We start from the raw sequence: 57671 nt of genomic DNA on the forward strand, positions 1-57671 counted from the left end.
TCCTCGACTGCGGTCGCGGTGCGCAGGGAGGAATCTGCCGCACGACGCGTTCACGGCCATGAGCACGACACCTCCACGCTGGAGCGGATCAAGGGCTGGTTCAAGGGAAATTTCTGACAGGGATTACAGAAAGACTGTGATCCAGGAGACAGGGCATATGTTCGAACTGGTAGATAACGCACCCTCCAGCAGCGCGGTCATCAAGGTGATCGGTGTTGGTGGTGGCGGTGGTAACGCCGTCAATCACATGGTCGAGAGCAATATCGAAGGCGTCGAATTCATCTGCGCCAATACCGATGCTCAAGCGCTCAAGCGCGTGGCCGCCAAGACAGTCCTTCAGCTCGGCAGCGAGATCACCAAGGGTCTCGGCGCTGGCGCCAACCCGGAAGTGGGTCGTCAGGCGGCGATGGAAGATCGCGAGCGTATCGTCGAGCTGCTGCAAGGCGCCGACATGGTCTTCATCACCGCAGGCATGGGGGGTGGTACCGGTACCGGGGGCGCTCCTGTCGTGGCACAGGTAGCCAAGGAACTGGGCATCCTGACGGTCGCGGTCGTGACGCGCCCCTTCCCGTTCGAGGGGCCGCGTCGTCAGAAGGCGGCCGAGCAGGGCATGAAGGAGCTGTCCGAGCATGTCGATTCCCTGATCACCATCCCCAACGAGAAGCTGCTCTCGGTCCTCGGCAAGAGCGCCAGCCTGCTGAGTGCCTTCAGTGCGGCCAACGATGTACTGCTGGGCGCTGTCCAGGGCATCGCTGAGCTGATCACCAGCCCGGGCATCATCAACGTCGACTTTGCCGACGTGCGCACCGTCATGTCCGAGATGGGCATGGCCATGATGGGAACCGGTGATGCCGTCGGTGAGAACCGCGCTCGCGAGGCGGCCGAGAAGGCCATTCGCAGCCCGCTGCTTGAGGATATCGATCTTCACGGCGCGCGCGGCATCCTGGTCAACATCACGGCAGGCCCGGATCTCTCCATCGGTGAGTTCAACGATGTCGGTGCCACCGTGCAGGAGTTCGCTTCTCCGGACGCGACCATCGTGGTGGGTACCTCCATCGACATGGACATGAGCGACGAGCTGCGTGTCACCGTCGTGGCGGCGGGTCTCGATGGCCGTGTCGAGAAGCCGGCTGCGCGTGAAACCGCACCGGCCAAGCGCACGGTGGAGAAGCCGGCTGATTATCGCAGCCTCCAGACGCCGACGGTCACCCGTCAGGCCAAGGAAGAGCAGCAGCAGGCCGCAGCCAAGAAGCCAGAACCGCGCAAGAATCGCGACATGGATGACTATCTCGACATTCCGGCCTTCCTGCGCCGTCAGGCGGATTGAGAGGCAAGCGCACGTCGACAGGGTGTCCATGACATCTTCTGGTGACAGCGCGGTCAGATAGAGGCGCTTTGCCTTTCTTCACCCACCCGGGGCGACCCGGGTGGGTGAAGTCGTTCTGGGAGGCGCGAAAAGGCATTGCAGGCGATTCAGATGGACGGCATGACAGGCAGGCTGAAGAGGAAAGGCAGGCATCCGCCACGGCGGTTGCCTGCGTAAGAGAGGGAGGAACCTGGCAGTTCTTGCACATTGATTATCGATTGATGTCGCTGAGAGTGAGAACTGTTTTGGGTTTGCGCGTTCATAGTCAACATGGCTCCAGTCAGCGTCTTGAAGGGTTGAATGGTGCCCCCGTGGCAATGTTGAATTTCCCTATCAGCGGTAGGTGACAATTTGTTGAATACCTGCTTTGCTGTTATCATGAACACTGTTTCCAAATTCAGGCTGACTGGCTATCTCCTATGATTCGACAAAAAACGCTTCAGAATACGATCCGCGCAACAGGCGTTGGTCTGCACTCCGGTGACAAGGTCTATCTGACCCTGCGCCCGGCTCCGGTCAACACGGGTATCGTCTTCGTGCGTACCGACCTCGAGCCGCATGCACACATCCGTGCCGATGCCACGGGCGTGCGTGACACCACCATGTGTACTGCCGTTTCCAACGGTCAGGACAAGGTGATGACCGTCGAGCACCTGATGTCCGCCTTCGCCGGTCTCGGGATCGACAACTGCTTCGTCGAGCTCTCCGCGCAGGAAGTGCCGATCATGGACGGCAGCGCCGGTCCGTTCGTCTTCCTTATCCAGTCCGCTGGTATCCAGGAGCAGTCCGCGCTCAAGAAATTCATCCGCATCAAGCGCGAGATCGAAGTGCGTGATGGCGACAAGGTCGCGACCTTCCTGCCGCACAACGGCTTCAAGGTGTCCTTCACCATCGACTTCGATCACCCGGTGTTCGAGCAGCAGAAGCAGACCACCACGGTCGACTTCTCCACGACCTCCTTCGTCAAGGAAGTGTCTCGCGCTCGTACTTTCGGTTTCATGCGTGATCTTGAATTCCTGCGCTCCCAGAACCTCGCGCTGGGCGGCAGCCTCGACAACGCCATCGTGGTGGATGATTACCGCATCCTCAACGACGAAGGTCTGCGTTATGACGATGAGTTCGTCAAGCACAAGGTGCTGGATGCCATCGGCGACCTGTATCAGCTGGGCCACAGCCTGATCGGGGAATTCCGCGGCTACAAGTCAGGCCACGGCCTGAACAACCTGCTGTGCCGTGCCCTGCTCGAGAATGCAGACAGCTACGAGATCGTGACCTTCGACAATGCCGAAGCGATGCCGATTTCCTACGCCTCACCGGCACTTGCCGTCTGATCACGAGATGGTGACAAGCACGACCTGAAGAAAGTTGACTGTGACCTAGCCCGTCCAGCCTGATGTCAGACTTCGGTCCTTGCCAGCCGAAGCATGGAAACGATCACAAGCGCGCCGCCCTCATGGGCGGCGCGCTTGTTTGTCTTCATGAAATAGCGCCGGCGCGACGGTCGCCCGCAAGAGAGAGGGATGTCGCACCACCATCAATCGTCGCCAGACGGGGTGTCCTGCAGATCATCAGCATGTGCTGCCAGACGCTCAAGCGAGCGGCGCAGGTGTTCATCCCGGGTGTGGGAGGCACAGTCCAACAGATGCTCCGCTGCCGCAGCAGGGAGATGCCTGGGCTGTTGAGCCGGTACGAAGACAGGACGAACGGGGCGGACCTTGAAGTTGAGGCGCGTGAGTGCGGCAAGCTCGGGGATCTCGCGCAGGACGCTGATCAGCCTGCGCTGCTCATAACGTAGCCAGGTCAGCCAGGAGGCACGATTGGTGATCAGTGTCAGGGTTCCTTCGTGATAGCCCCCGACGAAGACCTGCTCCTGCATGTCCGTGGGCAGGGTCTCACGCAGATGCCACTGGGCCTGCTCCAGCATTCGCGCCTGGCGCATGACGTTGCCAAGCTGGCCCTTGCCGTTCAAGAGGCGCGCCGCGGGCTGGGCGCGGAAACGCTTAGCCTTTATACTCATGGGCTTGCATGCCGGTTCAGTGGTTTCCGGCAATCTATCATGAGCAGGAGTCCGGCAACAGCATGAGCCATGACGACGCCATAGCACGCTCGAGACCGTTGCCGGCTTCCGGTAGCGGCAGCGCGCGTCGCTGGTCGGTGCGCACGGCACCGCGCTGGCTGCTGGCCGGCCTGCTGATCAGCTGTCTGTTCCCAGCTGGCTTGAGCGCCGCGCAGGTCGAGCGCGTCAATCTGACCCTGGCCAGCATCCAATTGCTGGCGCCGGGCGTGATTCGCGCCGAGAGCCGCCGTCAGAGCCTGCGTTCACTGCGCCGACTCATCCGTCCCGGTGCTCAGAGAAGTCCCAATCTTTCGCGTCAACGACGCTTTGTCTCCTGTGCTCGCGTACTGCTGCGCGGATTGGCGAATGCCATGTCCCCGCGCGCACCACCTCTGGTGTCCTGAGAGAATCTGTCCGTCACCTGGCCCTCGGCGCCGGTGATGGTGATGTCGTTTCCTTTTCGCGTGTGCCGTTTGCCAGTTGCCATCTGCGGGATGCTTCTGGCGCGTGAAGCGCACGCGTATATCTCAAGATTCTAGAAGGCGTGCCCACCGGGCACGGACAGGGATAGATGATGCTGGGTAAATTTCTGACCAAGGTAGTGGGCTCCAAGAACGACCGTGAGGTGAAGCGACTGCGCAAGCGGGTCAATGCCGTCAATGCCCTCGAGGAAAGTCTCGAATCACTGTCGGATGAGGCGCTGACGGGCAAGACGGCTGAATTCCGTGAGCGCCTTGCGCAAGGCGAGAACCTCGACAAGCTGTTGCCGGAGGCCTTCGCCACCGTGCGTGAGGCCAGCAAGCGCATCATGGGCATGCGTCACTTCGATACCCAGATGGTAGGCGGCATCGCGCTGCATGAAGGGCGCATCGCCGAGATGAAGACAGGCGAAGGCAAGACGCTGGTGGGGACACTCGCCGTTTACCTGAATGCCCTGGCTGGTGAAGGCGTTCACGTGGTGACGGTCAATGATTACCTGGCCACGCGTGATGCCAACTGGATGCGTCCGCTGTATGAATTCCTCGGGCTGAGCGTGGGCGTCATCTTCTCCGGCCAGAACAACGAGGACAAGCGTGCCGCCTACCAGGCCGACATCACCTACGGCACCAACAATGAATACGGTTTCGATTACCTGCGCGACAACATGGCATTCGCGCTGGAAGACAAGGTCCAGCGCAAGCTGCACTACGCCATCATCGATGAGGTCGACTCCATCCTGATCGATGAGGCGCGCACGCCGCTGATCATTTCCGGTCCGGTGGAGGAGAATACCGACCTCTACAAGATCATCGATCGCATGGCGCGTGAGCTCGTGCAATGCACCGACGAAGAAGATCCGGAGAGTGGCGATTTCACTCTCGATGAGAAGCAGAAGCAGGTCGAGCTGACCGAGCAGGGCCATCAGAAGGTCGAGTCACTGCTGCGTGCCCAGGAATTGCTCGGCGAGGAAGACTCTCTTTACGCCGCCCAGAACCTGAGTCTGCTGCATCATGTGCACTCCGCGCTGCGTGCCCAGAATCTGTTCGTGCGGGACGTCGACTACATCGTCCACAACGGCGAGGTGGTGATCGTCGACGAGCATACCGGCCGCACCATGGTAGGTCGTCGTTGGTCCGAGGGCCTGCATCAGGCCGTCGAGGCTAAGGAAGGCGTGGCGATCCAGAAGGAAAGCCAGACGCTGGCCTCGACCACCTTCCAGAACTACTTCCGTCTCTACGAGAAGCTGGCCGGCATGACCGGTACCGCCGATACCGAGGCCTTCGAATTCCGTCAGATCTACAACCTCGACGTGATGGTGATCCCCACCAACAAGCCCATCGCGCGCAAGGACATGAATGATCTGGTCTATCTGACCGCGGAAGAGAAGTTCAACGCCATCATCGAGGATGCCCGCGAGAAGGTCGCCGAAGGCCGTCCGGTGCTGGTCGGTACGGCGTCAGTCGAGACGTCGGAACTGCTGTCCCAGATGATGCACAAGGCTGGCGTGAAGCATCACGTCCTGAATGCCAAGCAACACGTCAGTGAGGCTGCCATCATCGCCCAGGCGGGTCGTCCGGGCGCGGTGACCATCGCGACCAACATGGCGGGTCGTGGTACCGACATCATGCTGGGCGGCAACTGGGAAGCTGAGCTTGCCGAGCTGGAAGCGCCGACCGAAGAGCAGATCAACGAGATCAAGCATGGCTGGCAGGAGCGTCACGAAGCCGTGCTGGCGGCGGGCGGTCTGCACGTGATCGGCTCCGAGCGTCACGAATCGCGTCGTATCGACAACCAGCTGCGCGGTCGTGCCGGTCGCCAGGGTGACCCAGGCTCCACGCGCTTCTTCCTGTCGCTGGAAGACAGCCTGATGCGCCTGTTCGGCTCCGATCGCGTTCAGCGCCTCATGGGCGCGCTGGGGCTCGAGAAGGGCGAAGCCATCGAGCACAAGATGGTCTCCAATGCCGTCGAGCGCGCGCAGAAGAAGGTCGAGGGCCGCAACTTCGATGTGCGCAAGCAGCTGCTTGAGTACGATGATGTCGCCAACGATCAGCGCAGCGTGATCTACGAGCAGCGCAACGACATTCTGGAAGCCGACGAGATCGCCGAGAACATCGCCGGTATCCGCCGTGAAGTGCTGGACGACGCCATTTCCATGCGCGTGCCGCCGCAGAGCCTGCCGGAGCAGTGGGATCTTCCGGGGCTCGAGAATGACCTCAAGACGGACTTCAACCTCGACCTGCCGCTCGTGCAATGGGCGGAAGAGGATGAGCACTTCCATGAAGAGACTCTGCGCGAACGACTGCAGACGGCACACGAGGAACTCTATGCCGGTAAGGTAGAGGCTGTCGGTCCCGAGCTGATGCGCCGCTTCGAGAAGCAGGTCATGCTGCAGGTGCTCGATACGCGTTGGAAAGAGCATCTGCAGGCGATGGACAACCTGCGGCGCGGTATCCACCTTCGTGGCTACGCTCAGAAGAATCCCAAGCAGGAATACAAGCGCGAGGCGTTCGAACAGTTCCAGTCATTGCTGGTCAACATCAAGGCTGACGTGGTGCGCATTCTGAGTCACGTCCAGGTACGTCGTCAGGAAGAGGTCGACACGCTGGAAGAGGAGCGGCGTGCCAATCTCGAGCGCGAGCAGGCCAGTGCCGAGACGCGTCGCGTGGAAGATGACACCGTCAGCGATGAGAGCGTTCAGGCTGCCGAGGAGATCGTCGAGGCGCAGTACGGTGCGGCACCGCAGGCGCAGGGCGACAATGAGCCGATGCGCCGTGATGTCCCCAAGGTTGGCCGCAATGATCCGTGCCCCTGCGGTTCCGGCAAGAAGTACAAGCAGTGCCATGGCAAGCTGAGCTGAGATTTTCAGCGTTGAGCATAGCTTTTCAGTACTGAGTATCGAATGCATCGCGGAGCAGCACCGTCTGTCCCGCGATGCCGTGTAGTGGCAGGACAACGCGACTGGAGACGTGAACGATGGCGGTAGGGCCTTCCACTTTCCCCGCAGACATGCCGGAAATTTCCGGCCTGCAGATCGGGGTTGCTGAAGCCGGTATCAAGAAGCCGGGGCGACGTGATCTGGTGATCATGGCGCTCGATGCAGGATCGCGTCTCGCGGGGACCTTCACGCGCAATGCCTTCTGTGCGGCACCGGTGCATGTCGCGCGTCGACATCTCAAGGCCGAGATCGATGGGCCGCGCTATCTGGTGATCAACACCGGCAACGCCAACGCGGGGACAGGTGAGCAGGGCATGACAGACGCGCTTGCTACCTGTGAGTTCCTGGCCGATGTCGCGGGTTGTGATGCACAGGCCGTTCTGCCGTTCTCCACCGGCGTGATCGGTGAGCCCTTGCCGATGGATCGTCTGACCGGCGCACTGCCGACGGCCTTCGCGGCATTGGGCAAGGGGAATTGGTCCGACGCGGCACACGGCATCATGACCACCGATACCCGGCCCAAGGGCAGCTGGCGTAGCGTGACGCTGGCCAATGGCGAGTGTGTCACCATTGCCGGGATTTCCAAGGGCTCTGGCATGATCTGCCCCAACATGGCGACCATGCTGGGCTTCGTGGCCACTGACGCGGATCTCGCCATCGATCAGTCTGCGCTGGATGAGATGCTGCGCCGGGTCGTGGTCAGAAGCTTCAACAGCATCACGGTGGATTCCGATACCTCGACCAATGATGCGTGCATGCTGGCTGTCACGGCCAGGGCCGCTCGGGTCGAGGGTGAGGATCTGGTCGCCTTCGAGGCTGCGCTGGCCGACGTCATGCTCGAGCTGGCGCAGGCCATCATCCGTGATGGTGAAGGGGCGACCAAGTTCGTCACCCTCGAGGTGGAGGAAGCGCGCTCCGTGGAAGAGGCGCGTGCGGTCGGCTTCACCGTGGCTCACTCGCCACTGGTCAAGACGGCTCTCTACGCCAGTGATGCCAACTGGGGACGAATTCTGGCGGCCGTCGGACGGGCGCCGTTGGAAAATCTTGAGGTTGACGGCGTTGCGATCACGCTCAACGGCGTGAGCATCGTCGAGCAGGGCGGACGAGCCGCCAGCTATACCGAGGCTGCCGGCAGTGCTGCCATGGCCGAGGAAGAGCTGGTGATCGGTATCCGCCTGGGGCGTGGCCAGCAGAAGGCGCGTATCTGGACATCGGATCTGTCCCACGATTACGTCTCGATCAATGCCGATTATCGTAGCTGATGCCTGAGGGCAGAGGCTTACGCTGAAACGGTAATGCAACATCTCCCGCAGGCTTCGCCTCATCAGGGTGGAGTCGGATGTACAACGCGAGTCAAAGGTACAGGCATCATGCCGAAGCGAAGGGTTCACGTGGCGGCTGCCGCCATCTTAAACGAACAGGGCCAGGTCCTGATTGCACGCCGTCCCTCGACGGTGGATCAGGGCGGCTTATGGGAGTTTCCGGGTGGCAAGCTGGCGCCCTACGAAACCGGTCTGGAAGCGCTCAAGCGTGAGCTGTGCGAAGAGCTGGGTGTCGAGATCACGCGTGCTCAGCCGCTGATCCGCATTCATCACGAATACCCGGACAAGCATATCCTGCTGGATGTGTGGGAAACGCGTCAGTTCAATGGCGAGCCCTTTGGCCGCGAAGGGCAGGCAGTGCGTTGGGTCGAGATCGAGGACCTTTACAAATATGCCTTCCCGGCTGCGAATCTGCCGATTCTGCGCGCGGTCTCGCTGCCACGCGAGTATCTGATCACGCCGGAAGAGGCTGATGAGGGAATATTCGAGACACGCTTGATCCGTGCATTGGATGAAGATGGCGTGCGCCTGGTACAGCTGCGTGCCAAGGAACTCGATGAGGCGGCGTACATTGCCCGGGCCGAGAAGGCGCTGGCGATCTGTCATGCACGTGGTGCGCGTCTGTTGCTCAATGCCGAGCCTTCCATGCTCGACAAGGTCGATGCGGACGGTATCCACCTGACCAGCGTGCGTCTGGCGGAGCTGGCAGAGAAGGGCGAGCGTCCGATCGCGGCCAACAAGTGGTTGTCCGCCTCGACGCATGACCAGGCACAGCTGGATCAGGCGGGACGGGTGACCTGTGATTTCGTCAGCCTTTCACCGCTGCGTGTCACGCCTTCCCATCCTGAGCGTGCGCCACTGGGGTGGCATGACTTCCAGGAGCTGGTCGAGCAGGCCTGCATGCCGGTCTATGCCCTTGGGGGCATGTCGCGCTACGACAGTGACCATGCGCGCGCCGTCGGCGCACAGGGGATTGCGTCGATTCGTGACTTCTGGAAGTGATGATCGCGCGTTGATGGCAGTTGCCTGAACGAAAAAGACCCTCGAGGCCAGCCTCGAGGGTCTTTTTTTGGCGAGCATCTTGAGCGTCGAGCTTGAGCCAGTCTGAACCAGCAGCGCTCTCTCGAGCGCTACTGCTGATTCATGTCGCGCTCCATGCGTGCCACCATCTCGTCGATGCTGGTCTCGTCCATGGCCGGCTCGCCGGCGATGCTGTGGGACTCATCAGCCCAGGCGCCGAGGTCCAGCAGTTGGCAGCGCTTGCTGCAGAAGGGGCGGAATTCGCTGGCGGCGCTCCATGCCACGGGGGTTCGACATTGCGGGCAGGCAACGGACAAGGGCGCCTTGTGGGGCTGTGAGGACGCGGAGTCAGACATCGGGAAGCTCCTGAAATGATGCATTGGAGGCGGCCAGCGAGCGATAGCGGACATCCATGGCCACGACCTGCTCACGCAAGCTCGCCTGATTGCCGTTATTGTCGATGACATCGTCGGCCTTGGCCAGTCGTGTCTCGCGCGGCAGCTGGGCCGCGAGGATGGCGCGTACCTGCGCTTCGCTGACGCCATCGCGGCTCAGCGTGCGCGCCAGCTGAACATCCTGGCTGACATCCACCACCAGGGTGCGTGAGACGAGGCTGTCCTGGCCGGACTCGAACAGCAGGGGAGAGACCAGTAGACGGTAGGGGCTGGTCATGGCCGCCAGGTGTTGCACGATGCGCTCCCGGATACGCGGATGGGTGCAGCGCTCCAGCCATTGACGCTCCTCGGGGGCAGCAAAGATCCGCTCGCGCAGCGCGGCGCGATCAAGCTCGCCCTGCGCCGTGACGATCGACTCGCCGAAGTGGGCGATGATCTCGGCCAGTGCGGTTTCGCCGGGACGCACGATCTCGCGCGAGACATCATCGGCGTCCACCCACTGGATGCCGAGCTCTCCGAACATCCGTGCCACACTGGATTTTCCGCTTCCAATACCGCCCGTCAACCCGATGATGGGGCCTTGATTGAGCGCAGTCGTCATCAGGCACCTATCACGCTGAGGTAGAGGCTCATCAGCGGGGTGCCGAACAATAGCGCAATCCAGCCTGCCACGGCCAGATAAGGGCCGAATGGCATGGGGGCTCCCCGCAGGCGCGGCACCAGCAGTTGCAACAGGATGCCGAGTACTGCGCCGAGTCCCGCAGAGAGGATCAACAGCAGTGGCAACCACTGCCAGCCAAGCCAAGCCCCCAGTGCCGCCAACAGCTTGAAATCGCCATAGCCCATGCCTTCCTTGCCAGTCACCAGCTTGAATAGCCAGTAGAAGCTCCACAGCACCAGATAGCCGGCCATGGCACCAATCACGGCACTGGGCAGCATCAATGGCTGGAAAAGCAGTTGGTAGGCGAGACCGGCCCACAGCAACGGTAGCGTGATGGCATCAGGCAACAGCTGGGTGCGAAAATCGATCACTGACAACACCAGCAGTGTCAGACAGGCGCCGAAGATCCACAGGCTCTGTGCTTCCAGGCCGTAGATCAACGCGATGGAAGCGCCGAGCGCGCCACCGGCGAGCTCCACCAGTGGATACTGTGCACTGATACGGGTATTGCAGCTCGCGCAGCGGCCGCGGCGTTTCAGCCAGCCGATGACAGGGAGATTGTCATGCCATTTGATTGGGGTGTCGCAGCCAGGGCAGCGTGAGGCAGGCACCAACAGATTGAAGCGTGGCGACGCTTCCGGCTCCAGCTCCAGCGCTTCACGTGCCTCTGCACGCCACTGACGCATCATCATCACCGGCAGGCGTGTGATCACTACATTCAGAAAACTGCCGATCAACAGGCCGAAAATCCCCGCGAGGCAGGCCTGAAGAGCGGGGGAGAGGGAGGCGAGAGAATCCACGGAACATCCTTGTCAGAATAGCTGGACTGGAAATGAGGCGGCCGCGCCCCTTCGGGTGTCGCGGCCGCCTGTCATGATGAAGCATCTGACCGTGAAGTATCAGATAGCGTTGCCGAGTTCGAAGATCGGCAGATACATCGACACCACCAGACCGCCAACCAGAGTGCCCAGCACCACGATGATCAGGGGTTCCAGCAGTGAGGTCAGGGCATCCACCTTGTTGTCGACGTCTTCTTCATAGAAGTCGGCCACCTTGTTGAGCATGGCATCCAGAGAGCCGGCTTCTTCTCCGATGGCCACCATCTGCACCGCCAGCGTGGGAAACAGCTGAGTATTGCGCATGGCAAAGTTGAGCTGCTGACCCGTGGAGACATCCTCCTTGATCTGGGCGATGGCGCGTTCATAGACCTTGTTGCCGGAAGCGCCTGCCGCAGTATCCAGTGATTCTACCAGCGGCACGCCAGCTTGAAAGGTGGTGGCGAGAGTGCGTGAATAACGTGCCACGGATGACTTGTCGAGAATATCACCCAGCACCGGTATCTTGAGCATGAAGCGATGCATGGCATAGGCGAACTTGTCGGAACGCTTCATGCCTTGAGCGACAAGTATGACTGCCAGAATCACGGCACCCAAAGCGATGTACCAATAATTCTGGGCGTATTCCGACAAAGTGATGGTCAGCTGAGTAAAAGCGGGTAGTTCAGCACCAAAGCCCTGGAACAGGCTCTCGAATTGGGGAACGACCTTGATCAACAGAATCGCCGTTACCCCGATACCCACACCAATGACGGCGATGGGGTAGTAGAGCGCTTTTTTCACGCGAGCCTTGAGGGAATCGATCTTCTCCTTGTAGGTCGCGACGCGGTCCAGCATCTTGTCGAGGGCACCGGCCTGCTCACCTGCGGCGACCAGGTTGGAGAAGAGATTGTCAAAATGTTGCGGGTGCTTGCGTAGTGCTTCCGAGAAGCTGGCGCCCGCACCGACCTGATTCATCAGATCTTCCACCAGGTGTCGCATGCCCGGGCTTTTCATGCTCTCGGCGACGATACCGAAGGCTTGCAGAACGGGGACACCGGCGCGAATCATCGTTGCCATCTGGCGGGCAAACATGGTGACATCCTTGCCGCTGACTTTCTTGCTGCCACCAAACAGGGCGGATTTCTTGCGCAAACGCTTGACGACGATACCCTGGCCGACCAGCGTATTCTTGACCTGGTCGACATTGGCGGACATCAGCTCGCCCTTGACCTTTTCACCACGCGAATTCTTGCCCGTCCATTGCCAGGTTTCTATGCCCGCCTTCTTCTTGTCTTTCTTGGCAGTTCTGATCGTCGCCATGTCGGTTGTCATTCCCTGATGAATGAGAGTCCCTGTCTTGACTCGCGAGACTCATGTTACACGTGAGCAGGCCAGTGGCTGCTCCCTCCCTATGCCGCGATTTACACTGCTGGCAGTCAGTGCATGAGTGACCTGCTCATCGCAGGGGGAGGTAATCCATGTTCAATGTGCCTGATGACTGAGCAAAAGTCAGCGCTGGTGAAGATTGTTCACATCGGCGCTGTCAACGCTCCAGCATGTTGTCATCAATCCTTGGTGATACGGTTGACTTCTTCCAGCGAGGTCATGCCCGCCATTACCTTGCGCAGGCCGCTGCGGCGCAGATCCGACAACCCTTCCTTGCGCGCTTGGTCTGCCAGTTCTATCGCGGTGCCTTCCCGCATGATCAAGCGGCTCATCTCATCTGAGATGGGCATCACTTCATAGATGCCGACGCGTCCCTTGTAGCCCAGCGTGCATTGGCTGCAACCCGTCGGGCGATAGATGGTGGCATTTTCCAGATCTTCCTCACTGAAGCCATTTTCTGCGCTGAAGCCCATTGAGGCCATGGCTTCCTGGGGGATCTCGGCAGGTTGACGACAGTGGGGACACAGGCGCCGCGCCAGGCGTTGCGCGATGATCAAGGAAACCGAGCTTGCGATGTTGAAAGGCGCGATCCCCATGTTGCTGAGGCGCGTCAACGTTTCAGGGGCAGAATTGGTATGCAGGGTCGAGAGCACCAGGTGGCCTGTCTGCGCGGCCTTGACGGCAATTTCGGCGGTTTCCTTGTCCCGAATCTCCCCGACCATCACCACGTCGGGATCCTGGCGCAGGAAGGCGCGCAGTGCCGAGGCAAAGTCGAGCCCTATCTTGGGTAATACGTTGACCTGATTGACGCCCTCCACCTTGAGCTCGACCGGGTCTTCCGCGGTCGAGATATTGCGCTCAGGCGTGTTAAGGATGTTCAAGCCGGTATACAGGGTAACGGTCTTGCCGCTACCGGTAGGGCCGGTGACAAGGATCATGCCCTGAGGCTCGCCAAGTGTCTTCTCGAACATGGCACGCTGTTCCGGCTCGAAGCCCAGTGCCTCGATGCCCATCTTGGCGGAACTGGGGTCAAGAATACGTAGTACCAACTTCTCCCCGTAAACAGTTGGCAAGGTGTTGACACGGAAATCGATGGAGCGTGACTTGGAAAGTCGCAATTTGATGGCGCCATCCTGAGGCAGGCGACGCTCGGAGATATCCATGCGCGACATCACCTTCAAGCGCGCCGAGATACGATTGCGCATGTTGAAGGGCGGGCGAGTATTCTCGACCAGCATGCCGTCGATACGAAAGCGAATCCGGTACGTGGATTCATAAGGTTCAAAGTGGATGTCCGAGGCACCGCGTTTGATGGCATCCAACAGTACCTTGTGAACGAAGCGCACGACTGGCGCATCATCACTATTGGCCGTGATGGCCATATCATGGTTGTTGTCTTCTTCGCCTTCGAATTCGAGTCCATCCAGAGCCTCACCATCTTCGCTCAGCATGTCCATGGCGCTTTCTTCGCCGGCTTCCAGATATTGTTCAAGCGCAGGTGCGAGTTGATCGGCGGCGACCAGCACGCTTTCAATCGACAGACCGGTGGCAAACTGCAACTCATCAAGGTGAGTCAGTGTCGATGGCGAGGGCACGCCGACGGTCAAACGATGTTCGCGTCGATAGAGCGGCAGTACGCCCAGCTTTCGCAGTACCTTCTCTGGCAGCTCATCAATGCTCGGGAGTGAATCGATACGTATTGCATCGAGATCCACATAGGGCAGCCCGTATTCCCATGCTGCCACCAAGGTGGCCTCACGTGCCGAAGCCAGGCCATGAGTGATGACATGCAGCAGCAGACTCTCGCCAGCCTCATTGGCCTCCTGCTCAGCCAGCAAGGCAGCCTGAGGCTCCAGCAAGCCTGATTCCACCAGGCGAGCGGCAAATCCCTTCAACGTCTGATCACTCTGGGGCATGGAAATGTCCTGTGGCGAATCTGAAAGTCTGTCCTGCGGCTCATGTCGATAAACGCCGCGATACATGGCAGCCCACAATACCGTTGCAATCTCTCGCCATTGTGGTGAGTTGCAAGAGTGCTGATGTTGTCTCCAGTGTAGCCTGATTGGCACTTGGCAGAAATGCCACCCCTCTCAATTTATCGGCCCACACCCGAGCCAGAGGCCTGGAAGCAGCTGTCAGTGTCTCAGGCGACTTCGGCGATGTTCGGGCGGTGGCCGGGAGGAGATTCATTGATGGCGTGTCTTGAGAGGCTGACTTGTAGGGCAAAGGAGGGAGGGTATAAGGGAGAGAACAAAGCAGGTCCCTAAGCGCCGTCTTGTCAACAGGCTGCCATCGAGGAGGGGAAGTCTGATGTAGTCAGGCAGTTGCAGTGAGCGTTGAGCTGCGTTGGTTTGATGGGCTGAAAGAATTTCATGGTGTTGCTTGCAATGTGACCGAGTGTAATCTATTGTAACTCACAAGCAGCCGTCAGCGCCGCCTTGAAAGCGACTTGCGACATGGCAATGGCACCTGAACTGTGGCTGTGGTATCAATCGTCCCGTCCGGTCGATACCCCGTGATATCAAAATGTTATGCTAACAATGGTGAGATGCTGATACAGAGTCGCAACGCTCGACACGGCACGTCACCCTAAGTAACAGTTTGATGTTCAGGGACAGTAACCGGGGTTTCAGGACGTACGACCTGATCTCACTACGCAAAGGCAAGGGAGTCACAACATGACACGCAAGCAACAGGCTGGTTTCACATTGATCGAGCTGATGATCGTTGTTGCGATCATTGGTATTCTGGCAGCCATCGCGATTCCGCGATATCAGGATTACACCAAGCGCGCAAATGTTTCAGAAGGTTTACAGCTCGCAGCTGCAGCAAAGACAGCTGTTACTGAAGTTTATTCCACTTCAAGTGCATTCCCTACCACCAACGATGAAGCTGGGTTACAAGCTGCTGGATCTATAACAGGTAATGCAGTCGACTCAGTAACTGTTGGTAACGCTGGTGTTATTACAGTGAATTATAATGCTACAGTTGCTGATGCTGCCGAGCTCACTCTGACTCCTACTGTAGCAGATGGAGGTGGCAGCATTATTTGGACATGTGGCAAGAACGATGCAATGGACAATGCTTGGGTGCCTGCTGACTGCCGCTAATTAATAAAAAACCGCCCTTCGGGGCGGTTTTTTATTGTGATCAATAAAGTGCTTCTTCCTCCTCAACAACATCCTTCAGCAGCTCCAGAAACAGTTTGTCTGCATCTGAGTGCTCTGCTGGATCTTCCGGGATATGGATACTGGTAGTGTCAGAAATCTCGTTGGCGATGATGGCCAGCACCGCTTGCTCGCTTTTTCCTTGTTCTGCCCCTTCCTTGAGGCGCGCTCGCGCCACCACCAGTGACTGCTCGAGAATCTTCGGGTCTTGCAGCAGCTTGCGAATGAAACCTTTCAGTTCATTGATGATGCGTGTCTTGTGCATTTCGCCGGATGCGTTGCTCATGGCGTGCTCCTTGGGTGTTTGTGTGATCACTGAAGATGGGCAAGGTGACGAACATCATCGTCACTAGTGGGTTCGTTGAGGCACTGCACCGCCGCGCAGACTGCTGTGTATCGCAAAGTGTAACTCACGTTTCGGCGTCTTGGGCACGCGAAATGATGCTGAGTCTTACCGTGCCCAGCCAGCGGATGTCCTTCGCCAGGCGTTGCAGTTCATCGACTGTCGTGTTGCGTGAGGAAGGTGCCAGGTTACATTCGCTGAGCGAAGTGAATGCCTGTTCGGCAACCTCCAATTGGACATCGACATGTGGAGCACTCGAGGGAGCAGAGGGGGGTGTGGTGACATGATTGACATAGTGAAGCATCAGCCCGCTGCGTTCTTGCCATACAGGGTGTGACTGCCAGCAGACATCAAGTGCAGTGATGATCTCGCTGCGCAGCGGCAGTGGCTGCATGGGTGTGGGATGTGTCGTATCCGCCTGGCCGATATGTGAATCGTCTTCGGGGTCGATGTGATAGAGCACATCGCTGAGCTGGGGGAATTCTGACTTGAGGCGTGCCACGGCGTGGTGGCCGATGGCATGACCTTCCGAGACGCTGATGCGTGGCGCGACCAGCAGATGGACTTCCAGCACGATACGGCCGGCGAGCGTGCGACTGCGAAGATCATGTGCGCCACGCACTTCCGGCAATGACAGCAAACATTCACTCATGGCGCGTTGCTGTTCGCGTGGCAGAGCGGTGTCGATCAATTCCCGTGAGGCTTCCCACGCCAGCGATACGCCGATCTTGCCGACCATCACCGCGACGATGATGGCAGCTATTCCATCCATCCAGCCTGCCCCGAGCTGAGTGCCGATCAAGCCCACCAGCACGGCGACGGTCGAGAGCGCATCGCTGCGTGAGTGCCAGGCATTGGCTTCCAGCAGTCTGGACTTCTGTTTGCGAGCCACCTTGAGCGTTGCACGAAAGATGGCTTCCTTGGCGATCAAGGAAATCACCGCGACGCCGATGCCCAGAGCCCCTGGCAGCGGAATGCTCAGGGTGCCGAATATCAGCTCCCAGCTGCGCAGCACGCCTTCCCAGCCGATTGCACCCGCCACGGCGATGAGCAAGCTGCCAAGCACCAGGGTGCCCAGCGTCTCGATGCGTTCATGCCCCCAGGGGTGGGAGCGATCCGGTGCCTGACGACCGAAGTGAGTGGCCACCAACACGAAGGCATCCGTCACCAGGTCTGACAGTGAATGGATGCCATCGGCGATCAAGGCTTGAGAGCCGACCAGCTTCCCGACGATCAGCTTGGCGATGCCCACCACCCCATCCAGCGCCGCGCCGATCAGGGTGATGCGCTGCGCCTCACGTCTGGCCTGTGCGGCAGAATCTGTCTTCGTCTGAGCGGATGTCGTCATGGGAAGCTCGCGGCAGGCCGGGTGTGAGGGAAGTGACTGCTTGCACATGAATCGAATGCAGATCAGCAAGGAGTGAGGTCAGCGAACGCAGCTGTCTTCGGCGATTTCATGCGTCGGACGCAGACGGCGCGCGACGCTGTCCACGACGATATTGAGTATTGCGGTCAGCAGCAGCAATGCAAAGGCCTGGTCGAACATCAGATACTCGAAGCTCGAATCGATGTGGAAGCCCAACGTTGCCACGCCGAGCATGCCGAGAATCGCCGTCTCGCGAATGATGGTCTCGGCGCGATAGAAGAGTAGTGCGAACATGCCGGGCGCGACTCTCGGGTTGATCTCATACAGCCAGCTTTCCAGTCGTCCGCGGGGCTTGCCGGGCGGCAGCTGGATCTGGTTGGCATGTCGTGCACACAGAAAGGCGATGATGGCGCCATTGTGCAGGGACAGTGCCAGCCAGGCAGGCAGGAGCGAGGGGCCCAGCAGCAGCAGCAGAATGAAGGCCAGCATCAGCTCAGGGGTGGTGCGCAGGAAGATCATCAGCCCTTGAGTGGCCTGTCGGGAGGCGCGATTGCCCACATGTCGGCTGGCCAATGGCCACAGCAGCATGGCGATCAGCAGGCTGCCTGCGGTGCCCAGCAGACCGAGCAGCAGGGTGTTGCCCAGCGCGGACAGCAGGTGGGGCAGATGGCTCGCCCAATCCAGCAGATCAGCAAGTAGCTGGCCGGAGATCAGTGAATCGACGCTGGCATTGACCAGCGGCGCTGGCCATATGTCGTGGCTGAGGAAGCGCCACAGCAGTGTCGGATTCACGTCCGGCCATGGCCCCAGCCACCAGAGACTGGCGACTCCCAGAAGGGGCAGCAGGCGACGATGCCCCCACCATGGCAGCGTGGCGATCAGCAGGTAGAAGATCCACAGCAGAGCGCCGGCTTCATGGTAGCGCCCTTCGCGGAAAGCACTTTCCAGATAGAAGCCCAACGTCGGCAAGCCGACGAAGCCCAGCAGGACGCTGGCGCGTAGCGCGCACTCGAAACGGTAACGGGTGTAGCTCGCCAATCGCGACCATGCCAGTGGGAGTTCTGCATACACGAAGCACATCAGGCGTGATGTGACGGCAGGCAGAGCGCGGCGCGGTGCCTGGGGAACCTGTTCCAGTATCTCGGCGTAGACCTTGGCGAAGGTTGCCGCGTAGGGGATGGTGATCGCGGCCAGCGCCGTGATGGCGGACAGGCCGAATACCTGCAGCAGCAGCAGTGCCCAGAACAGCTCATGCACGGCCCGCAGACCGGCGCAGACAGCGCGCAATGCTCGTGAGCGGGAGTAGAGCAGCGCAAGGGGCAGTCCCAGCAGCGCCCCCAGCAGCGTCCCCCACAGGGCGAACGCCACCGTCAGGATCAAGGCATGCACTGGTGATTCCAGTGCACTGGGAGCCGGCATCACCAGGCCATTCAGCATGCGGCCAAGTTCCTGCCAGGGCTCCCGGGAGGTAATGGAGAGATCACCGAAGGGCGCCAGTATCAGCATGGCGGCCAGCAGGCCGATACCGAGCCGCAGCAGGTGTGAGCCTTCACTGCGCGCCTGCCACCAGCGTGGCGGCTTGCGCAGTCTGGAGAGCGCGAGGCCGGGTTCAGTCGACATCAAGTGGCTCACTGCTGGCGGCAGGGTAGAGGCAGTCGAGGTCCTGCGGCTTCAGGTCGTCGGTATTGGCGTCGAGCAGTACCTTGCCGTTGCCGTTTTCATCCTTGCCCAGACCGATGACACGAGTGAAGTGAGTGAGTGCCAACTCCTTCTGGTGAAGCGCTACCACGCTGGTGGCATGGCGAGAGTGGATCCAGTGGATCAGCTGGCTGGCCTGATGCGGGTCCACGCTCGCCACAGGCTCGTCCCCGAGAAACAGATCATGTCCCTGATAAAGTGCCCTGGCGATGGCCACCCGCTGACGCTGTCCACCGGATAATGCCTCGACCGAGCGCTCCATCAGGCCGGCGATGCCCAGAGGTTCACATACGGCGGCGACTGCCTGCCAATGAGCGGGCCTGGGGCGCAGCAGATTGAGCAGGTTGGTCAGCGACGATTGCTGATCCAGCCTGCCCATGAAGATGTTGTGATACACGGAGAGCTGAGGCACCAGTCCTTGACGCTGAGGGCACCAGGCTGCAGGCGTACCCTGCTCGTGCAGGGCGCTGCGCAAGGCTTCCAGCAGCGTGGACTTGCCCGCACCGCTGGCGCCAAGCAGAGCGACGCGCTCGCCATGCTCGAGATGAACGTCCAGATCGCGCAACACCACCTCGGCGCCATGGCCGAGGTGGTGTCGTGATAGGTGCAGCAGGGGAGAGGGTGTTGCCTGGGTCATGACTCAGCGCAGCAGACCGAGTTGCTCGCCAACCGTCTTGATCGGGGCGTAGTCATCATTGCTGGCCGGGATGAAGCCGGAGCGCGGGAAGCTTTCCAGCAGGTCCGGATCCTTCATGTCCAGCAGCGCCTGAGTGAGGTGCTGCGTGAAGTCCGCACCGTAGTGGCTGTCGGCATCGCCGCGCACTGTCCACTGATAGTCGGGGTAGGCCGGAGTTTCCCACAGTACCTGGACCTTGGCGGGATCGACCTTGCCATCCTTGACGGCGGCTTCCCACACGGCGTAGTTCACGGCGCCCACGTCGTAGGTGCCGGCGGCAACCAGCGCGATGGTGCGTGAGTGATCACCGGAGAAGCCGACGCGCGAGAAGACCTTCTCGGGGGCGTCATCGAACTGTTCGCGCAGATAGTATTCCGGCATCAGGCGCCCGGAAGTGGAGGTCTTGGCACCGAAGGTGAAGGAGTGGCCTTCCACGGATTCGGGCAGCGTCTCCAGCGGCGTCTGTGCATCGCCGGCCAGCTTGAGATCACGTCGTGCGATGAAATAGCTGCGGAAGGCGGCATCTTCCACACCCTGGGCGATCGCCTGGGAGCCCGGCACCAGCTGGCGGGCCTGGACACCGGTGAGGCCGCCGAACCATGCCATCTGGATCTGATCATTGCGGAAGGCACTGACCGCGGCGCTGTAGGACTTGACCGGCACGTACTCGACATCCACCCCGAGCTTCTCTTCCAGATAGTCGGCGACCTTGTCGAAGCGCTCCACCAGACGCGACTCATCTTCATCGGGAATGGCAGTGAACTTGAAGGTCTCGGCTTGCGCCAGACTGATGCTGAAAGGCAGGGCAGAGAACAGGGTCAGAGCAGCAGTGGCCAACCAGCGCATGGGGGCTTCCTCGGCATTCACGACATGGGAGATCATGCAGCCAGCGGCCGCATGCAGGTTCATGGCGCGTATTGTTGTGCCTTGGCGGCATCGGTGCAAGTCCACCGCTGCTTGAACCGTCAGGATTCCGGCGGAAAACGGGTGTCCTTGAGGCTATCCTTGATCTTCTTGAGATGATGCTGGAAGTCCACGCCACGCCTGAGCGTCACGCCGGTCGCCAGCACATCGATCAGAGCCAGATGGATCATGCGCGAAGTCATCGGCATGTAGATGTCGGTGTCCTCCGGTGCCATGACTTCCAGCACCTCGGTACACTCGCGCGCCAGCGGAGAGTCCGGCGCGGTGATGCCGAGCACGGCGGCACCGTTGCCGCGCGCCAGCCTGGCGATATCGACCAGTTCCCGCGTGCGGCCGGTATAGGAGATGATCACGATCACGTCACCGGTATGGCAGGCGGCCGCGACCATGCGCTGCATCAGCACGTCTTCATAGGCCATCACGGGCAGATTGAAACGGAAGAACTTGTGCTGGGCATCTGCCGCCACCGGCCCGGAAGCCCCCAGGCCGAAGAAGCAGATCTGCTTGGCCTGGCTCAGATAATCCACCGCACGTTCGATGCGCTTGGCATCAAGGGCGCGGCGCGCATCATCGAGAGCGGCAACCGTGGCGCCAAGTATCTTGTCGCCATAGGATTCGGCGTCATCATTCTGCTCGACGCTGCGCGAGACATAGGGCGTGCCACCGGCCAGACTCTGGGCCAGCTTGATCTTGAAGTCCGGGAAGCCCTTGGCGTCGAAATTGCGACAGAAACGGTTGACGGTCGGCTCGCTGACCAGCGAGGCCTGAGCGAGTGCCGCGATGCTCATTCCCGTGGCGGCCGACGGATCTGTCAGAATGACGTCAGCGACCTTGCGCTCTGAACGATTGAGGTCGTCGAGACGTTCGCGGATGCGGTTGATGAGGTCGTGTACTGCCATTCGCCGATTACCTTGCCATTGTGTAGTGAAATAACTACGTAATCTGGGCATCCTAGCCTCACTCGTCTGGCAGGCCAAGCATCCCTTTGCCTCGGACGATGCTCCAAGCTCAGTGAAACGTCCGCTGGCTACCACTTTTAGGTAAGTTTACCTACTTGTTGGGCGATTTGTCTTGAGAGAGCGCGACGTTATCGCTACATTTGTTGTTAATATAACCAGCCATGTATCGCCACAGCCGTCCCGGTGTCCCACATGCCTCTTGAAATCCTGCGTGCTGCGCCCCTCGCGTCGCGCCATCGGAGATTCAGGGAGGGCACCACCGTATCGGCCAGCCAGGCATGCAGGGCAGTTTCGACGGGAGAAATCGGCTGCATGAGTTCCGACACCATTCCGGGCGTGGATATTGCCCTGTTCGGCGCCTTGGGCGACCTCGCCAAGCGCAAGCTGTATCCAGCCCTCTACCACCTTGATCGCGATGGTCTGCTCGACAAGGCGACTCGCCTGATCGGCCTGGCGCGTCAGGACGTCAGCCTCGAATCCTTCAAGGAAACCGTGCAGGCCTCGCTCAAGGAGCGCGTCAAGCCGGAGCATTTCGAGAAGGCTGCCATCGAGCGCTTCCTCGCCCGTATCAGCTACGCCGCGCTGGATTTCAGCACGGTGGAAGGTTACTCGGCCATCGCCGACTGGCGGGTTGACGCCAAGGGCAAGCCTTCGCCGCGCCCGCTGATGATCTATCTCTCCGTGCCGTCACGCATCTATGGTGACATCAGCAACAACCTGCAGGCCGCCGGTTGTCTGGATGAGAACTCGCGTGTCGTGGTCGAGAAGCCGATCGGCTCCGACCTGGAAAGCTCCGGTGTCATCAACGATGCCATCGGCGCGGTATTCCACGAGTCGCAGATCTATCGCATCGATCACTATCTGGGCAAGGAAACCGTTCAGAACCTGATTGCATTGCGCTTCGCCAACCCGATGTTCGGCAATCAGTGGAACCAGAACCACATCTCCCACGTCGAGATCACCGTGGCCGAGAAGGTCGGTATCGAGGGACGCTGGGGCTACTTCGATCAGGCGGGTCAGCTGCGTGACATGGTGCAGAATCACCTGCTGCAGCTGCTGTGCCTGATCGCGATGGACCCGCCGTCCAATCTGGACGCCGATGCCATTCGCGATGAAAAGGTCAAGGTGCTCAAGGCCTTGCGCCCGATCACCGGTGAGCGTCTGAACACTGATCTGGTACGTGGTCAGTACATCGCGGGTGCCGTCGATGGTCAGCACGTGCCGGGGTATCTGGAAGAAGAGGGCGCCAATACCGAGTCCTCCACCGAGACCTTCGTGGCTTTCAAGACCGAAGTGTCCAACTGGCGCTGGGCAGGCGTGCCGTTCTACCTGCGTACCGGCAAGCGCATGCCCGAGAAGCTGTCACAGATCGTGATCCACTTCCGTCAGCAGCCGCACTACATCTTCGATCCGGACCAGCGCTCGCTGGCGGCCAACAAGCTGATCATTCGTCTCCAGCCCTCCGAAGGCATCTCGCTGCAGGTGCTGACCAAGGACTCCGGTCTCGACAAGGGCATGCGCCTGCGTCCGGGTCCGCTGGATCTCGACTTCAACAGCGCCTTCCCCAAGCGCCGGATTCCGGAAGCTTACGAACGTCTGCTGCTCGAGGTCATCAAGGGCCAACAGTATCTGTTCGTGCGTCGTGACGAGATCGAACACGCTTGGCGCTGGGTCGATACCCTCATCGATGGCTGGGAATCGCGCGCTGCCACGCCGCGTCGTTACCCGGCGGGCTCCTGGGGGCCGGTCTCCTCCATCGCGATGATCACGCGTGATGGTCGCAGCTGGTATGAGGAGTATTGAGATGGCTGTCGACATGACACAGAACGCCACCCAGGACCCGCGCCAGCAGACTGCCGAGTCGCTGGCCGAGTATCTCGCGGCAGCACTGACCGCTGACCTGGCGGCGCCTGAGGCTCGCGCATTGCTGGTGGTCTCCGGGGGCTCGACGCCCAAGCCGTTGTTCGCCGCATTGCGTGACAAGCCGCTGGACTGGTCGCGTGTGGACATCACCCTCGCGGATGAGCGTTGGGTGAGTGAAGACGCCGACGACAGCAATGCCCGTTTCGTGCGTGAGCATCTGTTGAAGGGCGCAGCCGCTGCCGCGACCTTCCATCCGCTGACCAACGCCGAAGCAGAGCCAGAGGCGGGTTGCGAGGAAGTGAGTGCTCGCATCGCGGCACTCTCCTGGCCGGCCTCCGCGGTGATTCTCGGCATGGGGGGCGATGGTCACACGGCTTCGCTGTTCCCGGATGGGGATCGCCTGCAGGAAGCGCTGACCAGCCGTGATTGCTGTGTGCCGATGCGTGCCCCCAGCGTCCCGCAGGCGCGCATCACCCTGAGCCTCGAGCGTTTGCGCCAGACGCGCCGTACCGTGCTGCATCTGACGGGCACCGACAAGCAGGCCGTGCTGTCACGTGCACTGGGCGATGTCGAGGCCGTCAGCGAGTTGCCGATCCGCGCCTTCCTGTCCGCGCCCCTGGCGCTGTACTGGGCCCCCTGATCCTATCGGCCACGGCGCTATCAACCACATCAGCGCCGTGGCGTACTAGACAACATCAGCGCTGCGGCGCAAGGAGAACGCCATGAGCTTCGAAAAACAACTTCCCTCGACGCGCACGACCGAGATCGACAGCATCTGCCAGAAGGCCTCCGTGCTGCCGGTGATCGCCGTCGAGCGCATCGAGGACGCCGTGCCGCTGGGCAAGGCGCTCTATGAAGGCGGCTTGACCGTTCTCGAGGTCACCCTGCGGACTGACTGCGCTCTCGAGGCGATTCGCCGCATGCGTGAAGCGCTGCCCAATGCCAGCATCGGTGCCGGCACCGTGCTCACGCCGGAACAGTATCGCAAGGTGGAAGAGCTGGGCGTCGATTTCGTCGTCACGCCGGGTACCACCGAAGCGCTCTATCAGTATGGCGTGACCAGTAGCGTGCCGATGCTGCCGGGCGTCGCGACCGTGTCCGAATTGATGACCGGCTGGCAGTACGGCTACCGCCGCTTCAAGTTCTTCCCGGCCGAGGCCGCGGGTGGCGTGAATGCCATCAAGTCCTTCGGTGGCCCGATCAGCGAAGCACGCTTCTGCCCGACCGGCGGCATCACGCTCAACAATGCCGGTGACTATCTGGCACTCAAGAACGTGATGTGTGTCGGTGGTAGCTGGGTGGCGCCGCAGAAATTGATCGATGCAGGCGACTGGGATGGCATTCGTGAGCTGGCGCGCGAAGCGTCCGAGCGTTTCCACCACTGATTTTCGCCAGGTCAGCGGGTTGCCATACGGCAATCGGTGGCCTGACGCGCAAGACCGAACATTGCTGCTCTCTCTCGACAGCTTGGCTGTTGCTTGTGACCCGTCTCTCGCGAGGCGGGTCTTTTTTTGGGCCGAATGCCAGAGAATGATGTCGAGGCGGGCCAGCAGTCACAGGTCTGAGGCTATGGCTAAGGAGGGGGCGGGGATCCAGCGCTTAACCGCTCAGGGCTGTTGACTGCTCAGGTGAGTGTGGAGTTGCTCGAGCAAAGGCAGGTCATCGGTCAGTGACAGCCCGTGACGGAGGGCAGCGTGTCGCAACGGGCCAAGGATGGCCTCCACTTCCGTGGTGCGACCTGCCAGCACATCCTGAAGCATCGAGGCACGGTTGTTCGCCGTGGCACGGATGACCTGGTCGACCAAGGCCTGCCAGCCATTCGGTGGCGGGGCGATACCCTCGGCTTCCAGCACCCGAGTGATCTCGTCGACGGCCTGGCGCACCATCAGGGAAAAGGGACGATCACGCAGCTGTCCATTGCGAATCCGAAAGCGTGCCACAAGTGGATTGATGGCGGCATTGATCGCCAGCTTGTGCCATAGGCGAGTGCCGATGTCGGCACTGACATGACTCTCACGGCCAGCCGCCTGCAGCCAGGCAACCTGCCTTTCTGCGGCCGCCATGGCAGAGGAGGAGGCCGGGTCGGCCTGCGATGACCAGGTGCCCAGCCAGGTCTGGCCATGGCCGGCGTGTTGCACGGCCAGGCGTTCTGGGAGAGTGTGCGTGGCAAGCGCGGTCGATTCCGGAATCCAGGCACCCTCGGTAGTACTGGCGCACAGCAGTTGAGGGTGCTGCTCTGCCAACCAGGGTTGTGCGCTCAGCCCGTTTTGCCAACAGGTAACCGGTGTCCGTGAGTCTATCAGCGGCGCGACGTGTGCCCAGGCAGACTCGATGGCATGTGACTTGGTGGCCAGCCAGATCGCGGCAGGTGGCGGATATGGCAAGGTTCTCAGCTGGTCAATCGAGGTGTAAGTTATCTCTGAGCTAACAGTTTGGCCTTCTGGTGAGGTCATGTCGATCGTCACCATCTCGCTGACGGATGCCCGGCGACCCACCAACAGAAGGTTTGGCAATGTGCTCCTTCCCTGCGTTGCCATTTCGCGCTGGCGGGCGTGAGCGAGCGTGACCGCCAGCAATCGACCGATGGCCCCGGGGCCGACGATCCACAGCCAATCGCCTGCAGCGGCAAGACGCTGGGAAAGTGAATCGAAAGCCGTCGAGAGTGTGTGATTGTCGTCAGCCGGCGTGGAAGTCGTCATGCGTGATTTCTCATCATGGGTGAGCGGGCACAGAGGCGAAGTGGCTCATTGGCTGGGGGATTTGCGGCGGGAGCCGGCCGGCTTGCGAGTGCCGCTCGAGCGTCGGGTGCTGCCGGAGCCGGCTTCCTTGCTTGTGCCGGTCTTGCTCGTACTGGTCTTGCTCGTGCCGGTCTTGCTGCGTCGAGAGGTTCCGCTCTTGCGCCGCGCACCATTGCCCTTGCGTGCCCCGGAATTCTTGCGCGGTGTCGCGCCACCCACACTGGCCAGCGCAGCGCTCAGGCGGCTGGCCGAGCTGTCAGCCAGCAGGGCACGCAGGTCATCGACCAGTTCGCTCAGAAAAGGCGCTGCCGGATCGCCCTGCTCGTGAATCATGCTCAGGCGCTGCTCCCACAGGGCGGTACGTTCGGGGCGGGAGACGGCGTCCGGCAGCGCATGGATCAGGGCTCGACCGATACGCGTGGAGCGCATGGCCTGACCATCGCGCACCAGGTAGCCGCGATTGATCAGTGTCTCCAGCATGCCCGCACGTGTCGCCTCGGTGCCCAGGCCATCCACATCACGTAACGTCCGGCGTACCGCGTCATCTTCCACGTAGCGGGCGATGTTCATCATCGCCTGTATGAGACTGGCATCATTGAAGGGCTCCGGCGGGCGGGTCTCCTTCTCCTCGATACCGCAGTCGAGTACGCAGGCCGGCTCGCCTTCCTGCAAGGCGGGCAGAGGAGGCGGGGTCTTGTCGTCTGCCGGGGCCTTGTCGTCGGATGCCTGTGCCGCGCGCTGGAACAGCACCTTCCAGCCTTCGTCGATGACGCTGCGGCCACTGGCGCGGAAGGGCTCCTTGGCGAAACGCAGCTCGACCTTGACCTCACGATAGCGGTAGGCCGGATAGAACTGGGCCAGCACGTTGCGGGTGATCATGCGGTAGAGGTTGGCTTCGTCACGCGACAGGCGTGCGTAGTCCGGCTCGCGCCCTGTCGGTGCCAGGGCATGGTGGGCGCTGACCTTGGCGTCATTGAAGGCGCGTGAGCGCAGGCTGAAATCCGCGCCGCCACTGAAACGCTCAAGCTCTTCATCGCCACTGCAGGCACTGATCATCAGATTGGCCATGCCGGCATGATGCTCGCGGGGCAGGTAGCGGCAATCGGAGCGCGGGTAGGTGATCAGTTGATGTCGCTCGTAGAGGGCCTGGCAGGTGTCGAGCACCTTCTGGGCCGGCAGGCGATAGCGGCGAGCGGCATCGACCTGAAGCGCCGAGAGCGAGTAGGGCAGCGGCGCGGGCTGGGACTTGTCGCTGGCCTCGACGCTCTCGACGTGACCATCGCCCGGGGTCTTCAGTGTCGCCAGGTGGCGGGCGAGGCGCTCGGCGGGGCGGCTGTCCAGCAGGCGGCCCTTGTCATCCAGTGGCAGTTGAGTGCCCTTGGTCGCGAGCCGTTGCAGCCACGGGGAGCTGGGGGCATGCCACCAGGCCTTGAAGCTGCCGGTCGCCACGCCGGCCTCGATCCACAACGGGAAGAAGGCACGCGGCTCGAAGGCCTCGATCTCCTCGTCGCGACGCACCACCAGCCCCAGCAGCGGTGTCTGCACGCGCCCCACCGACAACACGCCATCATGGCCGGCCTGACGGCCCGTCAATGTCCAGGCGCGTGTCAGATTCATGCCATACAGCCAGTCGGCGCGCTGGCGAGCCAGCGCGGCTTCGTACAGGGGTTGCCAGCGTTGATTGTCATCCAGCTTGTCGAGGGCACGCGTGACGGCGGGGCGGTTCATGTCGCTGATCAACAGGCGTTTGACCGGCCCACGCCAGCGCATGTGCTCGAGCACTTCCTGCACCAGCAACTGGCCTTCGCGATCCGGGTCGCCGGCATGTATCACCTCGTCAGCCAGCTTGAGCTGTTCTCGAATGGTCTTGAGCTGGCCGCGTGCCTGACTGCGTGGCTTGAGTTTCCACTGTGCTGGAATGATCGGCAGGTGATCCAGTGACCAGCGCTTGAAGCGCTCGTCATAGTCGTCCGGCGGCGCCTGTTCGAGCAGGTGGCCGATACACCAGGTGACGCGAGTGTCTCCGGCATCGATATAGCCGTCGCGCTTGCTGCTGCGCCCGGGCAGGGCCTCGGCGATGGCGCGGGCGAGGCTGGGCTTTTCGGCGATGATCAGGCGCATCGGTCATCCTGGCGGTCAGTGGCACGTTGCATGGTGATCCATACAGTATGCCGCTGGCACGGCGCGGGGATCAATCGTCGTCGAGGGCACGGCGTGCCTGGACGAGCGCACGATACCAGTCGCGGTTGGCGGTCTGGATCAGCGGCGGGCGGTTGGAGAGGTAGCTGATCGGGTGGTGATCCGCCGGCTGGTAGTTGCTGAGCATGTTGAGCGTCGCTTCCCGCGCCCCGAAGGTGTCGCGCAGGAAGTCGATCGCCAGCGGTTCCAGTTCGACGCGATAGTGACGCACCAGCGCGATGGCCAGCGATTCGGCGGTACGTGACAGGTCGTCGTCGATCTCGCGCACCATGGCACTGCCGAGGGCCGCCTTGGCGGCGGCGGACTGGTTGGGCTCCAGCTGGCCGAAGTAGGCGGCATTCGAGCCATTGATGGCGCGCTGGACGGCCGGGCGTGAGAGGTGGATGTGCGGTTCGAGCGCCAGGGCGATCTCGATCGCCATGGCCTTTGCCTTGTCGACGCCGACGCGCAGGATCGTCTCGCGGGCCTGAGAGGCGATCTCGCTGTCGACGCGCTTGATGTGACTCTTGCTGAGGTGATCCGCCAGGTGCTTGCAGACCTCCGCCTTGGCCTCGTCATCCAGCGCGATGGTCTTTTCCTGGATGCGCAGACCGCGCCGCCCCGGCCCGACACGCAGGCGGGTGGCATCGTCGGACATCTGCGAGGAGATACTCTCCCAGCGCTTGGACATCTTGAGGAAGACGGCGTGGCTGCGACCGACCTGCTCATAGGCACTGGTGACCGTCTTGTAGAGGCGAATGGCGTTGGTGAGGATGTCGGCGCGCGTCCGCAGGGCGCTGCGGTGTTCACGGTCACCCTCGTTGACGGCGATCGCCAGGTGCGTCACCTGCTCGGCGAGCGCGTCCATGGCCTGGGTGGAGCGCTCCAGCAGTACCTCGGCCCTGAGCCCGGAGGCGGCATCTTCCACCAGAGTGCCGGACTGCTCCGCCAGATAGACCGTCAGGGCCTTGAGGCGTGACAGCCCCGTCGCCTGGCGGATGCGGTAACGGGAACGGGCGTGCTCGAGATTGTCCAGCGTGCGAGCCAGCTTCCAGCGTCCACGATATTCGAAGGTCAGCAGCGGGATCTTGCGTCCGCTGATCAACTCGAAGGCCAGGATCAGCATCTCCTCCACGTCCTGCATCGTCATCAGCAGGTCGTTGTCCTGCTCGATGGCGGCCAGCACACGCTCGATGAAGTTCTCGTCACGAGGCACGCCCTTGTGCAGATCCGGCGCTCGGCCCTCGAAGCGCTCGCGCAGCAGGCCGATGGCCTCGGGCGCCAGCTCCGCCAGCTCATTGAACTGGGGCTCAAGCCATTCGCGGTTCAGGGTGTTCATGTCGCGGATACGGGCGTGCAGACCGATGCGACGATAGACGTCGATCTGACTGATGATGCGGGCGGCATCACGATCATCCAGCAGCTCCAGCGCCGCCAGTTCCACGCCTTCCGGTGCGAGATCCTGCTTGCGCAGCAGCATGGCAGCGGCTTCACGGCGACGGGCATCACCTTCCAGGCTCTCGACGATCAGGTTGCGCGTGGCGAGGATCAGCTCAGGCACGGTATCGATGACGCGCTCGATCTTGGCCTCGGTGCGGTCATAGCGGCGAGAACTGGTCAGGTTGTGGGCGATGTTGGCCACGATCCCCGCGACACCGGTGATGACGGTGTAGGAGATGAAGAAGATGTAGTTCTCGAAGGTGGGTTCCTTGCCATACCCGAGCAGATAGCCCCCCCAGGCACCGATCAGCGTCACCGGGCCGGCCGTCCACAGGATCTGCATCAGGCTCACTGACCATGGCACGCGCTCGACGGCCTGGGTGATGCGGCGAATCTCGTCCCGGCCTTCACGCTCAAGACGCACCTGGGGTGCATCATTGGCTGGGTTGGCGCGGGGACGAAAGAGACTCGGCAGCAACAAGACAGACTTCCTTCAATCAATGGGGCACGTCCGAGAGACGCGGCATGGGCTTGCGGGGCAGGCAGGGGCAGCGCAAGGGATCGCTGGCGAAAGGCGCTGCTAACAGTAGCACTGGCGACCCATTTCGCTCCAGTGAGCGGCACGCCGTCACGCGCCTGACCATGCTAGAATTTCGCCGCGGCTGACAGCCAGGCGTAGGCCGCCAGTTCATCAGTTCAGATGCTGCAGAGACATCGAATCGCTCAGGAGGTCGTGTGGAACAAGTCGCAGTAACGGGGGCGCCAGCAGGGGAAGGGGCGCGCGCCGGGGATGTCGTGCTGCTGGACGGCGGCATGGGGCAGGAGCTGGTGCGTCGCAGCGGTCGTGAGCCGACACCGCTGTGGTCCTCCCAGGTCATGCTGGATCAGCCCGAGCTGGTGCGTGATCTGCATCTGGATTTCATTCGTGCCGGCTCCCGGGTCATCACGCTCAATACCTATACGGCCACGCCCCAACGCCTGACGCTGGCGGGAGTCGGCGAGACCATCGGCGCCGTGCATGCGGCCGCTGGCAAGGCGGCGCGGGATGCCATCGCCCTGAGTGGCGAGACGGATATCCGCGTGGCCGGTTGTCTGCCGCCACTGGTCGCGACCTATCGGCCCGATGTCGCACCGGATCAGGAAGAATCGCTGGCCAGTTATCGCACCCTGGTGGCGCTGCAGGCGCCCTTGGTCGATGTGCTGCTCTGCGAAGCGCTGTCCTCGCATGACGAGGCACAAGCCGCCGCCACTGCAGCGCTGGAAAGTGGCCTGCCGGTGTGGGTCTCGTTGACCGTGAAGGACGATCTGAATGCGACCCTGCGCAGCGGTGAGCCGCTGGCGGACACCGTCGCCATGCTGGAAGCGCTCGGCGTGGATGCCATTCTGATCAACTGCAGTGCGCCGGAGGCCATTCAGGGCAGCCTTGACACGCTGCTTGGCAGTTCGCTGCCGGCGGGCGCCTATGCCAACGGCTTCACGTCGATCGCGGCGCTCAAGCCCGGCGGTACCGTCAAGGACCTCAAGGCGCGCGAGGATCTCGGGCCTGAGCAGTATGCTGCCCATGCGCTGGGCTGGGTGCAGCGGGGACTGCGTATCGTCGGCGGCTGCTGCGAGGTCGGTCCGGCGCACATCGCCTGCCTGTCCGAGCAGCTCAAGGCGGCCGGTCATCGCTGTGTCTCCCGACTGGGGGAGTGAACGATGAGGCGTGAGGCATCATCGTGATAGACTCCGCCTCCTGCTTCGCAGGCCCCGTCGGGCGCCATGTCCGCGGGGCCGTGAAACGTTTTTTCTAGGGAGATGCCATGCTTGCCGAGTGGGTCGAACGGCTCTTGAGTTACGCCAGTGGGGCACTTGATGCCATCCGCTCTGATGAATCCTTTCCTGCCTTCATGCAGTGGGCGCATTCGGAGGGGGTGAATTACAGCGGTGGTGATGAGGCGCTGGCGGTAGCACTGGCACCGGTGCTGTGGAGCCAGACGCCGCTGGTACGCCTCGATTTCGCCTGCGAGCCGCTGGCACCGCCCGGTCGCAACGAGCCCTGCTGGTGCGATTCCGGCCGCAAGTACAAGCAGTGCTGTGACAAGGTCCAGTTGCCGCCGATACCGGAGCACCTGATGTGGATGCTGTCGCTGCGCGAGTTCAAGGGCGAGCAGCTCAAGGCCGCATTGGCTTCGCGGCTCGCGCCGGCTCAGGCGCTGCTGGAGGCGGGACTGATCAGTGCCGAGGCCGGTAGCCGCGGGCGTGCCCAGCAGATCATGGAAGCGTTGTTTGACACCAGTGACTGGTCGCGCCTTCCGGAGCAGGCCGAGCCTGGCTTCGAGCTGCTGCTGGATCTCTATCAGGAGCGCGGCTTCACCCGCAAGAAGGCCCTGTTGCTGGATGAGGTGCTGGAGCGTGGTCCCGCCTTCCTGCGCGGTGTGGCACTGGAGCATCAGTGCCTGCTGCACCTGGACAGTGATGACCTCGGCTCGGCGCGAGCCGCCTTCGTCCGCGCGCAGCAGACCCTGCCGGACTCGCCGACGCTAGCCTACATCGAAGCCATGCTGCTGCTGCATGAAGGGCAGCCGGAAGAGGCGCAGGAGCGTGCGCGCTTCTGGTGGCGGCGTCTCTCCAAGCAGAAGGATATCGAACCGGGGCAGCTGGAGTTCCTGGCTGATCTGGCCGAGAACCCGCGTGCGACGCTCGCCGAGCAGATGGTCAATTCCGACGAGTCACTCTCGGATTCACTGGCCTCGCTGCAGGCGTTGTTCGAGGTGATCGAGCACCCGTCGCGTCTGGCGCTGGAGACTCAGGACGACGGCAGTCTGCTGTTTCGTCAGAATGCCGAGCAGGCGGTGACACTGGGACTCTGGGAAGCGGTATTCCCGGCGCGGATCGAGGAAGAGGCAGCGCTGGCGCTGGATGTCGACCCGTGGGAAACCCAGGACCCCAACGAGTGGCTGCAACAGCTGTGTGCCAGTCCCGAATGGCTGGATGTTCCTGCGGTCTGTCAGGGATTGATCCTGGCGCTGGCCAGTCGTTTCGGCAGTCTGCCGTGGATGTCGGACACCTTCTTCGTGCCGTTGGCGCGTCGTTTCGAGCGCTGGCTCGACCAGATCGAACAGGCCGGCGGCCTGTTGCGCTGGGAGGATGGTGACAACGCCCAGTTGCTGCGTTGTGGCCTGGGACTGGTGATCGGCATGGAGCGCGGTGAGCGCGAGCGCTCACGTCAGCTGGCGGAGCGCCTGCTCAAGCTGGACGAGGAAGACAGTCTCGGTCTGCGCGAGCTGGTGCTGGATCAGCTGCTGCGCGAAGGCCGCGATGATGAGGCCGTCACCCTGGCGGAGCACGATATCTCACGCCGTGCCCTCGAGGATGAAATGCCGTTGCTGGGCATTCTGATGGGGCATGTGCTGGCACTCTATCGTCTGGGACGTCAGGCGGATGCCGAAGAGGCACTGGTGATCGTTCGCGAGGCTAACTCCCATCTGATCAGCCTGCTGGTGGCGGAGCACCCGCGACCGGTGAGTCTGGCGGTGGAAGCGCCGGAGCCCGGCACGCGAGGCGAGGCCTGGCAGTATCGCACCCTGATGCGCGATCAGTGGAAGCGCAGCGAAGGCGCGCTTGCCTGGTTGGCCAAGCACCGCTGAGCCGGTGTCAAGGGTCGCTCATGCTGCCTGACGAGTGATCGCAAGCGCTCACATGACATGGCCTCGTGTGCCAAGGTCCCGTATGACGAGGCCCGAAGGAAAAACCCCCGCAGTGCTTAGGCACTGCGGGGGTTTTTTGTACCTCGCCTCGTATCGTGAGGCGGGCTCAGGGGGATGCGTGTAGGGGGGCGATCACTGCTGCTTGCCTTGCTGGCGCAGCCGCCAGGCTTCCCGCAAGGCTGCGCACAGGCCCGGGGTCTGCCCGACCTGAATGGCCTCCAGCGTCGCGGCGAAGGCGTCCGGTGTGGCACGCCAGTCAGGAGGCTGGAGAGCCCCGGCGCTGCTGACGCCGACTCGGTCCAGTGGGGGCGGGGCATGTTCCGGCAGTATGCCCAGCAAGCGCATGTGACCGTTCTGTACCTGGCGCAGACGATGCACGAGCGCCTTGTGGCGCGCTCCCAGAGGCCGGACCGCCACGCTGATCAAGCCGGCCAGGAGACGTTCCTGCCATTGAGGGCGTGCCGGGTTGCGATAGGCCACGCCACGCTGAGAGGCTGCTCCCGCCTGGCGTCGGTCCTTGAACCAGTGGGGGGCGCGCTCATCGAGTGCTTCCCCTTCAAACAGGATGCCGGCGGTCATCTGTTGACCACCATGCACACGGGTGAAGGGCAGGATGACGCAGTCCTCGAGCATGGCGCCTTCTTCCACATAGCTGCCCTGCTCGACACAGCAGCGTCCCTGCAGCAGCACGCCGGGCTCCACATGGGTGGTGATGCCGGCAAAGCCTCCGCTGAGGCGCGATTCATCCAGGCGCGTCGCGCCGGCGGCATAATAGACGTGGTGCAGGTCCTGCTCGCCGGGCAGCACACCGCGCTCCCCATGGGGTGACAGGCGTGTGTCGTCGGTCGCCAGAGCCTGCATCACCAGAGCGTGGTAATGCGACAGCGAGCCCAGCAGGGCTGGCCCCAGCCGGGAGTTGTCGCGCACATCACGCCAATGCAGTCGGCCAAGGGCCGGGTCCTTGAGAGAGGATGGCAGGCAAAGCGGTGCCTCAAGCGTCATGGCCAGCTCACTGATGTCCAGACTGTCGGGCCTGAACCACTCCGGCATCAGCAGTACATCGGCGCGCAGTACCGGGGCGGGCAGGGCTGCCATGGCCCCGAGGCGCTTGAGCTGCTCGCGCGGGTCGCGCTCCCCGGGCATCGGCAGGATGTCGAGCTCGATCCCCCAGCGTGAGCCATCGGCGAGTCGTGCCCGGAACCATTCGGGGTCACGGGCGATGATCAGACTGATATGCGTCACGCCGCGCCCGACCAGCAGATCGAGATTGCGTTCCAGCACGCTGCGGCCGGCAATCGGCAGCAGGGCCGGAGAATAACGGCGGTCAATCGGCGCGATCTCCTGACCGAGGCGGTCTGCCAACAGGATCACATGCATCGCAGACCTCCTTGGCATGCATCGTGAGAGTGACGCGCTGCAGGGCGCGTGGCGAGGTGGGTATCACGCATCAATAGGCTCCGCGACTGGTCAGGACGGCAGGAATCGTGCGCAACAGCAGCTTGATGTCCTCCTTGATGCCCTGACGGTGCAGGTAGAAGAGATCCAGATGAATCTGTTGCTCGAAGGACAGATCGGAGCGTCCGGACACCTGCCACAGGCCGGTCAGCCCCGGGGTGGCGTCCAGGCGCATGCGGGCGCGAGCCTCATACAACGCCACCTCGCGAGCGAGCGCGGGGCGCGGCCCCACCAACGCCATCTCGCCGCGCAGCACGTTCCACAGTTGCGGCAGTTCATCGATGGACAGCTTGCGGATCACGCGTCCCACCCGCGTGATCCGCGGGTCCTGCTTCATCTTGAACAGCACACCGCCCTCACTCTCGTTGGCGGCCTGCAGTTCACGCAGGCGCTCTTCCGCGTCGATATACATCGAGCGGAACTTCCACAGCTTGAAAGGCTTGCCATGCCGACCGATGCGTTCCTGTCCAAACAGGATGGCCCCGGGGGATTCCAGGCGAATGGCCAGCAGAGTGCCCAGCAGCAACGGTGACAGCACCAGCAGCACACCGCTGGCGCCGACGATGTCCATCGTGCGGCGTGCGCGTGGGGTCAGCCAGTTGCTCACTCGCCATCGAAAATGTCGCCAGTTGGAGCGTGACTTCATCCACAGGCCTCGGCCGGGGATGGCCTCCTCGCCATACTTGCGCACGCTCAGCAGGAAGCTCGGATTGCCAAGCACATAGCGCTTGAACATGCGGCGTGGCTCCATCAGCAGACGCCAGGCCCACTCCATGCCAAGCTTGCGCACGACACCTGGCGCACGCGGAATGCGTTGGGAATAGAAGTCGAACAGACCGCCGACGCCCATCACCACTGGCACCTGGAGGCGCTCTCGGTGTGCAGCGATCCATTTTTCCTGAGCGGGCACGCCCATCGCCACCAGCAGCAGGTCAGTGCCCTGATTGATCTGTGCCAGAACGTCCTCGATGATTTCCGGCCCGATGAAACCATGGTGCACGCCACTGATCTCCAGATCTGGCCAGCGCTCCTTGAGTTTCTCCGCCATCCGCTCGGCGACGCCTGGCGCGGCCCCGAGCAAAAACAGCCGCTTGCCATCCGCGACCAGCATGTCGCACAGATGCGGCAGCAGGTCGGTGCCATTGAGGTTGGCTTCCAGCTCCTGGTCGAGCATGCGGCAGGCCAGCTTCACGCCACTGCCATCCGGCAGCAGCAGGTCGCTGTCATGCAGTACCTGCAGGTAATAGCGATCATGCTGTGCCACGTTCAGGCAGTGCGCATTGACGAAATTGACCGTGCGCGGCTGCGGGTCGCTGATCCAGCTCTTGAGCAGGCGCAGACAGGTCTCGAGACTGGTGTTGACGAAGGGCACGCCCAGCACCTTGACGTGTGGCAGTGTCCTGACGTGCTCAGTGGTGAAAAGCGTCTGATCGATGGATTGACTCATCATGGCGACTCCGCTTCGTGAGCGCCCTGCTGGCGTTCTGGCGTGACGGACCGTGGGCGTGGATCATTGTCGATCTTCTTCTTCTGGGCCTTGCCGATGATGCCCTGGGCGAGCCCTTCACAGCGCAGATAAAGGCGCTCGGGCATCACGCGCAGCATCAGTGCGGCGCCTGCCGTGGCCGCGGTACGGCCGAATTCGGCCTTCCAGATGCCTGGCCAGGCCTTGATGGCGCGGCGGACATAATCCCAGGCGGCCTTGCCGTCACGCAGTCGAATCGCCTGGCGTGCCAGATAGCGCAGCTGGTAGGCCTGGGCGCGGGGATACCATTGTTCGATGAAGTCGGGCGCATAGGCGCGTGTCAGCTCGACGATCGCCAGCCAGCTCTGGTACTGGCGCTCCAGTTGTGCCGAAAGCCCGCCTTCATTGAGGCGGTAGCGGGTCAGCGGCTCGGGAATGCCTTCCACCGTGGTGCCGGTCTTGAGGGCGATGCGTGTCCAGCACTCGATGTCTTCGCTCTGACGCAGGCTTTCATCGAAGTAGCAGGGCAGCACGCCACCTCCCTTGACCTCGCAGTCGAAGGCGATGGCCTCGAGAATCTCGCCGCGGATGACTGGCGCCGAGCCATTGCCCACCGGGTTGCGACAGAACAGCAGCCCCGGCGTGATGTCGGTCAGGCTTGGCATCTGGTAGTAGTCCAGCGGTGCGCCGTCGGCATCGATGAAGGCCGAGCGCGAGAAGGACAGGCCTACCCCGGGGCGTGCCTCGAGGTGCTCGCGGTGGCGCGCAAGTTTCGCGGGCTCCCAGATGTCATCGGAGTCGAGGAAGGCCAGATAACGGCCCTTTGCGGCGCGCACGCCGGTATTGCGGGCCCCGGCCAGCCCGCGATTGACCGGATGAGGGATCAGAGTGATGCGTGGGTCGTCATAGGCCTCGCAGATCGCCCGGCTGCCATCGGGGGAGCAGTCATCGATGATGAGCAGTTCAAGATCGCCATCCTCCTGCGCCAGCACGCTGTCGATGGCGGCCGTGACGAAACGTTCGACGTTGTAGATCGGCATGATGACCGAAAAGGTCGGGGTCATGGTCTGGCCTCCTGGACGTCCCTGTCTGGGGAAAGCGATGCGGTGGATGCTGCGTGAGGTGTGTCTGGCGAGTCTGGTGGCTGGGTCGATGTATGTGTCATCAAGCCGTCCTGAGCGAGGATCAGTCGGCGTGTCCACAGATAGCCGGGCAGGGCGGCCAGGCTGATGCCGACCAGAATGCCGGCCGCGACGCCGTTGATGCCGAAGGGCACGCCAGCGAACATGCCGGCGCCGAGCATCAGCGTCATGAAGATCTGCAGCTTGAGGTCTGCCCCGGGCATGCCCTGGGCGCGCAGCAGCTGGCCGCAGCTGTCGAGCAGAATGCGCGGCAGGGCCGAGAGGCAGATCAGGATCAGGATCGGCAGGGCACCACGCTCGACCCAGGCCTCCCCGAACAGGATCGGCACGTACCAGGGCGCCAGCAGGCTCTGGGCGATGATGGCGGGCACCGCGACCAGCGCGAACAGGCGCATGCCGTGGTGCATGCGCGCCAGTCGCTCACGCGAGGTCATGTCGCCACACAGCTGCGGGAAGATGGCGGTGGAGTAGGCGCGCAGGAGGCCAAGGCTGATGCCGAGTCCGGCATTGAAGGCGAAGAAGTAGACCCCGAGCACGTCCATGGCGAACAGGGCGCCGACCAGCAGGTAATCCATCTGCTGACGTAGCACCGAGACCACCTCGACGCCCATCATCGGGCGCGCGAAGCGCATCAGCGGACGCGACCACAGCGTGGAGGGGCGCTCATCGATGCGCCATGACTCGCACCAGCGGTAGCTCAATGTCCAGATGGGCGTCACGATCAGCTTGGGCAGGATCAAGGCCCAGAACCCGGCTCCCATGGCGGCCAGCAGCATCACGCCGAGTGCCTCGCCGATGCTCTGGCCCATCTCGATGCGGGCCGTGACGTGCAGGCGGTTGCTGCGCAGAATGCGCGCCGCGTTGATGGCGGCGGGGGGCAGCATCGGGAAGATCAGCGCCAGCGCCATCAACGGCAGGGTCAGATCGGGAGCGTCATAGAGGTAGGCCAGCAGCGGGGCCAGTGCCATCTGCAGCACCATCAGGCCAAGGCACACCACCCAATTGAACCAGTAGGCATCGCGGCACAGACGCTCATACCCGTCGCGACCGGCCTGTACCAGGGCAGGCACCACGGCGGCATTGGAGATGGCGTGCATGATCTCGTGTGCGGTGAGCACGATGGCGGCGATACCGAAGGATTCCGGCGCGATCATGCGTGCGGCCACCAGGGTGGCACCCAGTCGGGCGATGCGGTGAACCCCTTGCGACATGCCCATCCATGCCAGGTTGCGGATCAGTCGGCCATTGCCGCCTTCTCCGCCACCTGACAGGCGTGTCCTGAGTCGCGTGATCACTCCCATCGCCTGGCTCCCTGCCTTGTCGTGCCCTGTGCAGGCATCTGATCTTGTCAGTCATGCGGATTGATGACTTGTGTCGCCACTCTAGCGCAATGGACTGATGAATTGGCGTGATCTGACGCAGTCCTGTTCCACTATCGGGTCATTTCGCTGCATCACCGTTGCCTGCGCTGGCGGGGTGGACGGTGGCATCGGGCTCGGGATGAGACGCCTCCACATCCACCGGCCCCCTGTTGTGGATATGCCCCTCACTGGCGGGCAGGCTCGCCAGCTGGTGTGCCTTGCCGATCAGGATCAGTCCCGGCCAGATCAGATAGGCCAGGATCTCCAGGTTCTCGCCGAAGGAGTAGACGAACAGCAGCCCGACCATGATCAAGCCCAGCTGCACGACAGGCCGGCCGACCACGAAGCGCAGCAGATGCAGCAGGCTGACCAGCATCGGAATCAACAGCGCGAACAGACCGAAGATGCCCTTGACGAACAGCAGTCCATACCAGCTGTGGTGCGAGCCGATCGGCATGTACTCCACCAGGTGCGGGCCGCGCTCGACGATGCCGTGACCGAACCACGGTGCCTCGTTGCGCCAGCGATCCACCGCGATGCGCCCGAGCGCGGCGCGCACGCGGGTCGAGTCCGCCCGTGAGCCCTTGAAGGCGGCGATGAAGTTGTCGATGGCTTCCAGAATCGGCGCGCCGAGAAAGCCGCCGATCAAGCTCACGCCGGAGAAGCTGAACCACAGCCACGGCTTGTGCAGGCGCTTGAGCAGGAACATCCCGGCGCTGATCAATACCAGCGACACCAGCGCCATGCGCGAGCCGGACATCAGGATCATCAGCACGCTGCCACCGATGCCGATCGCCTTCCAGATGGGGTGCTTTTCCAGCAGGGCGCAGGCGAAGTAGATGCTGGCGACAAAGCCCACCGCCGGTGCCCAGGGGGTAAAGAGTCGCCAGCGTGGCATGCCGCTGCCGGGGTCGATCTCGTAGAGGGAAACGGCGAAGAATTCCGGCCCCGGCCCCCCGATGGCCTGCAGTGGCGAGACGAAGGGCACCTGGGGCAGCCCTGCCAGCCAGGCGCCGACGAACACCGGCAGCAACAGCATGGTATGCAGGCAGACGTGCATGGCCGCGCGGATGATCACCGCCGGGCGGATCGCCAGGCAGCCGATGATCGGGAAGACCGCCAGCAGCGCCCAGCCCTTGGCCCAGCCGATGGAGGACTTGATCAGCTTGCCGGTGCCCAGATTCTCGATCAGATGGCCGGCCAGCAGCGAGAATTCCATCACCAGCATGCCGATGATCCACACCCACAGTGGCCAGGGGAGGCGCGGAAAGCGTTGGCGGCCCTTGAGGTGCAGCCAGGCGGCGCGCATCACCAGAGACCAGGCCAGCACCGGGGCCAGTACGTAGAGTCCACCGATCAGGTAGAACAGGTAGGTCGCGGTGATCGAGAACCAGATGATGCGCTCTTCCGGGGTCTCGGGGCGGACATCTGCCTCTGGCCCGGCCTTCAGGGAAAACATCGGCGGCTCACACGCTTTGCTGCAAGCGCAGCAGGTAGGGTTTTCTGATCCACAGGAGGATCAGGCCGATGATGCTGAAGACGCTCGCGGCCAGCGCACCGACGATGGCCAGCTTGATGCCCAGCGAGTCAGCCTTCTCGGGCAGTGGCGGCGGGTCGAGGATCTGCAGCATCGGGTAGCTGGCGAAGGGGTCGATCTGGCCGATGTCGATCTTGGCCAGTGCCGTGGTGTAGACCGCCGTGGCGACCTGTTGCTCGCGCAGCAGGTCCTGCAGCTGGGCCGCCTTGGCGACACTGTTGTCCAGTCGTTGCTGGCGAGCTGCCAGATTGGCGCGTCCGGTCTCGAGCTCGCTGATCACGCCGCGCCGCTGGGTGTCCAGGGTGATCAGCTCACCGACCAGGCTGTCCTGATTGGCATGGCCGGACGCGGCACGCAGTGCGCTCTGGTTGCGCGAGGTCTGGCGGGGCAGCAACTCCCGCATGCGTGAGGCCAGCGAGCGTTCCAGTGAAGCGAGCCCCGCGGCCAGATTGATGACTTCCGGGTTGCGCTCGCCCCACTTGCCGCGCGCTTCATCGAGACTGGCCGCCTGCTCCGCTGCCTGCGTCAGCAGCGCCTGGTAGCGAGCATCACGCTGCAGTGCAATCACGCCCCCCGCCTGACTGGCATCGAGCCCCAGTCGGCTGGACAGGGTGGCGAGGCGGGCATTCAGCGCCGACAGCTCGCCATCCCGCATCTCGAGGGTGTCCTTGAACTCCTCGACACTCAGTGTCAGCTCCTTGAATTGCTCCATGGAGACCAGGCCTGACGTGGACTGGAAGTCCAGCAGCTTGCGCTGGGTGTCCTTGAGCGTGCGATCGTAGGTCTCGAGCGAGCGACGGATGACGGCTTCGCGTCGCGCCTGTTCATCGTTGCGCAGCTGTTCGATCACCTCATTGAAGGCATCGATGTGCGCATTGGCGCGTTCAAGCGCGGCCCTGGCGCTCGGTGCGCTGGTCTGGAAGGCGATCAGGGCGGTCTGGTCGGTCAGCTTGATCTTGGGCTTGGCGTAATCGTCGGGATGCATGTCGACCGTCCTGGCGGCACGCTCCAGCACGGCAGGGCTCTCGGCGATGGCGCGGTAGTTGACCTTGGGGTCCAGCGAGGAACTGGAATAGGACGAGTTGGCGCTGGTGCTGGCCTGGCCGATGCTCTCAAAGTTCACCGAAAGCCCCGAGCCGGTACCCGGCAGGATCATCGTCCAGCTGGTGGTATAGGTGACGGGTGCCACGGCGATGAAGGCGATGGTCAGCCCCCAGATGACACTCAGGATGGCGGTGGTCAACAACAGATAGGCCGCGCGGCGGGTGCGCGGGCGCATGCTGGAGCCACGAGCTGCCCAGCCCAGCAATACGCCAAGCATTCGACGCCCCAGTGAGGGCTTCGCCGTGTCTTGCGGCGTGTCGGGTGAGCGGGACTCTGTCATGCACATCCTTGTCGCGTGGTAGTGATCAGTTGCCTTCCGACAACGCACAGGCGAAGCGTTACAGCAGAGTGGCCGGCGTCAGCAGGTCCGTCAGCGTTCTGGCGATATCCCGGATGTTGGTGACACCTGAGTCATAGCAGCCGACGACATCTTCCGGCATCAGATACGGGTTGACGCCCACGTCCGCTGGATTGGCCAGCAGGTCGTCGATGCCGCGATCCACCACGACCGGTTGATGCGTCATCGGATTGGTGCTGACCAGCACGGCGCGTCGCGAACCGGACGTCGCCTGGATACCACCGACACAGTTGGCGTTGATCACCCCCTGCAACATGCGCACGCCGTAAGGCACCTGGGAGCGCAGCACCGTGTAATTGCTGACATTGTTGTTGTTGGCCGGTGTGGTCAGGTTGGAGGCATAGATGACGATGCCCGGCGCGGTGATGGGGGACGGGCGCATCAGCGCTGCCTGGAAGGCACCGCTGGAGGGCACATGGATGCGATCCCCTTCACGCAGCCAGGGGTTGGCGGCATATTCGCCATCGATCAGGCCGCGCATGTCGAGAATCTGTGTCTGGTTGTCGCGAATCAGTTCGACGTGGCTCAAATCCGCGTCCGGCCGCACGCCGCCAGCCGTGGTCAAGGCCGCTGACAGCCGCCGTTGCTGGCTGGCATCCCCTCCGGCAAAGTCGCGACGCACCATGCGCTCTTCCGGTTCGCGGGCATTGACGACGGCTTCGCCCGGGAAGAACACTGCCCCGGAGACGGCGACCGCCAACGGCGCCCATTCCTCGAGACGAACGCTGACATGGGCCAGCCCCGGGCGGATCAACTCTTCTAGTATCAGACGCTCGGTGATCTCACGTGCCAGGGCATCGATGGTCTGGTTGGAGGCATCGACCGGCGAGAGCCAGGGCAGGCGCAGACGCCCATCGTGATCCACCTCGTAGCTGCCATCGAACAGCTCGCTGCCGGCGACACTGACGTTCACTCGATCGCCGGCGGCCAGGCGCTGGTCATCGCTTGCAGGCCGATGGGAAAAGCGATCATCGGCCTGCGGCGTGGGCAGCTCCAGGGGCCAGTAGGTCACCTGTTGCCAGTGCTCTTCGGCCGGGGTGTCGTCCAGCATCAGCGGCGTACAGCCGCTGATCAGACCGGCGAGCATGGCAATCCCCGAAAGGCGGCGTGAGACTTGGGTCCATGAGGTGAGGCGTGCCAGGGAAGACGTCATCAGGCTACCTCGCGAGAAGACCCTGGCGCGTGGGCATCTGGCACCAATAGCGGGTCGCGCTGATAGTAGATGTCGAAGAGTTCGAACAGGCGCACGCGTTCCAGCTCGGTCTGCATGATGGGAGAGGGTTCCACCACGATCAGAGCCTGCGGTGACAAAGCATCATGCAGGCTGACCAGCACGGAAAGTCCGTCGGCATCGATGGCTGTCACATGACTCAGATCCACTGCCAGCTTGCCGGTGTGGTTCGGGATCATCGCGAGCATCTCCTGGCGGAAATAACGCGCGACCTCGCCTGTCAGCTGAGCCGGCGGCGTGATCATGATGCCTTGGTCAATTCTGGTGGTGATGGGCATGGCGAATTCCCTGTGCCTGCCGTCACCGGCTGGCGCCATGTCGGGCCTGCGGTGCGACTTGTTATCTTTATGCACTATGCCGCACAAGCATCGTTTGCCTGTCGTCGCGGTGTCAACGACATGACGGGAATTGTCTCAGTCCTGACTGATGAGATGTCTGGTTCCTTCTCCTTCCTTCACCCTTCCTATCTTCCTTCCTTTCTTTCTTTCATCCTTCCCTGCTTTTCTCTTCTTCCGGCTCAGCCTGTCGACGGCCGAGACAGTTCAGGGAGCTCGTCTCTCAATCTCCCGACATCGCTGGCGCCTTGTGGGGCGTTGCCAGCATGGCGCCCCAATGACGGAAGCGCAGCAGCAACAACAGTCCCGGGATGGCGGCCAGGGTGCAGATCCAGAAGAAGCTGTCCCAGCCGGCGGCATCGGCCAGATAGCCCGAGGGGGCGGCGATCACCACGCGCGGCAGGCCCATGATCGAGGAAAGCATCGCGTACTGGCCGGCGGTGAAACGCTTGTCGGTCAGTGCGCCCATGAAGGCGATGAAGGCGGCGCTGCCCATGCCGGCCGCCAGGTTCTCGAATGCCACCACTCCGGCAAGCCAGGCCAGCGAGTCACCGACGTGATGCAGCCAGATGAAGCCGGCTGTGGACACCATCTGCAGGATGCCGAACCACCACAGTGCACGGTAGATGCCGATTCGCATGATCATCAGGCCGCCGAAGAAGGTGCCTGCCAGCAATGGCCACAGGCCGAACAGCTTCACGGTCGCGCCGATCTGTGAGTTGCTGAAGCCGATCTCCTTGTAGAAAGGCGTCGTCAGATTGCCTGCCACGGAATCGCCGAGTTTGTAGAGCAGGATGAACAGCAAGAGCCAGATGGCCCCATCACGTTTCATGAAATGGCGGATGGGGTCCCACAGGATCTCGTGCAGGTGATGGGCACGCGGCGCTGCCTGTGCCTCGGGTTCCGGCGCCAGCAGGGTCACCAGCATGCAGGCTCCCAAGGTCGCGGCCATGATCAGGTAGGTCATGCGGAAACCGATCATGTCCGCCAGCACCAGGCCACCGGCCGAGGCCATCAGCATGCCGATGCGATAGCCATAGACATAGAAGCTGGAGCCCAGCCCCAGTTCGTTGTCCGGCAGATGCTCACGTCGGTAGGCATCGATCACGATGTCCTGGGTGGCACTGAAGAAGCTGACGGAAAGCGCGATGGCCCCCATGGTCAGCGGCGACATGTGCGGGTCCTGCAGGGCCAGCAGCGCGATCAGCGCGGTCAGGGCCAGCTGCGCGATCATCAGCCAGCCGCGTCGCCGCCCCAGTGCGGGCGGCATGATGCGATCCAGCAAGGGGGCCCACAGGAACTTGAGGGTATAGGGCAGGCCGACCAGTGCCAGAAGGCCCACGGCGTCCAGTGATACGCCGGCATCCGTCATCCAGGCCTGCAGGACACTCCCGGTGAGCAGCAGCGGCAGGCCTGAGGCGAATCCCATCAGGAACGTGATACCATGACGGCCAACGAGTAAGCGTAAATCCTTTGAAGTCAAAGCCTTGCCTGTCCTTGCAGAGAGTGTATCCGCGCGGGAGTCGCGCGTGACCCATGGCCATGCGCCACATGCATCGTCAATGGCGGGATTGTCGCACTGCCTGAGCGCAAGGGCCATGCATTGTCCTGAGGTGCCGCTGACCATCAGCTGGCTGGCGTGATGAAGGGCTTGCGTCGGGCCCCTGTGGGCAGGTAGGCAATGAGAGGTCATCATGAGTGAAGTCCGAGACGCTGCCAAGGCGCACTGGTATCTGATCCAGTGCAAGGGTGGAGAGTCCTTCCGTGCGGCGGAGAACCTCACCAATCAGGGATTTCACGTCTTCCACCCCCTGCTGGAAGTGGAAAGAAAGCGCGGCAGCAAGCTGCGCTGGGTGGAAGAGCCCCTTTTCCCCTACTACCTGTTCATCCGTCTGGATCAGGTGGACGACAACTGGCGCCCGATTCGCTCGACACGTGGCGTGCTCAAGCTGGTCAGCTTCGGCACGACCCCGACACCGGTCCCCACCTCGCTGGTGGAGGCGCTGATCGCCAATGGTGAGCAACGCCAGGAGCAGCCAGCCGAGAACCTCTACTTCCGTGCCGGCGAGCAGGTCGAGATCATCGATGGGCCGCTGAGTTCGCTCAGTGGTGTCTTCGAGAGTGCCAAGGGCGACGAGCGCGTCATCGTGCTGCTCAATCTGATCAATCAGCAGCAGCGCGTCGAGCTGTCCAGTCGTCAGCTGCGTCGTCGCGAATCCTGAGTCTCGGTGCCTGCGCCCTCCGGGGAGGGCGTGAGCTCACCGCACTTGTCATTTCTGGAGTTGTTTCATGTCGATTACCGTTCAGCAGGTGGTCAGCCTGCACTACACGCTGCGTACCGCAGATGGCACCGTCCTGGACACTTCTCGTGATCGGGAACCGATGGATTACCTGCATGGCCATGACAATATACTTGCCGCTCTGGAATCCGCGCTTGAAGGTTGCAGCGTCGGCGACAGCAAGGTCGTCAACCTGACGCCGGCGGAAGGCTTCGGTGAGCGGGATGAGGGGCTGGTCCAGTACTTCGGGCGTGATGCCTTCGGCCCGGGGGAGCTTGCACCGGGCATGCGCTTCCAGGCGCGAACTCCCGAAGGGCAGCGCTCGGTGACCGTACTGGAAGTCGGTGATCAGCAGGTCAAGGTCGATGCCAATCACCCGTTGGCAGGCCAGGCGCTCAGCTGGGATGTCGAGGTGCTGGAAGTGCGCGATGCCACTCGGGCCGAGTTGGCAGCAGGCCATCCGCTGGGGCTTGAGGTGAGCCATACCGAAGTGGAAGACAAGAAGGTGCGTCGCTGAAGTCGCGCTGATGCCGCATGCCGCATGTCGCTTCAGGGGTCTCCCTGTCGCTGATCAGGAAGGCGCTTTCGATGATGATCGAAGGCGCCTTATTCGTTTCGGGTCTGCTGCGTTTCGGGTCTGCTGCGTTTCGGGTCTGCTGCGTGTCATTCCGGGACGGATTCATGGGGGCGGAGTGCCCATGAATTGACGTGGATCATGAAGGCAGCGGCGTGATGCCACCCAGGCTCTCGAAATTGACGCATGTCATCTTCGCCTGCCGATGATCGCGATAGAGTGCTCATGTCGAGACGGGCGGCGTACGAGGATGCCGCATGGGGCATCATGCTTCGGGGGAGATACTCTTCGAGGTGTCGGAAAGCGGCGCAGGCCACCGTCTGGTCAGGGAGGAGTTGCAGGGCGTCGGTTGCCGGCAGAGGCAGGCGCTTGAGGAAGCCCCTTGGGGAAGGGGAAAGCCAGGGATGGCTTCACTGCCAGAATCGGGCATGCAGGTGCCCGATTCACCGTCAGGGGAGGGGGAAACCCCGCTGGCCGGCCTTCGGGTCGGCTTTTTTTCGTGGCAGGAAAGCAACGCCTCATGTAAGCCGTGCTTCTCGGGCAGCGTCGTGTTGACCCCGACGATGAAACAGCGCCGCAGGAAGTCTGCGGCGCTGCTTTTGTCGGGACTCCCCTGCCGCTGGCCAGGCTGGTCTTTCGCCGGTGGATTCTCACCACCTGCAGGGTGGCGGGAGTCGAGACCTTACCTCGGCCGTCTTGGTCAGCTCTGGTTGCTGGTGATCTCCCTGGGCGTCGCCTCACCGGATGTCTTGACCTTCGGTGCGACCTTGTCGCTGACCGGCTGACCCGTCGTTATGGCGCTGTTGCCGGTCTTGTCGAGCGTCAGTGTCGTCTCCATGCGTTCGAGCGTGTTGGCACTGATGCCCTTGACCTCAGCCAGTTGATCGACGCTGGTGAAGGGGCCATTGGCCTTGCGCCAGGCGACGATGGCCTGTGCCTTCTTGTCACCGATGCCCTTGAGCTGAGTCAGTTGCTCAGGGGTGGCGGTGTTGATGTTCATCTCGGCAGCCTGCGTCAGAGGGGTGAAAGCCATCAGGCCTGCGACGACGAGTGATCCCATCAGAGTTTTCATGAGCTTTTCCTTGTTTCATGATGATTGTCGGGGCGTCTGGTCGGGCCGTGATGCCCTGTGCCCAGCACGTGAATCACTGTGGCTGAAGGATGAGTTTTGTAGTCATTAAGAATTAAACGATTCCTCATCCCTGGGGGTGCTTCAGTGCTCAACGCGCGAAAGTGCTAGCGCGAATAGCGAGCTGATTCGATTCGGCTTTCTCTGAGCTTACAGGTGCGTTGGTGGGCGCTATAATGTTGCCCCGAGCCCATGACCCCCTGTCATCGCGCCTAGTCTCATTGCCCGGAGCCCGGATGCCTGCCACGACTTCCCCCCTGATCATCGCCCTCGATTACCCGGATATGGCCGCCGCACTGGCCATGGCGGACCAGCTGGATCCGACGCGCTGCCGCGTCAAGGTGGGCAAGGAGCTGTTCACGCGAGTAGGGCCGGACATCCTCAAGGCGCTGCATCAGCGCGGCTTCGAGGTCTTCCTGGATCTCAAGTTCCACGATATTCCCAATACCACCGCGCAGGCCGTGCTGGCGGCTGCCGAGCACGGTGTCTGGATGACCAACGTGCACGCCGGTGGTGGCGCGCGCATGATGGAAGCCGCCGCCAGTGCACTGGCCACGCGCCAGCTCGAGACGCGCCTGATTGCCGTGACCGTGCTGACCAGCATGGAGCAGAGTGATCTTGCGGGTATCGGTCTGGATGTCACGCCACTGGCCCAGGTCGAGCGTCTGGCGAGCCTTGCCCAGCAAAGCGGCATGCACGGTGTGGTGTGCTCGGCGCGTGAGACACCCAGTCTCAAGGCGCTGTGTGGGCCGGACTTCCTCAAGGTGACGCCCGGTATCCGCCCGAGCTTTGCCCAGGCCGGTGATCAGCGACGCACCATGACGCCGGGCGAGGCAATGGCGGCTGGCAGCACCCACCTGGTGATCGGGCGTCCGGTCACTCAGGCCGAGAATCCCATGGCAGCGCTTGCCGCCATCGAGACGGAGCTTGGTGGCCGGGCGTAAGTCAGCGCCCGAGGGGATGTGAATCGCGGGGCGTCACTCTCGAGATAGGCCGAGCTTCCGTCACGCGTGGACGCCAGCGGCTCTGGACAAGCGGCTGGCGTCTTGAGAGTGGCGTTCGGGGTGTCGACGCTCAGTCGGCTGATGTCAGTCCCCAGCTGACCTGAACATCACTTTCCAGTGACAGCTCGCCGGGACGATACTCGTTGCCACCACTCTTGGCTTCTGCCATGTCGGCGCGCATGGCCATCATCGGCGGGCGAGGGCTCTGGGAAGATTCATTGATCGACTGCACATCACCCAGTGTCGCTCCCAGCGTCTCGGCCATCAGTTCGGCCTTGTGGCGTGCCTTGGTCAGGGCTTGCTGCAGTACCTTGTCCTCGAGTGCTGCACGATCACTGAGCTGATATTGCACGCCCGCCAGCTGATTCACCCCCGCTCCCAACAGCAGGTCGATCACCTCCGGCACCTGGTCCAGATTCTTCAGCGAAATGCTGATCGGGCGCTCGAGATGGGTACGCTGCCATTGCTGCGGGTTCTGATCATTGGCAGTGCGCTCGTAGTAGCGCTCCGGTCGCAGGGTCAGGCTGCCCGCCTTGATCAGGCGACTCTCGATACCGGCGCTTTCCAGTGCCTGGATCAGCGTGCTCATGCGGCCTTCCAGTGTCTGGCGGGCCTGGCGCGCGGCTTCTCCCTGCTTCTGACTGTCCGGTGCCTTGTCGTCCACCTTGCTGGCCGGTGTCTTCTCCCAGAGACGCGCCTCGATGCTGGCCTTGTCCGGCGCGGCTTCGATGCTGGCACTGGCACTGACATGGACAAGCGCCGGTGCAGGTGTCTGGTCAGCCTGTGCCGTACTCACGGCGCTGACGGCACTCAGTGCCAGCACCAGCCCTAGACGCAGGAAGGAATGCTGGACGCCTGAGCTCGCGTCGGCAGTTTCGGATGGCAGGATGCGGGGCATGGAAACTCCTTTTTGGCACATGGCGATATTGTCATATGGTGATATTTTCATATGTCGATATTGACACAGAATGATGGCGTGAACGTCCGACATCGCGTGGATCACGATAGCACTTCGCACGAGAGGCGCTGAAGCGATCGTGTGCCTCGATCAGGCATCTCATGGCGTCAGGGACGTCGCGGTCATACAGGAGCGATACCATCAATACCGTCACGCTATCTCAGGGGCGACGCGCGCTCCTCGGGGGACTGTCAGCGTTGCTGCTCACCGCAATGCCGTCGCTCGCCTGGGCGGCGAGTCTTTCCGTCGTGGATGATGGTGGCGAGACGGTGACGCTTTCCCGGCCCGCTCATCGTGTGGTCACCCTGGCGCCCCATGCCGCGGAGCTGGTCGCGGCGGCGGGAGGGCTTGCACATCTGGTCGCCGTCAGCCAGGGCAGTGATTACCCGCCACAGGTCAAGACGCTGCCGCGTGTCGCGAGCTATCAAGGGCCGAATCTGGAGGCGGTGCTGGCGGCCAGACCCGCGCTGATCGTGGCGTGGGGCAGCGGGCTGTCCGCGGAAATGCAGGCGCGCCTGACGGCGCTGGGGCTGACGACCTTCCTCAGCGAGCCCAGGACATTGGCGCAGGTGCTCTCCAATATCGAGCGCCTGGGGGTGTTGATGGGCACCCGGCCCGAGGCAGAGGCCTACGTGGCGCGTCTCGAGAAGCGCATCAGTCACCTGGAGGCGCGCGATGGCATGGAGGGCGACGCGCCCTTGCCGGTCTTCTTCCAGCTGGGCGAGAGCCCGATGACGACTCTGGCAGGAGGGCATCTGGTCAATGAATTGATTCGCCGCTGCGGGGGAGAGCCGCTGTTGTCTGACGCCCCCACCGTGGTGCCTCAGATACGCCGTGAAGCGCTGTGGCTGGCAGGGCCTCGGCTGATTCTGCATCCGGTGGCCGCAGGCGCCCCCCGTGAGCGTTGGAAGGCAGCCTGGCGAGCCAGGGGTGGCCCGCTGGCCTCGGTGGCGCTTGTCGGACTGGATCCGAACCCGGTCAGCCGTCCGGGGCCGCGCAGCGTCGAGGCGATGGCGCAGATCTGCCATGCCATCTCGGTGCAGCGCGCAGCGCGGTGACGTGGGTCGAGCTGATCAGAAGTCGATGCCGCGGCGCGCCTTGAGGCCATGATTGAAGCCGTGACGTATCTCGGTCATCTCGGTGACGGTATCGGCACAGGCAACGATCTCGCGGTTGGCATTGCGTCCGGTGATGATGACGGTTTGCTCCTCGGGGCGACCTTCCAGCGCCGTCATCACCTCTTCCAATGGCAGGTAGCCGAACTTGACCATGTAGGTCAGTTCATCAAGCACGACCAGATAGACGCTTTCATCGCGCATCAGGCGCTTCGCTTCCTGCCACACTGCCTGACAGGCCGCGGTATCGGCGTCACGATTCTGGGTGTCCCAGGTGAAGCCGGTAGTCATGGCGTGGACTTCCAGATTGGCATCCTCGGCAAGGCGCTCACGCTCCCCGCACTCCCACAGTCCCTTGATGAACTGGATGACACCGACCTTGTAGCCATAGCCGAGTGCCCGGGTGATGGTGCCCCATGCAGCGGTCGTCTTGCCCTTGCCGTTGCCGGTGAAGACCAGCAGCTGGCCGCGCTCCTCATTGGCCTGTGCCACCTTGTCGTCGACATGTGACTTGAGCTTTTCCATTGCCGTCTTGTGGCGGGTATTGCGGTCCGTCATGCGTGTGCTCCGTCAGTCATTGTCACTGCGCCGCTCTCGGGGCGGCGCAGTGAGGAGTGTGGCCCGTCGTCAGTAAGAGGTGCTCAGAAATAGAAGGTCACGCCGCCTTCGACGTAACGCCCCTGGGTGTTGTAGCCGTTGACCAGCTGATAATCACGATCGAAGACGTTCTCCAGCTTGGCGCTCAGCTTGACGTTCTGCATCACCTGCCAGCTGGTGCGCAGGTCGAAGACGCCATAGCCGGCGGTGCGAGTGTCCGTGTAGGTATCGGCATCGGTATCGCTGCGGCTGGCACTGCCACGCAGCGTTGCTCCGAAGCTCCAGTCGGCGAGGGCGTAATCGGCATCCAGGCGCGCAAAGCGCTTGGCCCGACGTTTCAGCTGCTCTCCTGTCTCGCGGTCTTCCGGGTCCTGCCAGGTCATGGCGAGATTCACGCTGAGCGCGTCACCTTTCCAGCCACTGCTCAGCTCGATGCCACGGATGCGTGAGCGGTCGATATTGATCGGCGTGAAGTCGGCGCCTTCGTAGCTGATCAGATTGTCGATATCCGTCTGGAAGGCATTGACGCCCACATGCCACCGCTGCTCCTGCAGACGCCAGAAGAGTTCGGCCGTGGTGGAGGTCTCGGCATCCAGATCCGGGTTGCCTGAGCCGTAAGGGCTGTAGAGGTCGATCAGGTTGGGGGCCTTGAAGGCGCTCGAGTAGCTGGCGCCGAGCTGCTGTGCCTGAGTCAGGTCATAGGCATAGCTGGAGCCACCGGTCATCTGATGACCATAACGATTGTCATCGTCATACCGCAGGCTGGTGGTGACGTGATGGCGTTGTTGCTGGAGCTGCCAGCTGCCATAGACCCCCGTGGCATAGCGGCTGTCCACTTCATAGCCGTCGGCGGTGAAGTAGGGGCCATCGGCGTCCAGACTTTCCTCGCGGTGATCCACCCCCAGGCTGAGCGTGCCGAGGTCGGTGTAGAAGTCGTGGCGCAGGCCGATCTCGTTGCGGGCACTGGCAACACGCCCGGCATCGCTGCCGGCTTCAGTGTTCTCGTACTCGTCGCGCGTACGCGCCACGCTGACCGTCATGTCCCAGTTCGGGTTCAGGTGGGTCAGCAGGCTGGCATCCAGTACCAGCTGGCTACCTTCTCCGCTGCAGTCTTCAGAGGCACTGAAGCTGCTGTCGTAGCAATCGTCGTAATCGTAGTCCGTGTCGGTCTTGGCGACGCCGAGAGACAGCGTGGCTCGCTGGCCGAAGTCGTGCCCAAGGCGCAGTTCGGCGCCCGTGGCCTCGTAGCCATCATCTTCACTGCCGGTATCGCGGGCGGAGAAACCATCGCTTTCATCATGATGGAGATTGGCGGAGAGACGCGTGTCATCTTCCACCGAGCTGAACTGGGCGTTCTGGCGGAAGGTGCCGTCGCTGCCGGCGCGCAGCGTGACTTCCGCGTGCTGGCCGACTTCGCTGCCGCCACGCGTGATCAGGTTGATCACGCCGCCGATGGCATCGGCGCCGTAGACGCTGGCGCGCGGCCCCCGCACGATCTCGACACGTTCGATGGCAGACAGCGGCAGAAATTCGAAGTGCGCCAGGCCATCGGCGCTGTTGGCGATGCGCTGGCCGTTGACCAGGATCAAGGTGTGATCGGACTCGGTGCCGCGCATGAACAGGCTGGTCTGGCTCCCCATCGGACCGCTGCGCGCGACTTCGATGCCATTGCGCGACTGCAGAAGGTCCACCAGCGAGCTGGCCTGCAGGCGTTCGATCTCGTCACGCGTGATGACGTCGGTGCTGGCCAGCACATCATTCTGCAGCTGGGGGATGCGATTGGCGGTGACCTGAACGGTCTCCAGGCTATCCGATGAAGGGGCGGTGGTCTCCTGTGCCGCCAGGGCAGGAGGTGTCAGCAGCAGTAGACTGCCCACGAGGGTGTACTTGGCCTGCGCGTGCGCGCGACCACGGGTCTTGTAAGTATTCATGAATGATCCTCAAGCGTCAGACGCAATGAGGAGGACAGGCGTGACAGGGTGCGTGGATGCACATCGTCGCGGCGTGCCCCTTTGAAAAAGGACATCCCGACGAATTTGCCACTGGTGAGGCCCTCCGCATCAACCAGTGTGGAAGCGAGGGCCGGTCTCCGGACTGACGCCTGGCGGACGTCCTGTTGGAACGTCTCACCCCCTCATGCGCCTTCCCACCTCCTTCCCTTGAGGGTCGTCACGAGGACGTCCCGGAGGCAGTGGCTGGTCATCTCGACCGGCATGAGCGTTGCGATCACCGTTGCGGGGGCAGTACGGGGCTTTCACCCGATTCCCGAGCACCCAGGCTTCTACCCGAGCTATTGTCTGGGGAGGGCGACAGGGAGTCAATCGGCAGGCCCCGTCGTCTGCCGGTCTGGCGTTCGCTGGCTCGTGACGCAGGCTGGATACGACAACGCCCGCACTGGGCGGGCGTTGTCGAGAGGTCACCTGACGGCGTGTCTCACTCGTATGCGAGGCTTGCGATGAGCGTCACAGCGACAGGAACAGTCCGGCAAGACTGGCTGACATCAGGTTGGAGAGCGTACCGGCGAGAATCGCCTTCATGCCCATCTGCGCGATGTCGCTGCGGCGGTTCGGTGCCATCAGTCCCAGGCCGCCCATCAGGATGGCCACGGAGGACAGATTGGCGAAGCCACACAGCGCGAAGATGATGATCGCTTCGGAATGCTCGGACAGCTTGATCTGATGGCTGGCGAGGTCGGCGAAGGCGACGAACTCGTTGAGCACCAGCTTCTGACCGATGAAGCTGCCGGCCTGGATAGCTTCATGCCACGGCACGCCGATGACCCAAGCGACCGGCGCGAAGGCGTAGCCCAGCAGCAGCTGCAGCGTGATGTCCTGATAGCCGAACAATCCACTGACCCAGCCGATGATGATGTTGCCCAGCGCGATCAAGGCGATGAAGGCCAGCAGCATGCCGCCGACATTGATGGCCAGCTGCACGCCGGATGCTGCGCCGGACGCGGCAGCATCGATGACGTTGGTCGGGCGATCGATGTCCTTGCCCAGGGCTTCCTCGACACTCTGGGTCTTGGATTCGGTCTCCGGGATCAGCATCTTGGCCATCAGCAGGCCACCTGGGGCTGCCATGAAGGACGCTGCCAGCAGGTACTTGAGGTCAATGCCCAGCGAGGCATAGCCCACCAGCACGGAACCGGCCACGGAGGCCAGGCCACCGGTCATCACCGCGAACAGTTCCGAGCGGGTCATGCCGGCGATGAACGGACGCACGACCAGCGGTGCTTCGGTCTGGCCGACGAAGATGTTGGCCGCGGCGGACAGCGATTCGGGACGGCTGGTGCCGAGAATCTTCGAAAGCCCGCCACCCAGCACGCTGATCACGACGTTCATCACGCGCAGGTGGTAGAGCACCGCGATCAATGACGAGAAGAACACGATGATCGGCAGTACGCGCAGAGCGAACACGAAACCACCGCCACCGAAGACTTCGAACATCTTGTCGCTGACCAGGCCACCGAACAGGAAGTCCATGCCCACGTTGGCACTGGACATGACAGCCTGAACCCCTTCGCTGAGACCGAGCAGCATGCTCTTGCCGGCGGGAACGTAGAGTACGAATGCCCCCAGCAATGCCTGGATGGCAAAGGCCCCCAGTACGGTGCGCAAGCTGATGGCGCGTCGGTTTTCAGATAATAGGAAGGCGATCCCCAGGAGGGCTAAGACGCCCACCAGGCCCATGACGATCTGCATCAAGCAGCTCCTGAATGCGTAGGTGTTACGTTGAGGACAAGGCAATAGCGCTGGCTGCCGGACAGGGCTGCCAAAACTGGCGCGTACTCTACCAGCATTTTGGGCGGCTGTCGGAGTCTGCCACTAACGTTTTAGGCATTTTTTGTGAATCCCGCTTCGCGGCTGTGCGCCATTCGCCACGAGGCCCGCAGGAAGCGGGCCTCGTGGTCAGGGGGTTGGCATCATCTCCGGGCGCCGTGCTGTCTGCGCGCATGCCGTTTTCGGGATGCATTCAAGCCGTCATCAGGCCCGGCCACCGGGGAGACGGCTGGCGGGTAGGGGGCCGGAGCCCGTGGCGGTGCCGGGATTCGCGGTGGAGCGGGTGGAGGAACTCGCGTCAGAGCCTGCCCCTTCTGCGGCCTGGGATGACTTGCTCGATTCGGCCTTGTCCGCCTTGGATTGTGCCGGTCGGGTCAGCTCAGGCGAGTCGGCATAGATCAGGCTGATCAGCGTCTCACCGGCCTTGGGTTCCAGTGCGACGGCGGAATTGGCGATGCGAATCCGGCCCTGGCTGCTGATGCAGAACAGGGTCAGCAGGCGGTCATCATGAATCCGGCGATAGTCCTCGAGACTGAAGTTCTCGCTGATGCGGGCACGCCGGAACTCCGCCCCCTGTGACAGCAGGCTGGCCAGCTTGGCGTAGGTGACCTGACCATCGAACAACAGTGGCAGGTGGCCGAGCGCCTGGTCCTGCTGGCGCTTGGCATTCTTGCCATTGTCCTCGGCGAGCCGGAAGACCCGGCCGTGGCCGAGAATGTGCTCGAAATGCAGCGCCGCGAGGCTGTTGAGCTCTCGATAGGGCGAGAGCGGCATGAGATGGCCGATGCCCGTCAACTCGAGATGCTGTGAGGCATGCTCGGACAGCGGGTTGCCGTAATAGACCGGCAGGCCTGCCATGCGGGCTTCCTGTACCGCGTCCCAGTTGGTATCGGTCAGGCGTACCGAGAAGCCGGCATCCACCAGCTCGCGGGCGACCAGGCGCGACACCGAGTTGGCCCCGAGAATCAGGAAGCCCGAGGGCGGTGGCTCACCGACCCCCAGTACCTTGACGATGGGGCGTGACAGCAAGCTCTGGATCACCACCGTGCCGATGATGACCAGGAAGGTCATCGGGACCAGCATCTCGGCGCCTTCGATGCCCTGGGATTCGAGCTTGAGCGCGAACAGCGAGGCCACGGCGGCCGCGACGATACCGCGAGGAGACAGCCAGGCCAGCAGCGCCTTCTCGCGCAGCGTCAATTCGCTGCCCAGGGTGCACAGCCAGACAGTCAGCGGGCGCGCGACCCACATCAACACGGCCAGGAAGACCCATGCCGGCCAGGACAGCAGCGAAAGCTGCTCGACGGTCAGGCGCCCCGCCAGCAGCAGAAACAGCCCGGAGATCAACAGGACGGTGAGCGTCTCCTTGAACTCGATGATCTGCTGGGTAGGCACGCCGCGCATGTTGGCCAGCCATACCCCCATGACGGTCACGGTCAGGAGTCCGGATTCGTGGAACAGGGTATTGGAGATGGCGAAGAGTCCCAGCATCACCATCAGGGTGCCGAAGTTGTGCAGCTTCTGGGGCAGCCAGAAGTGGCGCAGCACCAGCCCCCAGCACCAGCCGCCCAGCGCGCCCATGCCAAGGCCGAGGCCCACGGTCTGGGCGAACAGCACCAGGGTATGTGACACCGCATTGCCGGTCATGCCCAGTGCGACGTACTCATAGACAAGTACCGCCAGCAGCGCGCCCACCGGGTCGATCATGATGCCTTCCCAGCGCAGGATCTGGGTCAGGTTGCCGCGCGCGCGCAGGGTCTGCAGCAATGGCATCACCACGGTCGGGCCTGTCACCACCAGCAGTGCCCCGAGCACGGCGGCCATCTCCCAGCGCATGTCGAGCAGATAATGCGCCGCCACGGTACCGATCACGCCGGTGATCACCACCCCGGTGGTCACCAGTCGTCTGACGATGTGCCCGTGTCCCCGCAGGTCCTTGAAGTCCAGCGTCAGACTGCCCTCGAACAGGATCACCGCCACTGCCAGCGAGACCAGCGGGAACAGCAGGTCTCCCAGCAGCTCATCCGGCTTGAGCCAGCCCGTGACGGGGCCGGCAAGGATGCCAACGATCAGCAGCGGCAGGATGGCGGGCAGACGCATGCGCCAGGCCAGCCATTGACAGCCGAGAGCCATCAGACCGATCAGGGTCAGGGCCAGTGCGGGTTCCGTCATCGGGAAGCTTCCTTGGAGTCAGCGAAAATGAGCGGTGCCACTGACGCGGTCACCGCTCATCGAATCGTCTTGTCTCGGCCAGATGCCAACATCACGGCTGGCCGGAAGGGCGCAGACTAGCGATTGATTCCGTGGTATGCAACGTCGCGTTGCCTTATCGCGCTCCCCTCATGTCATTCCTCCTGCACGGCCACTGGGCCCCCTGGCTGTCACTGCGCGCGACGCACCAGTGGCAGCAGCGCCTGGAGGGGATGCGGCAGCTGACGTTCGGAGAAGCGTTTGCTCTGGCTGCGACAGGAATAACCACTGGCCACCAGCTTGCCCTGATTGGCCTCGTCCTCGACCACCGCCTTCCACGACAGCTCATAGATGGCACGTGAGGTCTCGAGATTGCGCGCTTCGTGACCATAGGTGCCGGACATGCCGCAGCAGCCGGTGGAGAGTGTCTCGAGGCTGAGACCAAAGGCGGCATACACCTGCTGCCAGGCCTTGGCGGACCCCGGCGCATTGGTGCTCTCGGTACAGTGGCTCAGGAGTGTCAGGCCCGGGTCCATCTTGCCCAGCACCGTCTTGGTGACACCCACCGGCAGCAG

Annotated in this window: 47 protein-coding genes and 1 riboswitch (1 of these 48 running past the window's edge); of the genes, 16 read left to right on the forward strand and 31 right to left on the reverse strand. The window is 62.5% G+C overall.

What is annotated here, in order from left to right:
* Window positions 1-157 precede the first annotated feature (157 nt).
* Complete coding sequence (gene ftsZ / locus HXS65_RS00790) at window positions 158-1327, forward strand: cell division protein FtsZ (RefSeq protein ID WP_077371697.1); 1170 nt, start codon at window positions 158-160, stop codon at window positions 1325-1327.
* Window positions 1328-1785: 458 nt separating this feature from the next.
* Window positions 1786-2697, forward strand: coding sequence for a UDP-3-O-acyl-N-acetylglucosamine deacetylase (gene lpxC / locus HXS65_RS00795; RefSeq protein ID WP_065392615.1), 912 nt, complete (start codon window positions 1786-1788; stop codon window positions 2695-2697).
* A 203-nt stretch (window positions 2698-2900) separates the two neighbouring features.
* On the opposite strand, the gene HXS65_RS00800 is transcribed toward lpxC, so the two are convergent.
* The gene (locus tag HXS65_RS00800; protein ID WP_176492891.1) at window positions 2901-3383 is read right to left on the reverse strand and encodes a DUF721 domain-containing protein; all 483 of its coding nucleotides are present in this window, start codon (window positions 3381-3383) and stop codon (window positions 2901-2903) included.
* Window positions 3384-3445: 62 nt separating this feature from the next.
* Here HXS65_RS00800 and HXS65_RS00805 point away from each other — a divergent pair, with 62 nt between their 5' ends.
* From HXS65_RS00805 to HXS65_RS00820, 4 genes are all read left to right on the forward strand, one after another.
* Window positions 3446-3826, forward strand: a complete 381-nt coding sequence (locus HXS65_RS00805; protein WP_127736140.1) for a hypothetical protein — start codon at window positions 3446-3448, stop codon at window positions 3824-3826.
* A 170-nt stretch (window positions 3827-3996) separates the two neighbouring features.
* Entirely contained in the window at window positions 3997-6759 is a 2763-nt protein-coding gene (gene secA / locus HXS65_RS00810; RefSeq protein WP_084209793.1) for a preprotein translocase subunit SecA, read from the forward strand.
* A gap of 116 nt (window positions 6760-6875) precedes the next feature.
* Window positions 6876-8099, forward strand: coding sequence for a bifunctional glutamate N-acetyltransferase/amino-acid acetyltransferase ArgJ (gene argJ, locus HXS65_RS00815; protein WP_176492892.1), 1224 nt, complete (start codon window positions 6876-6878; stop codon window positions 8097-8099).
* Window positions 8100-8207: 108 nt separating this feature from the next.
* Entirely contained in the window at window positions 8208-9161 is a 954-nt protein-coding gene (locus tag HXS65_RS00820) for a Nudix family hydrolase (RefSeq protein ID WP_077371708.1), read from the forward strand.
* 128 nt (window positions 9162-9289) lie between these two features.
* Here the strand turns inward: HXS65_RS00820 and yacG are convergent, their stop codons facing one another.
* The 5 genes from yacG to pilB form a co-directional block, all read right to left on the reverse strand.
* Window positions 9290-9535, reverse strand: coding sequence for a DNA gyrase inhibitor YacG (gene yacG / locus HXS65_RS00825; RefSeq protein WP_141392184.1), 246 nt, complete (start codon window positions 9533-9535; stop codon window positions 9290-9292).
* Window positions 9528-10175 carry a dephospho-CoA kinase gene (coaE, locus tag HXS65_RS00830; RefSeq protein WP_176492893.1) on the reverse strand — a complete coding sequence of 216 codons (648 nt, stop codon included), beginning with the start codon at window positions 10173-10175 and terminating at the stop codon, window positions 9528-9530. The genes yacG and coaE overlap by 8 nt, the downstream gene beginning before the upstream one ends.
* On the reverse strand, window positions 10175-11035 hold the full coding sequence (locus HXS65_RS00835) for an A24 family peptidase (RefSeq protein ID WP_084209205.1): 861 nt from the start codon (window positions 11033-11035) through the stop codon (window positions 10175-10177). Before HXS65_RS00835 ends, coaE begins: the two co-directional genes overlap by 1 nt.
* 99 nt (window positions 11036-11134) lie before the next feature.
* On the reverse strand, window positions 11135-12373 hold the full coding sequence (locus tag HXS65_RS00840; RefSeq protein WP_136938322.1) for a type II secretion system F family protein: 1239 nt from the start codon (window positions 12371-12373) through the stop codon (window positions 11135-11137).
* Window positions 12374-12618: 245 nt separating this feature from the next.
* Entirely contained in the window at window positions 12619-14355 is a 1737-nt protein-coding gene (gene pilB / locus HXS65_RS00845; RefSeq protein WP_176492894.1) for a type IV-A pilus assembly ATPase PilB, read from the reverse strand.
* Window positions 14356-15117: 762 nt separating this feature from the next.
* On the opposite strand from pilB, the gene HXS65_RS00850 reads away from it, so the two are divergent.
* Window positions 15118-15549 carry a pilin gene (locus HXS65_RS00850; protein WP_176492895.1) on the forward strand — a complete coding sequence of 144 codons (432 nt, stop codon included), beginning with the start codon at window positions 15118-15120 and terminating at the stop codon, window positions 15547-15549.
* A gap of 40 nt (window positions 15550-15589) precedes the next feature.
* Here the strand turns inward: HXS65_RS00850 and HXS65_RS00855 are convergent, their stop codons facing one another.
* The 6 genes from HXS65_RS00855 to HXS65_RS00880 form a co-directional block, all read right to left on the reverse strand.
* Entirely contained in the window at window positions 15590-15892 is a 303-nt protein-coding gene (locus tag HXS65_RS00855; protein WP_077371726.1) for a hypothetical protein, read from the reverse strand.
* Window positions 15893-16016: 124 nt separating this feature from the next.
* Window positions 16017-17297 (reverse strand): cation diffusion facilitator family transporter, encoded by a 1281-nt coding sequence (locus HXS65_RS00860; RefSeq protein ID WP_176492896.1) that lies wholly within the window; start codon window positions 17295-17297, stop codon window positions 16017-16019.
* A gap of 78 nt (window positions 17298-17375) precedes the next feature.
* Window positions 17376-18935, reverse strand: a complete 1560-nt coding sequence (locus tag HXS65_RS00865; RefSeq protein ID WP_255304382.1) for an ABC transporter permease — start codon at window positions 18933-18935, stop codon at window positions 17376-17378.
* The gene (locus HXS65_RS00870) at window positions 18925-19650 is read right to left on the reverse strand and encodes an ATP-binding cassette domain-containing protein (protein ID WP_176492897.1); all 726 of its coding nucleotides are present in this window, start codon (window positions 19648-19650) and stop codon (window positions 18925-18927) included. The genes HXS65_RS00865 and HXS65_RS00870 overlap by 11 nt, the downstream gene beginning before the upstream one ends.
* A gap of 3 nt (window positions 19651-19653) precedes the next feature.
* Entirely contained in the window at window positions 19654-20535 is an 882-nt protein-coding gene (locus HXS65_RS00875) for a putative selenate ABC transporter substrate-binding protein (RefSeq protein ID WP_084209792.1), read from the reverse strand.
* Between the two features lie 119 nt (window positions 20536-20654).
* Entirely contained in the window at window positions 20655-21512 is an 858-nt protein-coding gene (locus tag HXS65_RS00880) for a MurR/RpiR family transcriptional regulator (RefSeq protein ID WP_077371737.1), read from the reverse strand.
* 372 nt (window positions 21513-21884) lie between these two features.
* On the opposite strand from HXS65_RS00880, the gene zwf reads away from it, so the two are divergent.
* The 3 genes from zwf to HXS65_RS00895 all read left to right on the forward strand — a co-directional run bounded on the left by zwf (window position 21885) and on the right by HXS65_RS00895 (window position 24820).
* Window positions 21885-23375: a glucose-6-phosphate dehydrogenase gene (gene zwf / locus HXS65_RS00885; protein WP_077371740.1), complete on the forward strand. Its 1491-nt coding sequence runs from the start codon at window positions 21885-21887 to the stop codon at window positions 23373-23375.
* A 1-nt stretch (window position 23376) separates the two neighbouring features.
* Window positions 23377-24075, forward strand: coding sequence for a 6-phosphogluconolactonase (gene pgl / locus HXS65_RS00890; RefSeq protein WP_255304383.1), 699 nt, complete (start codon window positions 23377-23379; stop codon window positions 24073-24075).
* An 82-nt stretch (window positions 24076-24157) separates the two neighbouring features.
* Window positions 24158-24820, forward strand: coding sequence for a bifunctional 4-hydroxy-2-oxoglutarate aldolase/2-dehydro-3-deoxy-phosphogluconate aldolase (locus tag HXS65_RS00895; RefSeq protein ID WP_077371743.1), 663 nt, complete (start codon window positions 24158-24160; stop codon window positions 24818-24820).
* 222 nt (window positions 24821-25042) lie between these two features.
* On the opposite strand, the gene HXS65_RS00900 is transcribed toward HXS65_RS00895, so the two are convergent.
* From HXS65_RS00900 to HXS65_RS00910, 3 genes are all read right to left on the reverse strand, one after another.
* Window positions 25043-26134 (reverse strand): ketopantoate reductase family protein, encoded by a 1092-nt coding sequence (locus tag HXS65_RS00900; RefSeq protein WP_176492898.1) that lies wholly within the window; start codon window positions 26132-26134, stop codon window positions 25043-25045.
* A gap of 45 nt (window positions 26135-26179) precedes the next feature.
* Window positions 26180-28294, reverse strand: coding sequence for a DNA topoisomerase III (locus HXS65_RS00905; protein WP_176492899.1), 2115 nt, complete (start codon window positions 28292-28294; stop codon window positions 26180-26182).
* A 70-nt stretch (window positions 28295-28364) separates the two neighbouring features.
* Complete coding sequence (locus HXS65_RS00910) at window positions 28365-30272, reverse strand: hypothetical protein (RefSeq protein WP_176492900.1); 1908 nt, start codon at window positions 30270-30272, stop codon at window positions 28365-28367.
* Between the two features lie 254 nt (window positions 30273-30526).
* Between HXS65_RS00910 and HXS65_RS00915 the strand changes: the two genes are divergently transcribed.
* Together HXS65_RS00915 and HXS65_RS00920 are read left to right on the forward strand one after the other, a co-directional pair.
* Window positions 30527-31486, forward strand: a complete 960-nt coding sequence (locus tag HXS65_RS00915; protein ID WP_240499581.1) for a homocysteine S-methyltransferase family protein — start codon at window positions 30527-30529, stop codon at window positions 31484-31486.
* A gap of 107 nt (window positions 31487-31593) precedes the next feature.
* Window positions 31594-33420 carry an SEC-C domain-containing protein gene (locus tag HXS65_RS00920; protein WP_077371759.1) on the forward strand — a complete coding sequence of 609 codons (1827 nt, stop codon included), beginning with the start codon at window positions 31594-31596 and terminating at the stop codon, window positions 33418-33420.
* A 192-nt stretch (window positions 33421-33612) separates the two neighbouring features.
* On the opposite strand, the gene HXS65_RS00925 is transcribed toward HXS65_RS00920, so the two are convergent.
* The 9 genes from HXS65_RS00925 to HXS65_RS00965 all read right to left on the reverse strand — a co-directional run bounded on the left by HXS65_RS00925 (window position 33613) and on the right by HXS65_RS00965 (window position 44897).
* Window positions 33613-34857, reverse strand: a complete 1245-nt coding sequence (locus tag HXS65_RS00925; RefSeq protein ID WP_176492901.1) for a hypothetical protein — start codon at window positions 34855-34857, stop codon at window positions 33613-33615.
* Between the two features lie 70 nt (window positions 34858-34927).
* Window positions 34928-36385 carry a WecB/TagA/CpsF family glycosyltransferase gene (locus HXS65_RS00930; protein ID WP_176492902.1) on the reverse strand — a complete coding sequence of 486 codons (1458 nt, stop codon included), beginning with the start codon at window positions 36383-36385 and terminating at the stop codon, window positions 34928-34930.
* Window positions 36382-37464, reverse strand: a complete 1083-nt coding sequence (locus HXS65_RS00935) for a glycosyltransferase family 2 protein (RefSeq protein WP_176492903.1) — start codon at window positions 37462-37464, stop codon at window positions 36382-36384. The genes HXS65_RS00930 and HXS65_RS00935 overlap by 4 nt, the downstream gene beginning before the upstream one ends.
* On the reverse strand, window positions 37461-38843 hold the full coding sequence (locus HXS65_RS00940) for an oligosaccharide flippase family protein (RefSeq protein WP_176492904.1): 1383 nt from the start codon (window positions 38841-38843) through the stop codon (window positions 37461-37463). Before HXS65_RS00940 ends, HXS65_RS00935 begins: the two co-directional genes overlap by 4 nt.
* 139 nt (window positions 38844-38982) lie before the next feature.
* On the reverse strand, window positions 38983-40362 hold the full coding sequence (locus HXS65_RS00945; protein ID WP_218015030.1) for an O-antigen ligase: 1380 nt from the start codon (window positions 40360-40362) through the stop codon (window positions 38983-38985).
* 7 nt (window positions 40363-40369) lie between these two features.
* Window positions 40370-41824 (reverse strand): hypothetical protein, encoded by a 1455-nt coding sequence (locus HXS65_RS00950; RefSeq protein ID WP_176492905.1) that lies wholly within the window; start codon window positions 41822-41824, stop codon window positions 40370-40372.
* Window positions 41825-41882: 58 nt separating this feature from the next.
* Entirely contained in the window at window positions 41883-43055 is a 1173-nt protein-coding gene (locus HXS65_RS00955) for a polysaccharide biosynthesis/export family protein (RefSeq protein WP_176492906.1), read from the reverse strand.
* A complete protein-coding gene (locus HXS65_RS00960; protein WP_176492907.1) occupies window positions 43055-43411 on the reverse strand; it encodes an STAS domain-containing protein in 357 nt (118 codons plus the stop codon). The genes HXS65_RS00955 and HXS65_RS00960 overlap by 1 nt, the downstream gene beginning before the upstream one ends.
* Window positions 43412-43691: 280 nt before the next feature.
* Complete coding sequence (locus HXS65_RS00965; protein ID WP_103751364.1) at window positions 43692-44897, reverse strand: AmpG family muropeptide MFS transporter; 1206 nt, start codon at window positions 44895-44897, stop codon at window positions 43692-43694.
* Window positions 44898-45162: 265 nt separating this feature from the next.
* Between HXS65_RS00965 and rfaH the strand changes: the two genes are divergently transcribed.
* Together rfaH and HXS65_RS00975 are read left to right on the forward strand one after the other, a co-directional pair.
* Window positions 45163-45690, forward strand: coding sequence for a transcription/translation regulatory transformer protein RfaH (gene rfaH / locus HXS65_RS00970; RefSeq protein WP_077371768.1), 528 nt, complete (start codon window positions 45163-45165; stop codon window positions 45688-45690).
* 67 nt (window positions 45691-45757) lie between these two features.
* Complete coding sequence (locus HXS65_RS00975) at window positions 45758-46264, forward strand: peptidylprolyl isomerase (protein WP_077371771.1); 507 nt, start codon at window positions 45758-45760, stop codon at window positions 46262-46264.
* Window positions 46265-47021: 757 nt separating this feature from the next.
* On the opposite strand, the gene HXS65_RS00980 is transcribed toward HXS65_RS00975, so the two are convergent.
* Window positions 47022-47393, reverse strand: a complete 372-nt coding sequence (locus HXS65_RS00980) for a helix-hairpin-helix domain-containing protein (RefSeq protein ID WP_176492908.1) — start codon at window positions 47391-47393, stop codon at window positions 47022-47024.
* A 293-nt stretch (window positions 47394-47686) separates the two neighbouring features.
* Here HXS65_RS00980 and pyrF point away from each other — a divergent pair, with 293 nt between their 5' ends.
* Window positions 47687-48394 carry an orotidine-5'-phosphate decarboxylase gene (gene pyrF / locus HXS65_RS00985; RefSeq protein ID WP_084209187.1) on the forward strand — a complete coding sequence of 236 codons (708 nt, stop codon included), beginning with the start codon at window positions 47687-47689 and terminating at the stop codon, window positions 48392-48394.
* 130 nt (window positions 48395-48524) lie between these two features.
* On the opposite strand, the gene HXS65_RS00990 is transcribed toward pyrF, so the two are convergent.
* A complete protein-coding gene (locus tag HXS65_RS00990) occupies window positions 48525-49352 on the reverse strand; it encodes an SIMPL domain-containing protein (RefSeq protein ID WP_170877340.1) in 828 nt (275 codons plus the stop codon).
* A 257-nt stretch (window positions 49353-49609) separates the two neighbouring features.
* Between HXS65_RS00990 and HXS65_RS00995 the strand changes: the two genes are divergently transcribed.
* On the forward strand, window positions 49610-50470 hold the full coding sequence (locus HXS65_RS00995; protein WP_176492909.1) for an ABC transporter substrate-binding protein: 861 nt from the start codon (window positions 49610-49612) through the stop codon (window positions 50468-50470).
* 15 nt (window positions 50471-50485) lie between these two features.
* Here HXS65_RS00995 and cobO read toward each other — a convergent pair whose 3' ends face one another.
* The 5 genes from cobO to HXS65_RS01020 form a co-directional block, all read right to left on the reverse strand.
* Window positions 50486-51085 (reverse strand): cob(I)yrinic acid a,c-diamide adenosyltransferase, encoded by a 600-nt coding sequence (gene cobO, locus HXS65_RS01000; RefSeq protein WP_077371790.1) that lies wholly within the window; start codon window positions 51083-51085, stop codon window positions 50486-50488.
* 83 nt (window positions 51086-51168) lie between these two features.
* Window positions 51169-53055, reverse strand: a complete 1887-nt coding sequence (locus HXS65_RS01005; protein ID WP_176492910.1) for a TonB-dependent receptor domain-containing protein — start codon at window positions 53053-53055, stop codon at window positions 51169-51171.
* 131 nt (window positions 53056-53186) lie between these two features.
* A riboswitch (cobalamin riboswitch) is annotated at window positions 53187-53428 on the reverse strand.
* Window positions 53429-53586: 158 nt separating this feature from the next.
* Window positions 53587-54828: a NupC/NupG family nucleoside CNT transporter gene (locus HXS65_RS01010; RefSeq protein ID WP_077371796.1), complete on the reverse strand. Its 1242-nt coding sequence runs from the start codon at window positions 54826-54828 to the stop codon at window positions 53587-53589.
* A 282-nt stretch (window positions 54829-55110) separates the two neighbouring features.
* Entirely contained in the window at window positions 55111-57078 is a 1968-nt protein-coding gene (locus HXS65_RS01015; protein ID WP_077371798.1) for a sodium:proton antiporter, read from the reverse strand.
* Between the two features lie 209 nt (window positions 57079-57287).
* A protein-coding gene (locus HXS65_RS01020; RefSeq protein ID WP_176492911.1) for an FAD-binding and (Fe-S)-binding domain-containing protein crosses the window boundary here: on the reverse strand, window positions 57288-57671 show its 3' end. 2844 nt of this gene lie beyond the right edge of the window; 384 of the gene's 3228 nt are visible here — the last part of the coding sequence; its start codon lies beyond the right edge, outside the window; its stop codon occupies window positions 57288-57290.

The sequence above is a fragment of the Cobetia sp. 5-25-4-2 genome (assembly GCF_013374075.1).
Classification (GTDB): Bacteria; Pseudomonadota; Gammaproteobacteria; order Pseudomonadales; family Halomonadaceae; genus Cobetia; species Cobetia marina.

Coding starts and splice junctions, on each gene's coding strand:
- ftsZ (WP_077371697.1), top strand. CDS start 158: ATGTTCGAACTGGTAGATAACGCACCCTCCAGCAGCGCGGTCATCAAG.
- lpxC (WP_065392615.1), top strand. CDS start 1,786: ATGATTCGACAAAAAACGCTTCAGAATACGATCCGCGCAACAGGCGTT.
- HXS65_RS00800 (WP_176492891.1), bottom strand. CDS start 3,383: ATGAGTATAAAGGCTAAGCGTTTCCGCGCCCAGCCCGCGGCGCGCCTC.
- HXS65_RS00805 (WP_127736140.1), top strand. CDS start 3,446: ATGAGCCATGACGACGCCATAGCACGCTCGAGACCGTTGCCGGCTTCC.
- secA (WP_084209793.1), top strand. CDS start 3,997: ATGCTGGGTAAATTTCTGACCAAGGTAGTGGGCTCCAAGAACGACCGT.
- argJ (WP_176492892.1), top strand. CDS start 6,876: ATGGCGGTAGGGCCTTCCACTTTCCCCGCAGACATGCCGGAAATTTCC.
- HXS65_RS00820 (WP_077371708.1), top strand. CDS start 8,208: ATGCCGAAGCGAAGGGTTCACGTGGCGGCTGCCGCCATCTTAAACGAA.
- yacG (WP_141392184.1), bottom strand. CDS start 9,535: ATGTCTGACTCCGCGTCCTCACAGCCCCACAAGGCGCCCTTGTCCGTT.
- coaE (WP_176492893.1), bottom strand. CDS start 10,175: ATGACGACTGCGCTCAATCAAGGCCCCATCATCGGGTTGACGGGCGGT.
- HXS65_RS00840 (WP_136938322.1), bottom strand. CDS start 12,373: ATGGCGACGATCAGAACTGCCAAGAAAGACAAGAAGAAGGCGGGCATA.
- pilB (WP_176492894.1), bottom strand. CDS start 14,355: ATGCCCCAGAGTGATCAGACGTTGAAGGGATTTGCCGCTCGCCTGGTG.
- HXS65_RS00850 (WP_176492895.1), top strand. CDS start 15,118: ATGACACGCAAGCAACAGGCTGGTTTCACATTGATCGAGCTGATGATC.
- HXS65_RS00855 (WP_077371726.1), bottom strand. CDS start 15,892: ATGAGCAACGCATCCGGCGAAATGCACAAGACACGCATCATCAATGAA.
- HXS65_RS00860 (WP_176492896.1), bottom strand. CDS start 17,297: ATGACGACATCCGCTCAGACGAAGACAGATTCTGCCGCACAGGCCAGA.
- HXS65_RS00865 (WP_255304382.1), bottom strand. CDS start 18,935: ATGTCGACTGAACCCGGCCTCGCGCTCTCCAGACTGCGCAAGCCGCCA.
- HXS65_RS00870 (WP_176492897.1), bottom strand. CDS start 19,650: ATGACCCAGGCAACACCCTCTCCCCTGCTGCACCTATCACGACACCAC.
- HXS65_RS00875 (WP_084209792.1), bottom strand. CDS start 20,535: ATGCGCTGGTTGGCCACTGCTGCTCTGACCCTGTTCTCTGCCCTGCCT.
- HXS65_RS00880 (WP_077371737.1), bottom strand. CDS start 21,512: ATGGCAGTACACGACCTCATCAACCGCATCCGCGAACGTCTCGACGAC.
- zwf (WP_077371740.1), top strand. CDS start 21,885: ATGAGTTCCGACACCATTCCGGGCGTGGATATTGCCCTGTTCGGCGCC.
- pgl (WP_255304383.1), top strand. CDS start 23,377: ATGGCTGTCGACATGACACAGAACGCCACCCAGGACCCGCGCCAGCAG.
- HXS65_RS00895 (WP_077371743.1), top strand. CDS start 24,158: ATGAGCTTCGAAAAACAACTTCCCTCGACGCGCACGACCGAGATCGAC.
- HXS65_RS00900 (WP_176492898.1), bottom strand. CDS start 26,134: ATGACGACTTCCACGCCGGCTGACGACAATCACACACTCTCGACGGCT.
- HXS65_RS00905 (WP_176492899.1), bottom strand. CDS start 28,294: ATGCGCCTGATCATCGCCGAAAAGCCCAGCCTCGCCCGCGCCATCGCC.
- HXS65_RS00920 (WP_077371759.1), top strand. CDS start 31,594: ATGCTTGCCGAGTGGGTCGAACGGCTCTTGAGTTACGCCAGTGGGGCA.
- HXS65_RS00925 (WP_176492901.1), bottom strand. CDS start 34,857: ATGCATGTGATCCTGTTGGCAGACCGCCTCGGTCAGGAGATCGCGCCG.
- HXS65_RS00930 (WP_176492902.1), bottom strand. CDS start 36,385: ATGATGAGTCAATCCATCGATCAGACGCTTTTCACCACTGAGCACGTC.
- HXS65_RS00935 (WP_176492903.1), bottom strand. CDS start 37,464: ATGACCCCGACCTTTTCGGTCATCATGCCGATCTACAACGTCGAACGT.
- HXS65_RS00940 (WP_176492904.1), bottom strand. CDS start 38,843: ATGGGAGTGATCACGCGACTCAGGACACGCCTGTCAGGTGGCGGAGAA.
- HXS65_RS00945 (WP_218015030.1), bottom strand. CDS start 40,362: ATGTTTTCCCTGAAGGCCGGGCCAGAGGCAGATGTCCGCCCCGAGACC.
- HXS65_RS00950 (WP_176492905.1), bottom strand. CDS start 41,824: ATGACAGAGTCCCGCTCACCCGACACGCCGCAAGACACGGCGAAGCCC.
- HXS65_RS00955 (WP_176492906.1), bottom strand. CDS start 43,055: ATGACGTCTTCCCTGGCACGCCTCACCTCATGGACCCAAGTCTCACGC.
- HXS65_RS00960 (WP_176492907.1), bottom strand. CDS start 43,411: ATGCCCATCACCACCAGAATTGACCAAGGCATCATGATCACGCCGCCG.
- HXS65_RS00965 (WP_103751364.1), bottom strand. CDS start 44,897: ATGGGATTCGCCTCAGGCCTGCCGCTGCTGCTCACCGGGAGTGTCCTG.
- rfaH (WP_077371768.1), top strand. CDS start 45,163: ATGAGTGAAGTCCGAGACGCTGCCAAGGCGCACTGGTATCTGATCCAG.
- HXS65_RS00975 (WP_077371771.1), top strand. CDS start 45,758: ATGTCGATTACCGTTCAGCAGGTGGTCAGCCTGCACTACACGCTGCGT.
- HXS65_RS00980 (WP_176492908.1), bottom strand. CDS start 47,393: ATGAAAACTCTGATGGGATCACTCGTCGTCGCAGGCCTGATGGCTTTC.
- pyrF (WP_084209187.1), top strand. CDS start 47,687: ATGCCTGCCACGACTTCCCCCCTGATCATCGCCCTCGATTACCCGGAT.
- HXS65_RS00990 (WP_170877340.1), bottom strand. CDS start 49,352: ATGCCCCGCATCCTGCCATCCGAAACTGCCGACGCGAGCTCAGGCGTC.
- cobO (WP_077371790.1), bottom strand. CDS start 51,085: ATGACGGACCGCAATACCCGCCACAAGACGGCAATGGAAAAGCTCAAG.
- HXS65_RS01005 (WP_176492910.1), bottom strand. CDS start 53,055: ATGAATACTTACAAGACCCGTGGTCGCGCGCACGCGCAGGCCAAGTAC.
- HXS65_RS01010 (WP_077371796.1), bottom strand. CDS start 54,828: ATGCAGATCGTCATGGGCCTGGTGGGCGTCTTAGCCCTCCTGGGGATC.
- HXS65_RS01015 (WP_077371798.1), bottom strand. CDS start 57,078: ATGACGGAACCCGCACTGGCCCTGACCCTGATCGGTCTGATGGCTCTC.